Source organism: Rugamonas violacea, from assembly GCF_016461825.1.
GTDB lineage: Bacteria > Pseudomonadota > Gammaproteobacteria > Burkholderiales > Burkholderiaceae_D > Rugamonas.
Genome location: NZ_JAEMNU010000031.1, coordinates 164,958 through 222,628 on the forward strand (window position 1 = coordinate 164,958; position 57,671 = coordinate 222,628).

Annotated in this window: 47 protein-coding genes and 2 pseudogenes (1 of these 49 only partly in view); 13 read left to right on the forward strand and 36 right to left on the reverse strand. The window is 66.1% G+C overall.

Going from position 1 to position 57,671, the window contains the following annotated elements:
- Both H7U20_RS06490 and hemE read right to left on the reverse strand, forming a co-directional pair.
- Positions 1–2,027 (reverse strand): primosomal protein N' (locus H7U20_RS06490; RefSeq protein WP_199518786.1); only part of this gene is annotated, 2,027 nt, incomplete at its 3' end.
- A gap of 804 nt (positions 2,028–2,831) precedes the next feature.
- The gene (hemE, locus tag H7U20_RS06495) at positions 2,832–3,914 is read right to left on the reverse strand and encodes a uroporphyrinogen decarboxylase (RefSeq protein ID WP_199518787.1); all 1,083 of its coding nucleotides are present in this window, start codon (positions 3,912–3,914) and stop codon (positions 2,832–2,834) included.
- A gap of 171 nt (positions 3,915–4,085) precedes the next feature.
- Between hemE and H7U20_RS06500 the strand changes: the two genes are divergently transcribed.
- From H7U20_RS06500 to H7U20_RS06520, 5 genes are all read left to right on the forward strand, one after another.
- Positions 4,086–6,122: a dipeptidyl-peptidase 5 gene (locus tag H7U20_RS06500; RefSeq protein ID WP_199518788.1), complete on the forward strand. Its 2,037-nt coding sequence runs from the start codon at positions 4,086–4,088 to the stop codon at positions 6,120–6,122.
- A 13-nt stretch (positions 6,123–6,135) separates the two neighbouring features.
- On the forward strand, positions 6,136–10,299 hold the full coding sequence (locus tag H7U20_RS06505; protein ID WP_199518789.1) for a DEAD/DEAH box helicase: 4,164 nt from the start codon (positions 6,136–6,138) through the stop codon (positions 10,297–10,299).
- A gap of 195 nt (positions 10,300–10,494) precedes the next feature.
- Positions 10,495–10,980, forward strand: coding sequence for a hypothetical protein (locus tag H7U20_RS06510; RefSeq protein ID WP_199518790.1), 486 nt, complete (start codon positions 10,495–10,497; stop codon positions 10,978–10,980).
- Between the two features lie 118 nt (positions 10,981–11,098).
- Complete coding sequence (locus H7U20_RS06515; RefSeq protein ID WP_199518791.1) at positions 11,099–13,093, forward strand: DUF885 domain-containing protein; 1,995 nt, start codon at positions 11,099–11,101, stop codon at positions 13,091–13,093.
- Positions 13,094–13,284: 191 nt separating this feature from the next.
- On the forward strand, positions 13,285–13,686 hold the full coding sequence (locus H7U20_RS06520; RefSeq protein WP_199518792.1) for a CCDC90 family protein: 402 nt from the start codon (positions 13,285–13,287) through the stop codon (positions 13,684–13,686).
- Between the two features lie 78 nt (positions 13,687–13,764).
- Here the strand turns inward: H7U20_RS06520 and tatC are convergent, their stop codons facing one another.
- From tatC to H7U20_RS06675, 31 genes and pseudogenes are all read right to left on the reverse strand, one after another.
- Positions 13,765–14,520: a twin-arginine translocase subunit TatC gene (tatC, locus tag H7U20_RS06525; protein ID WP_199518793.1), complete on the reverse strand. Its 756-nt coding sequence runs from the start codon at positions 14,518–14,520 to the stop codon at positions 13,765–13,767.
- On the reverse strand, positions 14,521–15,009 hold the full coding sequence (tatB, locus tag H7U20_RS06530) for a Sec-independent protein translocase protein TatB (RefSeq protein WP_199518794.1): 489 nt from the start codon (positions 15,007–15,009) through the stop codon (positions 14,521–14,523). It abuts the gene before it with no gap.
- A gap of 43 nt (positions 15,010–15,052) precedes the next feature.
- Positions 15,053–15,283, reverse strand: coding sequence for a Sec-independent protein translocase subunit TatA (gene tatA, locus H7U20_RS06535; RefSeq protein WP_199518870.1), 231 nt, complete (start codon positions 15,281–15,283; stop codon positions 15,053–15,055).
- A gap of 166 nt (positions 15,284–15,449) precedes the next feature.
- On the reverse strand, positions 15,450–15,821 hold the full coding sequence (locus H7U20_RS06540; protein ID WP_199518795.1) for a histidine triad nucleotide-binding protein: 372 nt from the start codon (positions 15,819–15,821) through the stop codon (positions 15,450–15,452).
- A gap of 10 nt (positions 15,822–15,831) precedes the next feature.
- Positions 15,832–16,206, reverse strand: coding sequence for a phosphoribosyl-ATP diphosphatase (locus H7U20_RS06545; protein WP_199518796.1), 375 nt, complete (start codon positions 16,204–16,206; stop codon positions 15,832–15,834).
- Positions 16,203–16,655: a phosphoribosyl-AMP cyclohydrolase gene (gene hisI, locus H7U20_RS06550; RefSeq protein ID WP_199518797.1), complete on the reverse strand. Its 453-nt coding sequence runs from the start codon at positions 16,653–16,655 to the stop codon at positions 16,203–16,205. Before hisI ends, H7U20_RS06545 begins: the two co-directional genes overlap by 4 nt.
- Positions 16,656–16,678: 23 nt before the next feature.
- The gene (hisF, locus tag H7U20_RS06555) at positions 16,679–17,440 is read right to left on the reverse strand and encodes an imidazole glycerol phosphate synthase subunit HisF (RefSeq protein ID WP_199518798.1); all 762 of its coding nucleotides are present in this window, start codon (positions 17,438–17,440) and stop codon (positions 16,679–16,681) included.
- A 124-nt stretch (positions 17,441–17,564) separates the two neighbouring features.
- Complete coding sequence (gene hisA / locus H7U20_RS06560) at positions 17,565–18,353, reverse strand: 1-(5-phosphoribosyl)-5-[(5-phosphoribosylamino)methylideneamino]imidazole-4-carboxamide isomerase (protein WP_199518799.1); 789 nt, start codon at positions 18,351–18,353, stop codon at positions 17,565–17,567.
- A 74-nt stretch (positions 18,354–18,427) separates the two neighbouring features.
- Positions 18,428–19,066, reverse strand: coding sequence for an imidazole glycerol phosphate synthase subunit HisH (gene hisH, locus H7U20_RS06565; RefSeq protein ID WP_199518800.1), 639 nt, complete (start codon positions 19,064–19,066; stop codon positions 18,428–18,430).
- A gap of 54 nt (positions 19,067–19,120) precedes the next feature.
- Positions 19,121–19,711 (reverse strand): imidazoleglycerol-phosphate dehydratase HisB, encoded by a 591-nt coding sequence (gene hisB, locus H7U20_RS06570; protein ID WP_099414335.1) that lies wholly within the window; start codon positions 19,709–19,711, stop codon positions 19,121–19,123.
- Positions 19,708–20,826, reverse strand: a complete 1,119-nt coding sequence (gene hisC / locus H7U20_RS06575; protein ID WP_199518801.1) for a histidinol-phosphate transaminase — start codon at positions 20,824–20,826, stop codon at positions 19,708–19,710. The genes hisB and hisC overlap by 4 nt, the downstream gene beginning before the upstream one ends.
- A 424-nt stretch (positions 20,827–21,250) precedes the next feature.
- A pseudogene (locus tag H7U20_RS06580) lies at positions 21,251–22,060 on the reverse strand (DNA-methyltransferase); the annotation flags it as partial.
- 10 nt (positions 22,061–22,070) lie between these two features.
- Complete coding sequence (gene hisD / locus H7U20_RS06585; RefSeq protein ID WP_199518802.1) at positions 22,071–23,396, reverse strand: histidinol dehydrogenase; 1,326 nt, start codon at positions 23,394–23,396, stop codon at positions 22,071–22,073.
- A 45-nt stretch (positions 23,397–23,441) separates the two neighbouring features.
- On the reverse strand, positions 23,442–24,122 hold the full coding sequence (gene hisG, locus H7U20_RS06590; protein WP_199518803.1) for an ATP phosphoribosyltransferase: 681 nt from the start codon (positions 24,120–24,122) through the stop codon (positions 23,442–23,444).
- Between the two features lie 33 nt (positions 24,123–24,155).
- The gene (gene murA / locus H7U20_RS06595; protein ID WP_199518804.1) at positions 24,156–25,406 is read right to left on the reverse strand and encodes a UDP-N-acetylglucosamine 1-carboxyvinyltransferase; all 1,251 of its coding nucleotides are present in this window, start codon (positions 25,404–25,406) and stop codon (positions 24,156–24,158) included.
- A 7-nt stretch (positions 25,407–25,413) separates the two neighbouring features.
- Positions 25,414–25,650, reverse strand: a complete 237-nt coding sequence (locus H7U20_RS06600; protein ID WP_199518805.1) for a BolA family protein — start codon at positions 25,648–25,650, stop codon at positions 25,414–25,416.
- A 96-nt stretch (positions 25,651–25,746) separates the two neighbouring features.
- Positions 25,747–26,514: an ABC transporter permease gene (locus H7U20_RS06605; protein WP_199518806.1), complete on the reverse strand. Its 768-nt coding sequence runs from the start codon at positions 26,512–26,514 to the stop codon at positions 25,747–25,749.
- A complete protein-coding gene (locus tag H7U20_RS06610; RefSeq protein ID WP_199518807.1) occupies positions 26,511–27,425 on the reverse strand; it encodes an ABC transporter ATP-binding protein in 915 nt (304 codons plus the stop codon). Before H7U20_RS06610 ends, H7U20_RS06605 begins: the two co-directional genes overlap by 4 nt.
- Before the next feature lie 179 nt (positions 27,426–27,604).
- Entirely contained in the window at positions 27,605–28,021 is a 417-nt protein-coding gene (locus H7U20_RS06615; RefSeq protein WP_199518808.1) for an STAS domain-containing protein, read from the reverse strand.
- A gap of 27 nt (positions 28,022–28,048) precedes the next feature.
- Complete coding sequence (locus H7U20_RS06620; protein ID WP_199518809.1) at positions 28,049–28,705, reverse strand: MlaC/ttg2D family ABC transporter substrate-binding protein; 657 nt, start codon at positions 28,703–28,705, stop codon at positions 28,049–28,051.
- Positions 28,706–28,736: 31 nt separating this feature from the next.
- Positions 28,737–29,573, reverse strand: a complete 837-nt coding sequence (locus H7U20_RS06625; RefSeq protein ID WP_199518810.1) for an MlaA family lipoprotein — start codon at positions 29,571–29,573, stop codon at positions 28,737–28,739.
- Positions 29,570–30,040, reverse strand: coding sequence for an outer membrane lipid asymmetry maintenance protein MlaD (mlaD, locus tag H7U20_RS06630; protein ID WP_199518811.1), 471 nt, complete (start codon positions 30,038–30,040; stop codon positions 29,570–29,572). The genes H7U20_RS06625 and mlaD overlap by 4 nt, the downstream gene beginning before the upstream one ends.
- An 80-nt stretch (positions 30,041–30,120) precedes the next feature.
- The gene (mlaE, locus tag H7U20_RS06635) at positions 30,121–30,903 is read right to left on the reverse strand and encodes a lipid asymmetry maintenance ABC transporter permease subunit MlaE (protein WP_199518812.1); all 783 of its coding nucleotides are present in this window, start codon (positions 30,901–30,903) and stop codon (positions 30,121–30,123) included.
- Positions 30,900–31,703 carry an ABC transporter ATP-binding protein gene (locus tag H7U20_RS06640; protein ID WP_199518813.1) on the reverse strand — a complete coding sequence of 268 codons (804 nt, stop codon included), beginning with the start codon at positions 31,701–31,703 and terminating at the stop codon, positions 30,900–30,902. Before H7U20_RS06640 ends, mlaE begins: the two co-directional genes overlap by 4 nt.
- 294 nt (positions 31,704–31,997) lie before the next feature.
- Positions 31,998–33,461, reverse strand: coding sequence for a glutamate synthase subunit beta (locus H7U20_RS06645; RefSeq protein ID WP_199518814.1), 1,464 nt, complete (start codon positions 33,459–33,461; stop codon positions 31,998–32,000).
- A 57-nt stretch (positions 33,462–33,518) separates the two neighbouring features.
- Positions 33,519–38,243 (reverse strand): glutamate synthase-related protein, encoded by a 4,725-nt coding sequence (locus H7U20_RS06650; RefSeq protein WP_199518815.1) that lies wholly within the window; start codon positions 38,241–38,243, stop codon positions 33,519–33,521.
- A 231-nt stretch (positions 38,244–38,474) separates the two neighbouring features.
- Positions 38,475–39,185 carry a transposase gene (locus H7U20_RS06655; protein WP_199518816.1) on the reverse strand — a complete coding sequence of 237 codons (711 nt, stop codon included), beginning with the start codon at positions 39,183–39,185 and terminating at the stop codon, positions 38,475–38,477.
- 127 nt (positions 39,186–39,312) lie between these two features.
- On the reverse strand, positions 39,313–41,031 hold the full coding sequence (locus H7U20_RS06660) for a methyl-accepting chemotaxis protein (protein WP_199518817.1): 1,719 nt from the start codon (positions 41,029–41,031) through the stop codon (positions 39,313–39,315).
- Positions 41,032–41,217: 186 nt separating this feature from the next.
- Positions 41,218–41,898, reverse strand: coding sequence for a response regulator transcription factor (locus H7U20_RS06665; protein ID WP_093389265.1), 681 nt, complete (start codon positions 41,896–41,898; stop codon positions 41,218–41,220).
- Positions 41,899–41,935: 37 nt separating this feature from the next.
- Positions 41,936–43,129 (reverse strand): PAS domain-containing sensor histidine kinase, encoded by a 1,194-nt coding sequence (locus tag H7U20_RS06670; protein WP_199518818.1) that lies wholly within the window; start codon positions 43,127–43,129, stop codon positions 41,936–41,938.
- 40 nt (positions 43,130–43,169) lie between these two features.
- The gene (locus H7U20_RS06675; RefSeq protein WP_199518819.1) at positions 43,170–46,301 is read right to left on the reverse strand and encodes a DEAD/DEAH box helicase; all 3,132 of its coding nucleotides are present in this window, start codon (positions 46,299–46,301) and stop codon (positions 43,170–43,172) included.
- Positions 46,302–46,486: 185 nt separating this feature from the next.
- Between H7U20_RS06675 and H7U20_RS06680 the strand changes: the two genes are divergently transcribed.
- From H7U20_RS06680 to H7U20_RS06690, 3 genes are all read left to right on the forward strand, one after another.
- Positions 46,487–48,835 (forward strand): Tex family protein, encoded by a 2,349-nt coding sequence (locus H7U20_RS06680; RefSeq protein WP_199518820.1) that lies wholly within the window; start codon positions 46,487–46,489, stop codon positions 48,833–48,835.
- Between the two features lie 265 nt (positions 48,836–49,100).
- A complete protein-coding gene (gene grxD, locus H7U20_RS06685; RefSeq protein WP_199518821.1) occupies positions 49,101–49,412 on the forward strand; it encodes a Grx4 family monothiol glutaredoxin in 312 nt (103 codons plus the stop codon).
- Positions 49,405–50,049 carry a UbiX family flavin prenyltransferase gene (locus H7U20_RS06690; RefSeq protein WP_199518822.1) on the forward strand — a complete coding sequence of 215 codons (645 nt, stop codon included), beginning with the start codon at positions 49,405–49,407 and terminating at the stop codon, positions 50,047–50,049. Before grxD ends, H7U20_RS06690 begins: the two co-directional genes overlap by 8 nt.
- Before the next feature lie 90 nt (positions 50,050–50,139).
- Here H7U20_RS06690 and H7U20_RS06695 read toward each other — a convergent pair whose 3' ends face one another.
- The 3 genes and pseudogenes from H7U20_RS06695 to H7U20_RS06705 form a co-directional block, all read right to left on the reverse strand.
- The gene (locus H7U20_RS06695) at positions 50,140–50,310 is read right to left on the reverse strand and encodes a hypothetical protein (RefSeq protein WP_193616111.1); all 171 of its coding nucleotides are present in this window, start codon (positions 50,308–50,310) and stop codon (positions 50,140–50,142) included.
- Between the two features lie 423 nt (positions 50,311–50,733).
- Positions 50,734–51,141 (reverse strand): hypothetical protein, encoded by a 408-nt coding sequence (locus tag H7U20_RS06700; protein WP_199518823.1) that lies wholly within the window; start codon positions 51,139–51,141, stop codon positions 50,734–50,736.
- Between the two features lie 277 nt (positions 51,142–51,418).
- Positions 51,419–52,129, reverse strand: a pseudogene (locus H7U20_RS06705) (MBL fold metallo-hydrolase); the annotation flags it as partial.
- A gap of 152 nt (positions 52,130–52,281) precedes the next feature.
- Here H7U20_RS06705 and H7U20_RS06710 point away from each other — a divergent pair.
- From H7U20_RS06710 to H7U20_RS06730, 5 genes are all read left to right on the forward strand, one after another.
- Positions 52,282–52,695: a MerR family transcriptional regulator gene (locus H7U20_RS06710; RefSeq protein WP_199518824.1), complete on the forward strand. Its 414-nt coding sequence runs from the start codon at positions 52,282–52,284 to the stop codon at positions 52,693–52,695.
- A 112-nt stretch (positions 52,696–52,807) separates the two neighbouring features.
- The gene (locus H7U20_RS06715; RefSeq protein ID WP_199518825.1) at positions 52,808–53,992 is read left to right on the forward strand and encodes an isovaleryl-CoA dehydrogenase; all 1,185 of its coding nucleotides are present in this window, start codon (positions 52,808–52,810) and stop codon (positions 53,990–53,992) included.
- 92 nt (positions 53,993–54,084) lie between these two features.
- Entirely contained in the window at positions 54,085–55,914 is a 1,830-nt protein-coding gene (aceK, locus tag H7U20_RS06720; RefSeq protein WP_199518826.1) for a bifunctional isocitrate dehydrogenase kinase/phosphatase, read from the forward strand.
- On the forward strand, positions 55,907–57,103 hold the full coding sequence (locus H7U20_RS06725) for an acetyl-CoA C-acyltransferase (RefSeq protein ID WP_199518827.1): 1,197 nt from the start codon (positions 55,907–55,909) through the stop codon (positions 57,101–57,103). Before aceK ends, H7U20_RS06725 begins: the two co-directional genes overlap by 8 nt.
- A gap of 129 nt (positions 57,104–57,232) precedes the next feature.
- Positions 57,233–57,671, forward strand: partial view of an SDR family oxidoreductase gene (locus H7U20_RS06730; RefSeq protein ID WP_199518828.1) — the 5' portion only. It continues 230 nt past the right edge of the window; the window shows 439 of its 669 coding nt (coding positions 1–439); it begins with the start codon at positions 57,233–57,235; its stop codon lies beyond the right edge, outside the window.

Below are 57,671 nucleotides of genomic sequence, written 5' to 3' on the forward strand. Positions count from 1 at the left end.
TCCAGCGGATCGACCTCCAGCGACCATTTGACCCGGCTCTTCATCGCCCGCAAGGTCTCCGTCCACACCTTCAGGAAGGCCTGCAAGGCCGGCCGCGAGGGCGACTCCACCAACAACTGGGCGCGGTCCACATTGTGCACCCGCGTCATGCTCATCGGAATCGGATCGTTGATCGTGATGCCGGGATGTTCCACGCAATCGCGCGCCAGACTCAAGAATTCGATGGCCGTGGCCAGCTCGGCCGCCTCGGCGCGCAACAGCGCCTGGAACAGATAGGGCGGCAGGTCGGCCTGCTCGCGCTCCTCCAGCAAGGCCGTGGCGAAATGGTCGTAGTCGTGGTTGACCACCGCGCCGTACAGCGGATGCTGGGTGTAGCGGGTCTGGATCAACACCTCGCTGGCGCTGCCGCCCTCGGTCTGGGCGGCGCGGCCGGCGCGGCCGGCCACCTGCATCAGCTGGGCGAACAGGCGCTCGCTGGCGCGGTAATCCTGCGAGAACAGCGCGGTGTCCGGATTCATGATGCCGACCAGGGTCAGCTTCTTGAAATCGTGCCCCTTGGCGACCATCTGCGTGCCGATCAAAATGTCCACCTCGCCACGGTGGACGCTGTCGAAGGCCTCCTGCGCGCTGCCCTTCTTGCGCGTCGAGTCGGCGTCGATGCGCAAGATGCGCGCCTCGGGGAACAGCGCCTGCAGACCCTCCTCGACGCGCTGGGTGCCGCGTCCCAGCGGTTGCAGGTCGACGTTGCCGCAGGTCGGGCAGTGGCGCGGGATGCGCATCTCCAGGCTGCAATGGTGGCAGCGCAGCCGGTGTTCCGGCTTGTGCAGCACCATGAACGAGGTGCAACGGGTGCATTCGCTGATCCAGCCGCAGGATTCGCAGCAGATCACCGGCGAATAGCCGCGCCGGTTGAGGAACAGCAGCGACTGCTCGCCGCGCTCGAGGCGCTGGCGCAGGGCCGCCACCAGCTGCGCCGTCAGGCCGTCCTTGGGCTTGTCGCGCTCCATGTCGAGCAGCCTGACCTGCGGCAGCACGGCGTTCTTGACGGCGCGTTCGCGCAGCTCCAGGCGGCGGTAGCGCCCGGTCCGGGCGTGGTGCCAGCTCTCCAGCGAGGGCGTGGCCGAGCCCAGCACGATGGGGATGCCGAGCTGCCAGGCGCGCCACACGGCCAAGTCGCGCGCCGAGTAGCGCAGCCCCTCCTGCTGTTTGTACGAGGGGTCGTGCTCCTCGTCGATGACGATCATCTTCAAGTGCGGCAACGACGCCAGGATGGCCAGCCGGGTGCCCAGCACGATGCGCGCCTGGCCCTGGTGGGCGGCCAGCCAGTGCAGCATGCGCTCGCCCTCGGACAGGCTGCTGTGCAGGGTGGCCAGCATGACGCCGGGGAAGCGGGCGCGGATGTTGCCCTCCAGCTGGGGCGTCAGGTTGATCTCCGGCACCAGAATCAGGATCTGGCCCTGCGGCTCGCGCGCCAGCACCTGGGCGCAGGCCTGCAGGTAGACCTCGGTCTTGCCGCTGCCGGTGACGCCGTACAGCAGGGTCGGCTTGAAGCCCCGGGCGGCGCCGATGGCGTCGGCCGCCTCCTGCTGCGCCGGATTGAGCCGCGGCATGTCGAGCGGCGTGCCGTCGTGCACGGCGTCGTGCTTGGCCAGCTTCTTCAGCGCGCGGTCGAGCGCCACGGTGGTCAGCACGCGCAGGTTCTTCGGCAGACCGGGCAGGGCCACCTCGCCCAGCGGCCGCTGGTAGTAGTCGGCGGCGAAGCCGGCCAGCGCCAGCCATTGCGGCGACAGCGGCGACAGCTGGGAGCGCACCGCCAGGGCGTCCTTGAGCTTGGCCTCGGGCACGTCCGTGTGGTGGGCGATGCCGACGATCAGGCCGATCACCTCGCGCCGGCCGAAGGGCAGCAGGGCCAGCTGGCCGATTTGCGGTTCGTTTGCGGCATCGCAAACCCAGCGGTAGTCGAATACGGCGTTGAGTGGCGTATCGAGCACGATTTGAAGAATGCAATGATGGGGAATGCCGTGCATCAGTCCTGCCGATCTACAAAAGTCACGCTGGGAATCATGGGAAATCGCTGCAAAAACCGCGCCCGCCGGGGCGCCGGATGGTAGCCACAGTTTGTGTGGATAACTTTGTGGACAAAGGAAAATTAATACGGAGAAACGGCACCCGATGTACTCGCCCGTATCGTAAACCGGGCAAAAAACACAAAATATTTACCTTTATAATCAAGCACTTGGAAAATGCCTCCTAGGGGACGGCAAATTCGCGTTTTTTCCCCGCCGCTGTGCATAAGTGAAGTATTTAGACCGCAATTTTGCGTGAAATCAAGTACTTTTTGCGGCCCGGCGAAAAAGTTATCCACTGATGCGGCGCGGCATGGACGGCGCCGGGCGATCCGCATTCTACACATGCCTTGGCAACAAGGTTTGTTTAAGGTCAAGCGAGTTATCCCGCCAAAAATCGTGCCCGCCGATAGTGCAGCGCAGCATGAAGCTCAGTCAAAACCTCGACATGATGGCTAAGTAGCGGTTTACTAAGTACTTTTCATTTTTATCCACAGTTTGTGTGGATAACTTTGTGGACAATGAGTAAATAGCCCCCCGCCACCCTTGGGATAAGGTTTACAAACTACCAAAACTTGGTCGAAAGACCAAAAATTAAACTGTTTAAAATCAATTACTTGCGGGATTATCAAGGGCGGAGGAAATTGTGCTGCCTGTTATTTCCGCAGTAAAAAAAATTGTGCATAAGTCGCTCTGCGGGACTGGACAAGGGGATGAAAAAAGGGCACGTTTCAGGCGAAACGTGCCCTTGGTGCAGGTACCAGCTCAGGCGCCGCGCTGGGCCCGGCTCTGTGTGTGCACCGCTTCGACCATCGCCGCCACCGCCTCGGGTTGGGTGAACTGCGAGATGCCATGGCCCAGGTTGAAGACGTGGCCGCCGCCGTCGGCCGGCTTGCCGAAGGCGGCCAGCACCTTGGCCACCTCGGCGCCGATCTGTGCCGGGTTGGCGAACAGGATGGCCGGGTCCAGATTGCCCTGCAGGCCGACCTTGTGGCCGACCAGCGCGCGCGCCTTGGCCAGGTCGACGGTCCAGTCCAGGCCGACCGCGTCGGCGCCGATGTCGGCGATCTGCTCGATCCACTGGCCGCCGCCCTTGGTGAAGACGATGGCCGGGATCTTGACGCCGTCCTTGTCGCGCTTCAGTTGGGCCACCACCTGCCGCATGTAGCGCAGCGAAAACTCCTGGTAGGCGCCGTCGGCCAGCGCGCCGCCCCAGGAGTCGAAGATCATCACGGCCTGGGCGCCGGCGTCGATCTGGGCGTTCAGGTAGTCGGCCACCGAGCGGGCGTTGATGGCCAGGATGTGGTGCATCAGCTCGGGGCGGTTGTACAGCATCTTTTTAATCGTGTGGAACTCGCGCGAGCCCTGCCCCTCGACCATGTAGCAGGCCAGCGTCCACGGGCTGCCGGAGAAACCGATCAGCGGCACCCGGCCGTTCAACTCGGTGCGGATCTGCGTCACCGCCTTGAACACGTAGTCCAGCGCGTCCGGCTCCGGCGCGCGCAGCGCCATGACCTCCTGCTCGGTGCGCAGCGGACGCTCGAACTTCGGTCCCTCGCCGTCGACGAAGTACAGGCCCAGGCCCATCGCGTCCGGCACCGTCAGGATGTCGGAGAACAGGATCGCCGCGTCCAGCGGGAAGCGGTCGATCGGCTGCAAGGTCACCTCGGTGGCGTAGTCGGGGTTCTTCGCCAGGCCGAGGAAGGAGCCGGCCCGCTCGCGGGTGGCGCGGTATTCCGGCAGGTAGCGCCCGGCCTGACGCATCAGCCAGACAGGCGTGTATTCGGTGGGCTGGCGCAGCAGCGCGCGCAAGAAGGTGTCGTTCTGGAGCGGGGCGAATTGTGGCATGAAGGGCAGTCGGAGCTGGAGGAAAGACGCTATTATCGCACCCCCCGGCCGATTTTTACGCATACCCGACTGCCCCGCCGGGCCAAGTTTCGCTGGAAGATTGTCCTTGCTTTCACTATGATGCCTAGCAGCCCGCGCCGCGACCCGGCCATCCCACCTTCTGGAGCGACCATGACCATCGATACCGCCACCGACCACGCCACCTCCCCCCACGCCAGCGCGCCCTTCGGCACTTGGCCGTCGAGCATCGGCGCGGCGCGCGTGGCGGCCGGCGCCACGCCGCTGAGCCAACTGGCGCTGGGCGGCGCCGACGGCGGCGACATCTTCTGGCTGGCCGGCCGCGCCGCCGAGGCGGGCCGCAACACCCTGCTGCGCCACCACGGCGCGCGGGCCGACGAGCTGACCCCGGCGCCCTTCAATGTGCGCAGCCGGGTACACGAATACGGCGGCGGCGCCTACGCGGTCGACGGCGATACCCTCTATTTCTCGCATTTCGCCGACAACCTGCTGTACCGCTGCGAGATTGGCGGCAACGGCGACGCCGCCGCCGCGCCGCGGGCGTTGACCCGGCCGGGCCGCCAGCGCCACGCCGACTTCGTCGTCGACCGCCGCCGCCAACGCTTGATCAGCGTGCGCGAGCTGCACGGCGATGGCGCGGCGCCGCCCGACAACTGCCTGTGCGCCATCGGCGCCGACGGCGTGGAAACCATCCTGGTGCAAGGCAGCGACTTCTACGCCGCGCCGCGCCTGTCGCCGGACGGCCGCGCGCTGGCCTGGCTGAGCTGGGACCATCCGCGCATGCCGTGGCAGGGCACCGAGCTGTGGCTGGCCGCCGTCAACGACGACGGCAGCCTGGCCACGCCCACGCTAATCGCCGGCGGCGCCGAGGAGGCCATCTGCCAGCCGGAATGGGCGCCCGACAACCGCCTGTACTTCGTCTCCGACCGCAGCGGCTGGTGGAACCTGTACCGCCTGGACGAACAGGACGAACAGGACGAGCAGGACGAACCGGACGGCCGGCGCCGCGTCGAAGCGCTGTGCCCGATGCAGGCCGAATTCGCCACGCCGCACTGGACTTTCGGCGGCTCGATGTACGGCTTCCGCTCGGCCCGGGAGATCGTCTGCACCTACATCGAGCAGGGCGTCAGCAAGCTGGCCCGCCTGCCTCTGGGCGGCGGCAGGCTGGAGGCCATCGCCAATCCCTACCAGGAGATCCGCGAGCTGCGCGTCGGCGCCGGCTGCGTCGTCCTGCTGGGCGGCGGCCCGAGCATCGCGCTGGAACTGGCGCGCATCGAGCTCACCGGCGAAGAGGTCGAGGTGCTGGCGCAGTCGAGCGCCGAGCTGCCGGCCAGCGCCGACCTGTCGCTGCCGGCCAGCCTGCGCTACCCCAGCGCCAACGGCCGCGAGTCGCACGCCTTCTTCTACCCGCCCTGCAACAGCAAGATCAACGGCCCGGCCGGCGCACTGCCGCCGGTGATCGTCATCAGCCACGGCGGGCCGACCGGCATGACCACCAACACCTTGAAGCTGGCCACCCAGTTCTGGACCAGCCGCGGCTTCGGCGTGCTCGACGTGAACTACGGCGGCAGCAGCGGCTTCGGCCGCGCCTACCGCGACGCCCTCAAGGGCCAGTGGGGCATCGTCGACGTCGAGGACTGCATCGCCGGCGCGCAGGCGCTGGTGGCGCGCGGCCTGGCCGACCCCGAGCGGCTGATCATCCGTGGCGGCAGCGCCGGCGGCCTGACCACCTTGTGCGCACTGACCTTCCACGACGTCTTCAAGCTCGGCGCCAGCTACTACGGCGTGTCCGACCTGAAGGGCCTGGACCTGGACTCGCACAAGTTCGAATCGCACTACAACGCCTACCTGATCGCGCCGCAGCCGGCCGCCGAGGCGCTGTACCGGGAGCGCTCGCCGATCAACCACACCGACCGCCTGGCGCGGCCGATGATCTTCTTCCAGGGCCTGGACGACAAGGTGGTGCCGCCGCAGCAGTCCGAGACCATGGTGGCGGCGCTGAAGGCGCGCGGCGTGCCGGTCGCCTACCTGCCGCTGGAAGGCGAGGGCCACGGCTTCCGCAAGGCCGAAAACATCATCCGCACACTGGAGGCCGAGCTGTACTTCTACCAGCGCATGTTCGGCCTGCACACGCCGGGCGCCGCCGCCCCGGTGGAGATTTACAACCTGCCGGACGCCCCGGCCGCATGACCCTGGAACCCGCATGACCGACCCGCAACTGCTCGCCGAATTCGACACCCTCGCGTTCAATGAAAAAATGATCCTGGCCCTGCTCGCCCTGCTCGGCGAGCCGACCGGCCGCACCAGCATCCTCGATCACATGCGCGCGGCCGGCTTCAAGGACCCGCAGGAACGCACCTACAGCGCCACCACGCTCGACGAGCCGATCCACCACCTGGAACGGCTGGCCTTCATCAGCGTCATCACCGGGCGCGGCTACGTCTGCAACCCCAAGCTGCGCTGGCCGGCGCTGCGCGCCGCCATCGGCGCCCACACGCTGGACCAGCTGTGCCAGGCGCACGACGTGGTGGTGCCATTGCGGCAGAGCTGGAGCACCTTGGAGCCGCGCAGCTACCGCGCCGGCGTGGCGCGCCTGCGCATGGCGCTGCTGCGCGGCCAGGCGCCGCAGCAGGTGGTGCCGCTGCTGAGCTTTTGCATGGCCAGCTACGAGGCGGCCCAGCTGCACCCGATCATCGAGATCCTCGGCCGGCCGTTCGAGGCCGGCATGCTGGCGCGGGTCCACCCGCTGATGCAGGACGACGTGCTGACGCTCCTGTTGAACAACGCCCAGCGCGAACCGGCCGGCGCGGCCCAGTTGCGCGCCCACGCCGAGCAGCACGTGCAGCTGCGCCAAACCGCCGGCGACGAGGTAGCGCCGGCGCTGCGCCTCGGCCTGGCCGAAGACGCCATCCTGTGCGGCCGGCTGGACGAGGCGGCGCGCTACCTGGCGCGCTGCGACGGCGCGCAGGCGCAATTCTTCGCCAGCGTGGTGCACCTGCTGCGCGGCGAGCACGCCACCGCGCTGAACGGCTTCGAGGCGGCGCTGAAGGCGCTGCGGCGCGAGTCGGGCAAGCGCAAGCAGCTGTTCCACGGCATCGGCGGACACCTGTACGCGCTGGCCCTGATGCGCAGCGGCGACGCCAAGCTGGCCAAGGCCGCCGAGGCCTATCTGGACGCCGCCGTGCGCGCCACGCAAAACCACGACAGCGCCGTCTACCAGCAGCTCGACCTGCTGCGCCAGGTGCGCGCCGGCACGCTGCAGCCGGAGGCCATCCCGACCCGCGCCTGGGAGACCACGCTGCAGGCGCAGATGTTCCAAAGCCTGCTGTACTACTGGCTGTCGCTGCCGCAGCTGGCGCAGCGCCGCCTCGAACTCGAAGAGCTGGCGCAACAGGCCGAGGCGGCCGGCTACCTGCTGCTGGCCGGCCAGGCCCTGGCCCTGCTCGGCCACTTGGGCGAGCCGGCGCAGGCCAAGCGCGCCGCCGCGCTGCGCGAGCGGCTCGGCTTCGCCGACCTGACGCAGTGGTTCGAGCGGCAGGAGTCCTGGCAGCGCCAGCTGACCGCGCTGATCAATCTGCACCAGCCGGCCGCGCCGGAACAAACCGGCGCCGCGCGGCTGGCCTGGATGCTGGTCTACGACGCCCGCCACGGCCTGACCGAGGTCGAGCCGCGCGAGCAGAAGCGCGACGCGCGCGGCGCCTGGAGCAAGGGCCGCGCGGTCGGCCTCAAGCGGCTGCGCTTCGAGTCCGAGCAGATCGACTACCTGACGCCGCAGGACTTGCGCGCCGCCGAAGCAATCAGCGTGGCGCACCGCAATTACCACTCCTCCGGCCTGGCCTACGAGGTCGACCCGCAGCGCGCCGCCGTCGCGCTGATCGGCCACCCGCTGGTGTTCTGGCAGGAGACGCCGGAAACCCGCGTCGAACTGCTGGCCGGCGCACCGGAGCTGCTGATCCGCAAGCGCGGCGGCAATCTGCATCTGAGCCTGCAACCGGCCATCCCCGACAACAACTCGACCGTCGTCATCAGCCGCGAGACGCCGACCCGGCTGCGCGTGATCGCCATCGCCGACGAGCACCGCCGCATCGCCGCCATCGTCGGCGACGGCCTGATCGTGCCCGAACACGCCGAGCAGCAGGTGCTGCAGGCGATCGGGGCTATCTCCTCGCTGGTGACGGTGCAATCCGACATCGGCGGCGCCCACAGCGACGTGCAGCAGGTCGACGCCGACGCCCGCCTGCACGTCCATCTGCTGCCCTACCAGCACGGCCTGAAGATGCAGTTGCTGGTGCGCCCGCTCGACGGCGGCGCCTACTACGCGCCGGGCGACGGCGCCGAGACCCTGATCGCCGACGCCGGCGGCAAGCCGGCGCAGACCCGGCGCGACCTGAACGCCGAGCGCGACGCCGAGCGCCAGTTGGTCGGCAAGTGCCCGATCCTGGAAGAGGCCGAGCAGGACCACGGCGAGTGGCTGCTGGGTCAACCGGCGCTGTGCCTGCAACTGCTGGCCGAGCTGCAGGCGCTGAACCCGGACAGCATCGTGCTGGCCTGGCCCGAGGGCGAGAGCTTCCGCATCACCAAGAAGGTCGACAGCAAGCAGCTGCGCCTGACCATCAAGAGCCACAAGGACTGGTTCGCCGCCAGCGGCGAGCTGCAGGTCGACGAGGAGCAGGTGATGGACCTGCGCACCCTGCTCGAACTGGTCCGCAGCGGCAAGGGCCGCTTCATCGAACTGGGCGAGAACCGCTTCCTGGCGCTGGCCGAGGAGCTGCACCGCCGTTTGTCCGAGGTCTCGGCCTACGGCGAGTTGAGCGCCGACGGCGTGCGCCTGCACCCGCTGGCCGCCTTCGCGCTGGAGGAGCTGGCCGACGAGGCCGGCGGCCTGAAAGCCGACCAGGCCTGGCGCGAGCATCTGGCGCGCATGCAGGCGCAGACCGAGTTCGTGCCGCAGCTGCCCAGCACCTTGCAGGCCGAGCTGCGCGACTACCAGCACGAGGGCTACGACTGGCTGGCCCGCCTGGCCCACTGGGGCGTCGGCGCCTGCTTGGCCGACGACATGGGCCTGGGCAAAACCTTGCAGGCGCTGGCGCTGATTTTGTCGCGCGCGCCGCAGGGGCCGACCCTGGTGGTGGCGCCGACCTCGGTGTGCATGAACTGGATCAGCGAGGCGGCCCGCTTCGCGCCGACCTTGAACGTCAAGCTGTTCGGCGCCGGCGACCGCGCCGACACGCTGGCCACCTTGCAGCCCTTCGACCTGGTGGTGGCCAGCTACGGCCTGCTGCAACTGGAGTCGGCGCTGTTCGCCGGCGTGCAGTGGCACACCATCGTGCTCGACGAGGCGCAGGCGATCAAGAACAGCACCACCAAGCGCTCGCAGGCCGTCATGGCGCTGCAGGGCGGCTTCAAGATGGTGGCCACCGGCACGCCGCTGGAAAACCACCTGGGCGAGCTGTGGAACCTGTTCCGCTTCATCAATCCCGGCCTGCTCGGCACCCTGGACCAGTTCAACCTGCGCTTCGCCGGGCCGATCGAGAAGGCGCAGGACCACCGCGCCGAGGTCGGCGCCCGGCTGCGGCTGCGCCGCTTGATCCAGCCCTTCATCCTGCGCCGCACCAAGTCGCAGGTGCTGGCCGAACTGCCGCCGCGCACCGAGATCACGCTGGAGGTCGACCTGTCGGCGCCGGAGATGGCGCTGTACGAATCGCTGCGCCGCAGCGCGCTGGAGAAGCTGGCGGCGGTCGAGGGGCCGGCCGAGAAAAAGTCGATACAGATCCTCGCCGAGATCATGAAGCTGCGCCGCGCCTGCTGCAACCCGGCGCTGGTGGCGCCCGAACTGGGCCTGGCCAGCAGCAAGCTGGCGGCCTTCGCCCACCTGCTCACCGGCCTGCTGGAGAACGGCCACAAGGTGCTGGTGTTCAGCCAGTTCGTCGACCACCTGAAGCTGATCCGCCACCATCTGGAGGAGCAGGACGTGTCCTACCAATACCTCGACGGCAGCACCAGCATGGTCGAGCGCAAGAACCGCGTCGACGCCTTCCAGGGCGGCAGCGGCGACGTCTTCCTGATCAGCCTGAAAGCGGGCGGCGTCGGCATCAACCTGACGGCGGCCGACTACGTGATCCACATGGACCCGTGGTGGAACCCGGCCGTCGAGGACCAGGCCTCGGACCGCGCCCACCGCATGGGCCAGCTGCGCCCGGTGACCATCTACCGCCTGGTGGCGCGCCACACCATCGAGGAGGGCATCGTCGAGCTGCACCAGCACAAGCGCGACCTGGCCGACAGCCTGCTCGAGGGCAGCGACACGGCGGCCCGCCTGTCGGCCCGCGACATGCTCGACATGCTGGCGCAGGGCATGCAGCGCTAGCGTCCCGCGTCGCCGGCCCGGCCCGCGATCGCGGCCGCGCCGGCCGGCCCGGTCCGCGCCCGTGGTCCGCCGCGCCGGCGGCGGGGCGGCGGAACCATGCGGCGCCGAACGACCCGGACGGGGGACGCAAATTCGTCGCGGCGGCGGCGCAAATCATGTACTCTTCCGTTTTCAGCCCGCCATCCCGGAATTCATATGGAAGAAGACAACGCCACCCACATCGCCAGCCACGGCACGCCGCTGTGCGGCAAGGCCTGGACCGCCTATGTCGGCACCGTGCTGCTGGCGCTGATCCTGTTCGGCGCCCTGCTGCCGCTGGCCTTCAAATGGACCGAGCTGGCCGCCGCCGGCGTGCTGCTGGTCTCGGCGCTGCTGGTCGGCTACCGCGTGCTGCTCATCCGCAGCTACCAGTTGTACTACGACGACGTCGGCGTCTGGCTCTACCACGGCATCCTGCCCTGGGCCAAGGGCGTGGCCGGCGTCAAATGGCGCGACATGGACGAGGCCACCTTCGTGCCCTCGTTCTGGAGCTGGCTGTCGCGCTCCTACACGATCCGCATCGGCCACCGCTTCACCAAGGACAGCGAGATCCTGCTCAGTCAGATGGCCAAGGGCAAGGACGCCGTCGGCGTCCTCAACGCCCGCCACCAGGAACTGATCCGCACCAACGCGCTGCTCTGAGCCGGCTGGCGCGCTCAAGCGCAGCAATTAGTGCTACTCTCCCACGCTTGGCCTTGGCGCGCCCGCCCGAATCTGCGAATATGCGCGTCTTGCCCCAACCATCAAGAGGCTGTTTACGATGATCAAGACCAAATTCGCGCTGGCCGTGTTGCTGACGAGCCTGACGCTCGCGCCGGCCGGCGCCACCACCCACCACGGCCACGACAAGGCCGCCAACAGCAAGAACAAGAGCGGCAACAAGGCTGGCGCCAAGAGCGCCGTGAAAGCCGGCGCAAAAGGCCATGGCGCCAAGCCGGCGCACGCCGGCAAGGGCAGCAAGGGCGGCAAGGGCGGCAAGCAGGACAAACACGGCAAGGGCAGCAAGGCCGCCGCCGCGGTGGCCGCGCCGCTCGCCGCCGTGGCCCGTCCGGCGGCGCCGTCCGAGCGGCGCCAGGACCGCAACCTCGACACGCTGAGCAACCAGTTCCTCGGCGCGCTGTGGCGCATCGACCCGGAATCGGCGATCGCGGTCGGCAAGTACGACACCGCCGCCAACCTGACCATCCCCGACCAGGCCAGCCGCACCCGCCAGTTGGCCTTCACCGAAGACTGGCTGGCGCGCTTCGCCAAGATCGACGCGCGCCAACTGTCGGCCAAGCAGCGCACCGACCTGGCGCTGCTGACCAACAAACTCAATAGCGACCGCTTCTACCTGAACACGCTGCGCGAGTGGCAATGGAATCCGGCCAGCTACAACGTCGCCGCGCCGATCGACGCCATCCTCAACACCGAATACGCCGCCAAGCCGCAGCGCCTGCGCACCCTGCTCAAGCGCATCGCCGGCGTGCCGGCCTACTACGAGGCGGCGCGCGCCAACATCGCCAAGCCGACCCGCGAGCACACCCAGCTGGCGATTGCGCAGGCGCCCGGCGTGCTGACCATGCTCGCCGAGCTCGACAAGGCGGCCCAGGCCTCGATCCTGACCCCGGTCGAGAAACAGCTGTTCACCCAGCGCGTCAACGCCGCGCTGACCGCCGTCGACGCCTACGTCGCCTGGTTGGGCGAGCTCGACAAGACCATGGCGCAGACCGGCGAAGCCCGTTCCTTCCGCCTCGGCAAGGAGCTGTACGAACAGAAATTCGCCTTCGACATCCAGGCCGGCGGCAGCGCCGAGCAGACCTACCAGAAGGCCCTGGCGGCGCGCGAGCAGCTGCTGGTCAACATGGACCGGCTGGCCGACGAGCTGTGGAACAAGACCATGGGCCTGTCCGCCAAGCCGCTCGACCGCACCCGCAAGATCGGCATGGTGATCGACAAGTTGTCCAGCCAGCACGTGGCGCGCGAGAACTTCTTCCCCGAAATCCGCCGCCAGATCCCGCTGTTGCAGGACTGGGTGGTCAGCCACGACCTGCTGACCATGGACCCGAAGAAGCCGCTGGAAGTGCGCGCCACGCCGGCCTACCAAAGCGGCGTGGCCGGCGCCAGCATCGAGGCGCCCGGCCCGTACCGGCCGCAGGACCGCACCTATTACAACGTCACGCCGCTCGACGGCGCCACGCCCGAGGCGGCCGAGAGCAGCCTGCGCGAATACAACCAGTGGATCCTGCAGATCCTCAACATCCACGAGGCCATCCCCGGCCACTACACCCAGCTGGTGTACGCCAACAAGTCGCAGTCCATCGTCAAGTCGATCTTCGGCAACGGCGCCATGGTCGAGGGCTGGGCCGTCTACGGCGAGCGCATGATGCTCGAATCGGGCTACGGCGACAACACGCCGGAGATGTGGTTGATGTATTCGAAGTGGAACCTGCGCAGCGTCACCAACACCATCCTCGACTACGGCGTGCACGTGCTCGACATGGGCGAGCAGGAGGCGATCGATTTGCTGTCGCGCCAGGCTTTCCAGACCGCCAGCGAGGCGAGGGAGAAATGGCGCCGCGTACAGCTGACCTCGGTGCAACTGACCAGCTACTTCAGCGGCTACAGCGAAATCATGGAGTTGCGCGAACAGCGCAAGCAGGCGCTGGGCAACAAGTTCGTGCTGAAGGATTTCCACGAGCAATTCCTCAGCTACGGCAGCGCGCCGGTGCGGGTGATCCGCGACCTGATGCTGCAACAGCCGGCGCCGCAGTAGGCGCGGCGGGCATATGGCGGGCGCCGCGACGGCGCCCAGCAATCAACAACGGGGCGCTCAGGCGCCCCGTTTTATTTGCACCGTTCGGATCGTTTGCTGTCGATTAAACGGCCCGGTCCGGCGCGGGAATACGATGGGGGCACGTCTGGAGTTCGAGAAGTTTTCTGCTAAGATGAACCGTAGGAGCACACATGACCATGCCCATCCAATTCGATACACTCAAATACGCCAAACGGCTGACAGAGGCCGGCATTCCGCCCGACCATGCCGAGGCGCAGGCCCAAGCGCTCAGCGATGTGCTCGCCGATACCATCGTCGTGCCTGGCGATCTCATATTGCTCAAGGTGGATGTGCTCGCCCGTATCGAGCTGCTCAGACAGGAACTGACCGCCAGTATCGAACTGCTCCGGCAGGAAACACTGGCGAAATTCGAACTGCTCCGGCAGGAAACACTGGCGAAATTCGAACTGGCCCGGCAGGAGCTCGATGCACTGGAGCAGCGCATCAATGGCAAATTCAAAACGCTGCACTGGGTGCTGGGCGCCATGCTGGTCTTGCACATCGCCACGCTGGCGAAACTGTTTTCCATGTAGCGCCGGCTCGCCTTCCGCGAGCGCATCGAGACCGCGCGGCAAGGCAGATCCTCGCGGCGGCCCCGGCGAAAATGCGTGTTACTCGACCTGCTCGGGCGCCTGGGTGGCTTTGACGAAGACCGGCGCCACCAACAGGCCCAGCTCGAACAGGATCCACATCGGCAGCGCCAGCGAGAACTGGCTGACGATGTCGGGCGGCGTGACGATGGCCGCCACCACGAAGGCGCCGACGATCACATACGGCCGCACTTCCTTGAGCTTCTCGACACTGACCAGGCCCATGCGCACCAGGATCACCACCACCACCGGCACCTCGAAGGTGGCGCCGAAGGCCAAGCACATCGACATGACGAAGTCGAGGTAGTTCTCGATGTCCGGCGTGACGGCGATCGAGGTCGGCGAGAACTCGCTGATGAATTTGAACACCCGGCCGAACACGAAGAAGTAGCAGAACGCCACGCCGGCCATGAACAGCGCCGACGACGAGATCACCAAAGGCGCCACCAAGCGTTTCTCGTGGGTGTACAGGCCGGGCGCGACGAAGGCCCACAACTGGTACAACACCCACGGCAGGGCCAGGATGAAGGCGATCACCAGCGTCACCTTCATCGGCACCAGGAAGGGCGAAATGACGCCGGTGGCGATCATCTTCGAGCCGACCGGCAAGGCGGCGATCATCGGCATGGCGATGATGTCGTAGATGCGCGATGGCCCCGGCCAGATCATCAGGCCGACGCACACCAGCACGATGCCGATCGAGGCCTTGACCAGGCGGTCGCGCAATTCGATCAGGTGAGAGATAAAGGTCTCTTCGCCTGCTGCAGGTGTAGTCATTTAATAGAACGAGGTAGGGGAGGAATTGCCGCGCGGACGGAAACGGGCGACCCGCGCCGCGCCGGAGATGACGTGCATCTTGCCGCCGTGGCGCTGCTTGTACCAGGCCGGAATGGCCGAGCTGCGCACCAGCTTTTTGCGGCGGAACTCGCGCGCCTTGCGCGCCAGGTCGTCGCTGCTGGCGGAACTCGGCGGCGCGGGGTGGCTGTCGTGCCAGGCGTTCTCCACCTCGGCCAGGTTCTCCGAGATCGAGTTCTCGACCCCTTGCTTGATCGACTGGGCGGCGTCCTGCACGTCCTTCTGCAGGTTTTTCAGCTCCTCCAGTTCGATCTCGCGCGAGACTTCGGATTTCACCTCGTTCAGATAGCGCTGCGCCCGGCCGTACAAGGAGCCGGCCATGCGCGCCACCTTGGGCAGCTTTTCCGGGCCGATGACGACCAGCGCCACCACGCCGATGATGGCAAGTTTGGAGAGACCGAGATCGATCATAGGATGTCAGCAAAAGCCGGACGGGGCCGTGGCCCCGGCCTGCTTAGTGCTTGCTTTTCTCTTTGGCGTCGACGTCGATGGTGGTCTTGTCGGCCACTTGCGACGGCGCTGCGGGAGCGGCGGCGGCCTTGTCCTCGTCGCCCTTGACGCCATCCTTGAAGCCCTTGACGGCCTTGCCGATGTCGGAACCCATATTGCCCAGCTTTTTGGTGCCGAACACCAACATCACCACCACCAGCACGATCAACCAGTGCCAAATACTCATTGAACCCATCATTTTCCCCTAGCAAGGCAGTAACGCCCAAAAAATTCGGTTGAACCCAACGCATACCGCAACGCACAGTATACGCCATGCACGCATGTCATGTGCCCGTCATATTGCCATAATGCAAAAGGACTAGACCATCCGACAAAAGGACTAGCTGCGCGGCGGCGCCGGCTCAGCGCATGCCGCGCCAAGGGCGCGGGCCACCCACCACGTGCAGGTGCAGATGGTACACCTCCTGGCCGCCGTCCGGGCCACTGTTGATCAGCGTTTTGTAACCGCCGCCGGGGGCGCCGTCGGCGTCGTAGCTGACGGCGCAGCCGGCCTCCTCGGCCAGGCGGGGCGCCAGCGCCAGCATCTTGCCCAGCAGCGGGGCGTGGCTGGCGTTGCAGTCCGACAAGCTCGACAGGTGCTGCTTGGGAATCACCAGCAGGTGCACCGGCGCGGCCGGGTTGATGTCCTTGAAGGCCAGCAGCTCCTCGTCCTCGTAGACGATGCTCGAGGGGATCTGTTTGGCGGCGATTTTACAAAAAAGGCAGTTTTCCACAAAGGCTCCGCTAGTCGTGTTTTTGGGTTTCGGCGGCGTCGCGCAACTCGTCCTTGCGCGCCGCTTTCTCTTCGATGCCGGACAGGCCCTCGCGCCGCGCCAGCTCGTCGAGCACCTGCTGCGGACGCAGGTCGAACTGCGCCAGCATCACCAGCGAATGGAACCACAAGTCGGCGCATTCGTACAACACCTTCGCGTTGTCGCCGTCGACGCGGGCGTCCTTGGCCGCCATCACCGTCTCGGTGGCCTCCTCGCCGATTTTTTTCAGGATCGCATCGTCGCCCTTGGCGAACAGGCGCGAGACGTAGGAGGTGGCCGGGTCGCCGCCGTTGGCCAGCTTGCGCGACTCGATGATCTCGGCCAGGCGGTCTAAAATTGTGCTCATGTCGGTTTCGTCTTGTTCGGTTGGGTGGCGTCCGGGTACATCTCGGCCGGGTCCTTCAGCACGGGCTCGGCGACCAGCCAGTCGCCCTCGTCGGCGTCGCCCTCGAACTTCTGGAAGAAGCAGGAATGACGGCCCGTGTGGCAGGCGATGCCGCCGTGCTGCTCGATCTTCAGTAGCACCACGTCCTCGTCGCAATCGAGGCGGATCTCCAGCACCTTCTGCGTGTGGCCGGACTCCTCGCCCTTGTGCCACAATTTCTTGCGCGAGCGGCTCCAGTACACCGCCTCGCCCAGTTCGACCGTCTTGGCCAGCGCGTCGCGGTTCATCCAGGCGAACATCAGCACGTCGTTGCTGCCGGCTTCCTGGGCGATCACCGGCACCAGGCCGTGCTCGTCCCACTTGATTTTTTTCAGCCATTTGGCCTTGGCGAGGCTAGTCGAATTCAACATCGTTATGTCCTGTGTGTCCTTGCTCAGTCCAGGCGCATCGGAATGCCCTGGGCCGCCATGAAGCGCTTGGCCTCCTGCACCGTGTGCTGGCCGTAGTGGAAGATGCTGGCGGCCAGCACCGCGTCGGCGCGGCCCAGCTTGATGCCGTCGGCCAGGTCCTGCAGGCCGCCCACGCCGCCCGAGGCGATCACCGGGATGCCGACCGCGTCGGAGACGCCGCGCGTCAGGCCCAGGTCGAAGCCGATCTTGGTGCCGTCGCGGTCCATGCTGGTCAGCAGGATCTCGCCGGCGCCCAGCTGCTCCATCTTCTTCGCCCACTCGATGGCGTCGAGGCCGGTGGCCTTGCGGCCGCCGTGGGTGAACACCTCCCAGCGGCCCGGCGCGGTCTGCTTGGCGTCGATCGCCACCACGATGCATTGCGAGCCGTGCTTCTGCGAGGCGTCGAACACCAGTTGCGGATTGCTCACTGCAGAGGAGTTCATGCTGACCTTGTCGGCGCCGGCGTTGAGCAGGCGGCGCACGTCCTCGACGGCGCGCACGCCGCCGCCCACCGTCAGCGGAATGAACACCTGCGAGGCGACCGCCTCGATGATGTGCAGGATCAGGTCGCGCTCGTCGCTGGTGGCGGTGATGTCGAGGAAGGTGATCTCGTCGGCGCCCTGCTCGTCGTAGCGGCGGGCGATCTCGACCGGGTCGCCGGCGTCGCGCAGCTCGGTGAAGTTGACGCCTTTGACGACGCGGCCGTTGGTCACGTCGAGGCAGGGGATGATTCGTTTTGCAAGCATGATGGTACCTGTCGGCCTGTGAAGCCTTGTGTTCGCCTTGATGGAGCGCGGCGGCGGCGGCGGATCGTCAGCGATCCGCGCGCCGGCCCGCGCCTGGGTGCTGCGGTGGCCCTTGGGCCGCCGCTTACTCGGCGGCTTCCTCGTCGAGGTCGCCGCTGAGCTCGTCGGCGCGCAACTGGGCCGAGTTCAGGTCCAGCGTGCCCTCGTAGATCGAGCGGCCGCAGATGACGCCCTCGATGCCCTCGTCCTGCACCGCGCACAGCGCTTCGACGTCGGCCAGGTTGTGCAGGCCGCCGGAGGCGATGACGGGGATCTTGACGGCCTGGGCCAGCTTGACGGTGGCTTCGATGTTGACGCCGCCCATCATGCCGTCGCGGCCGATGTCGGTGTAGATGATCGATTCGACGCCGTAGGCCTCGAACTTGCGCGCCAGGTCGATCACCTCGTGGCCGGACATCTTGCTCCAGCCGTCGGTGGCGACCTTGCCGTCCTTGGCGTCGAGGCCGACGATGATGTGGCCGGGGAAGGCGCCGCAGGCGTCGTGCAGGAAGCCCGGCTCCTTGACGGCGGCCGTGCCGATGATGATGTAGCTGATGCCGGCGTCCAGATAGCGCTCGATGGTGTCGAGGTCGCGGATGCCGCCACCGAGTTGCACCGGGATCTCGTCGATGCCGTGCTCCTCGGCGAATTCGCGCACCACTTTCAGGATCGCCTTGACGGCGGCCTCGTTCTTCGGCTTGCCGGCGAAGGCGCCGTTCAAGTCGACCAGATGCAGGCGGCGGGCGCCCTGCTTGAGCCAGTGCAGGGCCATGTCGGCCGGGTTGTCGGAGAAAACGGTGGCGAGTTCCATATCGCCCTGTTTGAGGCGAACGCAGTGACCGTCTTTGAGGTCGATGGCAGGAATGAGCAGCATGGTCGGTGTAATGGGTTAAAAGTTCGGGTTGGCGTGGTGATGCGGTTTAACGATGCGGCGGCAACGACAAAAAATCAAGGCTTCCAATGGACGAAATTCTTGTACAACTGCAAGCCGGCCTTGGCGCTTTTCTCCGGGTGGAACTGGGCGGCGAAAATATTGTCGCGCGCCACGGCGCTGCAAAACGGCGCGCCGTAGACAGTTTGGCCGACCACGTGGGCGGCCTGCTCCGGCTGCACGTAGAAGCTGTGCACGAAATAGAAATAGCTGTCGTCCGGGATATCCTGCCACATCGGATGAGACGCCGTTTGCTTGACTTGGTTCCAGCCCATCTGCGGCACCTTGAAGCGCGAGCCGTCGTCCTGCAGCTGGCCGGCGAGCTGGAAGCGCACCACCTTGCCCGGCAGCAGGCCCAGGCCGGCGGCGTCGCCCTCCTCGCTGACGTCGAACAACATCTGTTCGCCGATGCACACGCCCATCAGCGGCTTGCTGTCGGCCGCTTTGAGCAGGGCCTCCAGCACGCCGGATTCGCGCAGGCTGCGCATGCAGTCCGGCATGGCGCCCTGGCCGGGCAGCACGATGCGGTCGGCCGTCTCGATGTCGGCCACTTCTCCGGAAATGAGCACCTCGGCCTCCGGCGCGACGGCGCGCAGGGCTTGCGCCACCGAACGCAGATTGCCCATGCCATAGTCAACCACAACAATTTTATTCATTTTGCCATTCAAGCGAAAAGGTCGGCACGGCGCCCGGGCGCCGCGCCGTGGAGATCACAGACTGCCCTTGGTGGACGGGATGGTGCCGGCGGCGCGCTCGTCGCGCTCGCTGGCCATGCGCAGGGCGCGGCCGAAGGCCTTGAACACCGTCTCGCACTGGTGGTGGGCGTTGGTGCCGCGCAAATTGTCGATATGCAAGCTCACCAGGGCGTGGTTGACGAAACCACGGAAGAATTCCAGCGTCAGGTCGACGTCGAAGCCGCCGATCATCGCCCGGGTGAAGGGGATGTGATATTCGATGCCGGGCCGGCCGGAGAAGTCGATCACCACGCGCGACAAGGCCTCGTCCAGCGGCACGTAGGCGTGGCCGTAGCGGCGGATGCCCTTCTTGTCGCCGATGGCCTGGGCCACCGCCATGCCCAGCGTGATGCCGACGTCTTCCACCGTGTGGTGGTTGTCGATATGCGTGTCGCCGGTGGCTTCGATGTCGAGGTCGATCAGGCCGTGGCGGGCGATCTGGTCCAGCATGTGGTCGAGGAAGGGCACGCCGGTGTTCAGCTTTTGCTGGCCCGTGCCGTCGAGGTTGATCGCGACGCGGATTTGCGTCTCGTTGGTGTTGCGCGTGATTTCTGCGGTGCGGTTCATGAAAGGCTCTTGCGGTGGTCTTGGGCTGCCAGCGATGCCGTGATGGCAGCGAGGAATACGGAATTCTCTTCGGGGGTGCTGACCGTGACGCGCAAACAATTGGCCAGCACACTGTGCATTTTACTCACATTTTTGATTAATACCTTGTCAGCGAGCAGTTTCACATAGGCATCATCGGCGTCGGGCACCCGAATCAAGAGAAAATTCGCCGCCGACGGAAACACCGTCACACCGGGCAGCGCGGCCAGTGCCTGCGCCAGTTCGCTGCGCGCGGCGCGCAAGGCGCTGGCCTGCTCGTTGAGCACATCGAGGTGGTCGAGGGCGAATTCGGCCGCCGCCTGGGTCAACACGTTGATGTTGTAAGGAGGCCGCACTTTGTCGAATTGCGCCAGCAATTCCGGCGCCGCCGACATGTAACCGAGGCGGATGCCGGCCAGGCCGAGCTTGGACACGGTGCGCATCACCACCAGGTTGGCGAACTCCGGCAGGCGGCCCATGAAGCTTTGCTGCGCGAACGGCTCGTAGGCCTCGTCGACGACGGCGATGCCGGAATCGCCCAGCGCCGCGATGATGGCGACGATGTCGGACTCGGCGAACAGGTTGCCGCTCGGGTTGTTCGGGTAGGACAGGTAGACCAGCGCCGGCTTGTGTTCGGCGATGGCGGCCAGCATGGCCGGCAGGTCGAGCGACAGGTCGGCCTTCAAGGCGACGCCGACGTAGTCCATGCCGGCGAACTGCGCCGAGCGCTGGTACATGACGAAGGACGGCGTTGGCGCCAGCACCACGGCGCGGCGGTCCTGCTGGGCGCAGGCCATGTCGAGGATGGAGATCAGCTCGTCGGAGCCGTTGCCGAGGATGACATCGTAGCCGTCCGGCACACCCAGTTGCTCGCAAACGCGCCGCTTCAGCGTGGCGTAGGAGGCCACCGGGTAGCGGTTCAAGCTGACGGCGGCCAGGCGCTGGCCCAACTCCTGCAACAGATGCGCAGGCAGGTGGTAAGGGTTCTCCATCGCATCCAGTTTGACAAAGCCACTCGCGTCGGCCACGTGGTAGCCCTTGATGGCGCGCACGTCGGAACGAATGGTGTTGCTGATGAGGCTGTCGAGGGATGACATCTTACTTGTGCTCCTGGGTTGGGGGACTGCGCTACGCGATGGTTTCCGCCGTGGCCGTCTTGACGGCGCGCCGACTTCGTTTGGCCGGCGTATCGGCCGGGGTCTTGATTGCTGCCTTGCTTGCTGCCTTGATTGCTGTCTTGCTTGCCGGCTTGCGCGCCGCTTTGTTTGCCGGCTTGCGCGCCGCTTTGTTTGCCGGCTTGGTGGCTGACTCGATTGCCACGGTTGGCGCGGCCTCGGCCACGAGCTTGGCTGCAGCCTTGGCGCGTGGCTTGGACGCCGCCTTGACGCTCTTCGCCGCGACCTTCGCGGCCGGCTTCGCGACGACCGTCTTCACGTCGACGTTCTTCGCGGCGACCTTTTTCACCGCGACCTTTTTCGTGGCGGGCTTCTTCGCGGCGGCCTTCTTCACGGCCGGCTTGGCGGCGCGCTTGACGGCGGCGCGCTGCTTGAGCGGCGCCGGCTCGGCCAGCGCCCCGGCGTCCGTCTCGGCCAGGCGGCTCTGGATGATCGCGCAGTATTCCGGGTTCAGTTCGAAGCCGACGAAGTTGCGGCCGCAGCGGCGCGCCGCGATGGCGGTGGTGCCGCTGCCCATGAACAGGTCGAGCACCACGCCGTCCGGCGGGCACGAGGCCTTGAGCATGCGCTCGATGATCTCCAGCGGCTTCTGGGTCGGATGGTCGGCCCGCTCGGGATGCTCGCGGTGCAGTCGCGACACGCTCCACAAATCCTTCGGGTTGTAACCGACTTCGAGCCATTTGGCGCCGATGAAGATCGAGCGCGAGCGGGCCTTCTTGGTCTCGGCGTCGTAGGCGATGCGCACGGCGTCGAGGTCGAAATAGTAGTCCTTGCGGCCGACGAAGAAGCCGATGGTGTCGTGCACCGACGAATAGCTGCGCACGCTGCCGCCCATCGACGGCACGCGGCGGTCCCAGATGATCTCGTTCATCATCGTCATGCGCTTTTTCAGCATGACGAAGATCTCCGGCGAAAAGCGCCAGGTGAGGAAGATGTACAGGCTGCCGTTGGGTTTCAGCTTGGGCAGCGCGGCCTCAATCCACCGCTCGGTCCAGCGCAGGTAGTCCTCCACCGTCTGCTGGTCGGAGGCGTTGCCGTAGTCCTTGCCCAGGTTGTAGGGCGGATCGGTCAGGATCAGATCGACGGAACCGTCCGGGATGCGCGCCAGTCCGGTCAGCGCATCCTCGCAGAACACCTGGTTGAGCCAATCGCTCATGCGGCCGCGATCATGGGTTCGAGGTCAAACGCAGCTCGGCGCTGCGGGCGTGCGCCTGCAAGCCTTCGCCGTAGGCCAGCTCGGCGGCGACCTTGCCCAGCGTTTGCGCGCCCGCTTCGCTGACGTGGATCACCGACGAGCGCTTCTGGAAATCGTACACGCCCAGCGGCGACGAGAAGCGCGCGGTGCGCGAGGTCGGCAGCACGTGGTTCGGGCCGCAGCAGTAGTCGCCCAGCGACTCCGACGAGAAGCGGCCGAGGAACATCGCGCCGGCGTGGCGGATCTGGTCGGCCCACTGCTGCGGGTTCTCGGCCGAGATTTCCAGGTGCTCGGCGGCGATGCTGTTGGCGATGGCGCAGGCCTCGGCCATGTCGCGCACCTTGATCAGCGCGCCGCGATCGGTCAGGGAGGTGCGGATGGTGTCCTGCCGCGGCATGGTCGGCAGCAGCTTGTTGATGCTGGCCTCGACGCGGGCGATGTAGTCGGCGTCCGGACAGAGCAGGATGGCCTGCGCCAGCTCGTCGTGCTCGGCCTGCGAGAACAAGTCCATCGCCACCCAGTCCGGATCGGTGGTGCCGTCGCAGATGATGAGGATCTCCGACGGGCCGGCGATCATGTCGATGCCGACGATGCCGAAGACGCGGCGCTTGGCCGCCGCCACATAGGCGTTGCCGGGGCCGACGATCTTGTCGACCGGGGCGATGCTGGCCGTGCCGTGGGCCAGCGCGCCGACCGCCTGGGCGCCGCCGATGGTGATCACCCGCGTCACGCCGGCGATGGCGGCGGCGGCCAGCACCATCTGGTTCTTCACGCCGTCCGGCGTCGGCACCACCATGATGATCTCGGCCACGCCGGCCACCTTGGCCGGCACCGCGTTCATCAGCACCGACGAGGGATAGGCCGCCTTGCCGCCGGGGACGTAGATGCCGACCCGGTCGAGCGGGGTGATCTTCTGGCCCAGCACGGTGCCGTCGGCCTCGGTGTAGCTGAAGCCGGACAGCTCCTGCTTCTGCCGTTCGTGGAACAGGCGGATGCGCTCGGCCGCCGTTTGCAGCGCCAGGCGCTGCGCCTCGGGCAGGCCGGCCAACGCCGCCTCCAACTCGGCCTGGCCGATGTCGAAGGCGGCCATGCTGCTGGCGCCGCCGTTGGGGATGCGGTCGAAGCGGTTGGTGTACTCCAGCACGGCGGCGTCGCCGCGCGCCTTGACGTCGGCCAGGATGGCCGCCACAGACCGTTCGATCGCCTCGTCGGTGCTCGCCTCGAACGCCAGCAGGGCGCTGAGGGCTGGTTGGAATCCGGCTTGGCTTGAATCGAGCTTGGTGATCTGAATCGGCATGATGGGTTCTTCTGGCTGGGACGGTGGGCGGTGTGGCTGGCGAACTTATTTTTTCATCGCGGAGGCGCGTTCGAACGCCGCCAGGATCGGTTGCAGGCGCTCGCGTTTGAGCTTGAGCGCGGCCTGGTTGACGATCAGGCGCGAGGAGATCTGCATGATCTCCTCGACCTCGACCAGGTCGTTGGCGCGCAGCGTGTTGCCGGTGCTGACGACGTCGACGATGGCGTCGGACAGGCCGACCAGCGGCGCCAGCTCCATCGAGCCGTACAGCTTGATCAGGTCGACGTGCACGCCCTTGGCGGCGAAGTGCTCGCGCGCCGTCTGGACGAACTTGGTGGCGACGCGCAGGCGCGCGCCCTGGCGCACGGCGGTGGCGTAGTCGAAGCCGTTCTTCACCGCCACCGACATGCGGCAGGCGGCGATGTTCAGGTCGATCGGCTGGTACAGGCCCTCGCCGCCGTGTTCGAGCAGCACGTCCTTGCCGGCCACGCCGAAGTCGGCGGCGCCGTGCTGGACATAGGTCGGCACGTCGGTGGCGCGGACGATGATGACGCGCACGTTGGGGTCGTTGGTGGCGAGGATCAGCTTGCGCGAGGTCTCCGGATTCTCGGTCACGATGATGCCGGCCTCCTCCAGCAGGGGCAGGGTGTCCTCGAAGATGCGGCCTTTCGACAGCGCCAGGATCAGCTGCGACTGGTCGCGCGCCTGGCCATTAAATGCGGTCATGATGGGTTCCGATGTAGCGTTGTGGTGCCGCGCTTACTTGACGCGGACGATGTTGGCGCCGACCGCCGACAGCTTCACTTCCATGCGGTCGTAGCCGCGGTCGAGGTGGTAGATGCGGTCGACCAGGGTCTCGCCGCGCGCGGCCAGGGCGGCGATCACCAGCGAGGCCGAGGCGCGCAGGTCGGTGGCCATGACGGGCGCGCCGATCAGGTGGTCGACCCCGGTGATGAAGGCGGTGTTGCCGTCGGTCTCGATGGCGGCGCCCAGGCGGTTCATCTCCTGCACGTGCATGAAGCGGTTCTCGAAGATGGTCTCGGTGACGCGGCTGGCGCCGTCGGCGACGGTGTTGACGGCCATGAACTGGGCCTGCATGTCGGTCGGGAAGCCGGGGTATTCGGTGGTGCGGAAGGTCACCGGCTTGGGCCGCTGGTCCATGCGGGCGCGGATCCAGTCCGGTCCGATGTCCATCCGCAGGCCGACTTCGCGCAGCTTGTCGAGGGCGGCGTCGAGGATGTCGGTGCGGGTGTTGCGCAGCGTGATGTCGCCGCCGGTGGCCGCCACGGCGCACAGGAAGGTGGCGGTCTCGATGCGGTCGGAGATGACGGCGTGCTTGGCGCCGTGCAGCTCGGCGACGCCCTGGATCACCAGGCGGTCGGTGCCGATGCCCTCGATCTTGGCGCCCATCGCCACCAGCAGGTGGGCCAGGTCGGTCACTTCCGGCTCGCGCGCGGCGTTCTCCAGGATGGTCTCGCCCTCGGCCAGGGTGGCCGCCATCAGCAGGTTCTCGGTGCCGGTGACGGTGATCATGTCGGTGACGATGCGGGCGCCCTTGAGCTTTTTGCACTTGGCGTAGATGTAGCCGCCCTCGATGGTGATCTCGGCGCCCAGCGCCTGCAGGCCCTTGATGTGCTGGTCGACCGGGCGCGAACCGATGGCGCAGCCGCCCGGCAGCGACACCTTGGCCTCGCCGAAGCGGGCCAGCAGCGGACCCAACACCAGGATCGACGCGCGCATGGTCTTGACCAGCTCGTAGGGCGCCTCCAGCTTGTCGATGGCGTCGCCTTGCAGCGTGACGCACTCGTCGTCCTGCGCCACCGTCAGGCCGGTCTGGCCGAGCAGCTTGAGCATGGTGGCGACGTCGTGCAGGCGCGGCACATTGCTCAGTTCCAGCTTGCCGGAGGTCAGCAGGCCGGCGCACAGGATGGGCAGGGCGGCGTTCTTGGCGCCGGAGATGGTGATGTCGCCGGCCAGGCGGTTGCCGCCTTGAATGAGAAGTTTGTCCATGCTGGGCTTATCCTTGGTATTCGTCTGGGGTCAGGGTTTTCATCGACAGCGCGTGGATTTCCTCGCGCATGCGGTCGCCCAGCGCGGCGTAGACCAGCTGGTGGCGCTGGATCAGGCGCTTGCCGACGAAGGCCGGCGAGACGATGATGGCCTGGAAGTGCTGGCCGTCGCCCTCGACTTCGAGGTGGGTGCATTCAAGGCCGGCGGTGAGGTAGCTATGGATCAGTTCTGGGGTGGTGGTCACGATTATTCCTTGGGGCGTAATGAGCTCGGCGGCTCAGGTATCAACGATATAGCGGTTTGGCGCGGCCGGCACGGCCGCGCGGAGAAATTTTTTCGCTCAATGGCGCAGGCGGTAGCCGCTCCTCAGCAGACGGATCGCCATCAGCGCCAACACCACCAGGAAGCCGCCGACGATGGCCAGGCTGAGCCAGGGGTCGACGTCGGACTGGCCGAAGAAGCCGTGGCGGAAGCCGTCGATCATGTAGAAGAAGGGGTTCAGGTGCGACACCGTCAGCCAGAACGGCGGCAGCGAGTGGATCGAGTAGAACACGCCGGAGAGGAAGGTCAGCGGCATGATCAGGAAGTTCTGGAAGGCGGCCAGCTGGTCGAACTTCTCGGCCCAGATGCCGGCGATCAGGCCCATGGTGCCGAGGATGGCGGCGCCGAGCAGGGCGAAGACGGCGATCCACAGCGGCTCGGCGAAGCTCAAATGGGCGAACCAGGCGGTGACGACGAACACGCCGAGGCCGACCACCAGGCCGCGCACCATGGCGGCCAGCACGTAGGCGGAGAAGATCTCCCAGTGCGACAGCGGGGTCAGCAGCACGAACACCAGGTTGCCGGTGATCTTCGATTGGATCAGCGACGAGGAGGCGTTGGCGAAGGCGTTCTGCAGCACGCTCATCATCACCAGGCCGGGGATCAGGAAGGCGGTGTAGCTCACGTCGCGGTAGACCTGCACGCGGCCTTCGAGCACGTGGCCGAAGATCAGCAGGTAGAGCATGGCGGTGAGGATGGGCGCGGCGACGGTCTGGGTGGCGACCTTCCAGAAACGCAATGTTTCCTTGTAGACCAGCGTGCGGAATCCGGTGGAAATGAAGTTCATAGGCTACCCTTGTCCATGATCTGCAGGAAGATGTCTTCCAGATCGGCTTGTTGCAACTGCATCTCGTCGATCAGCACGCCGGCCTGGCGCAGGCCGGCCAGGATGCCCTCGACCTCGGCGTAGTCGTTGATGCGCAGGCTGTACTTGTGCGGCTGGTCGGCCTCGGCCGGGTGGATCAGCAGCGGGCGCAGCGCCTCGGGCAGCACGCCCTGCTTCATGTGCAGCACCAGTTGCGAGCCGGAGATGCGGCGGATCAGCGCGGCCATGGTGTCGAGCGCCACCACCTTGCCCGACTTGAGCATGGCGACGCGCTTGCACATCGCCTGCGCCTCCTCCAGGTAGTGGGTGGTCAGCACCACCGTGTGGCCCTCGCGGTTGAGGCGCGAGATGAACTTCCACAGGGTCTGGCGCAATTCGACGTCGACGCCGGCGGTCGGCTCGTCGAGCACGATGACGGGCGGCTTGTGCACCAGCGCCTGGGCCACCAGCACGCGCCGCTTCATGCCGCCCGACAGCGCGCGCATATTCGTGTCGGCCTTGTTGGTCAGGTCGAGGTTGTGCATCACCTCGTCGATCCAGGCGTCGTTGTTGGGCAGGCCGAAGTAGCCCGACTGCAGGCGCAGCGTCTCGCGCACCGTGAAGAAGGGGTCGAACACCAGTTCCTGCGGCACCACGCCGAGCATCTTGCGGGCGGCGCGGAAGTCGCCGGAGACGTCGTGGCCGTGGATGGTGACCTTGCCGCCGTCGGGCCGGATCAGGCCGGCGACGATGGAGATCAGGGTGGTCTTGCCGGCGCCGTTGGGGCCGAGCAGGCCGAAGAATTCGCCCTCCTCGATGCTGAGGGAGACGCCGCCCAGTGCCTGCAGCGACTTGTAGCGCTTTTCGACATTGCTAATTTGGATCGCTGTCATGCTTGACTTATCGGTTGGTGCGGCGGGCTGGAAGCCGCCGCGAAACTGCTCAAAAGGCGGAAGATTGCTGGCGCCACGGCACTGTTCGGCGGCGGCAACGTTCAATTATAGGGGAAATCTGCTGAGTCAGAGCCGGACGGGTCCGGCTCGCTGCTACGGCTGTAGCGGGGGAGAAACGATCAATGATGGTGGTGCAGATCGGCCGGCGCGTTGGCCAGGCCGAGTTTGGACGGCTCGGGCGCGCCGACCACGGGGGCGAACTCGGCGTGGGCCGGGTTCTCCGCCAGCGGGGCGCCCGGCTCGAGCTGTTCCGAGGTGGGGAACAGCAGCGAGCAGACGCCGTACAGCTTGGTCAGGCTTTGCAGCGCCGGCGGCAGGTGCTTGAGTTCGAGCTCGATGCCGGCGTCCTGCGCCGCCTTGCGCCAGGCCAACATCACCGACACCGCCACCGAGTCGACCGTCAGCACGTGGCGCAGGTCGAAGCTGGTCTGGCCGGCGCGGATGGCGGCCAGACCGCGCTCCAGCGCGGCGGTGGCGTTGGCCACGGTCAGCGAGGAGAGCGATTGCAGGGTGTCGTTGGCGGCGATGATGGACATGGGCGTGGCTGGTCTAGTGGGGATGGCTTACTTGGCGGCGGCTTTGAGCGGCTTGTTGGCCAGCTTCTTGTTCTTCTCCGACAGCGCCTTGATCAGGCCGTCGATGCCGCCCTTGCTGATTTCGGAGGCGAAGGTGCCCTTGTAGGTCTCGACCAGCCAGGCGCCGAGCACGTTGATGTCATAGATCTTCCAGCCGCTGGTCGGCGACTTGGCGACGCGGTAGTTCAACAGGATGGGCTCGCCACGGGCGACGTTGACCTGCGAGCGCACCTCGACTTCGGTGTCGGTCGGATCGGCGCGCAGCGGCTTGAACTCCACCGTTTCGTTCTTGATCTGCGACAGGGCGCCGGAGTAGGTGAAGATCAGCAGGGTGCGGAACTCGGTCGACAGCTGTTTCTGCTGGTCCGGCGTGGCGTCGCGCCAGAAGCGGCCGGAGGCCAGCGCGGTCATGCGCTGGAAGTCGACGTAGGGCAGGATCTTGCTCTCGACCAGTTCCATCACGCGCTTCTGGTCGCCGGCCTGGATCGCCTTGTCGGCCTTGGCCGTCTCGATCACGTCCTGGCTGATGCGTTTGACCAGGGCGTCGGGCGCCTCGCCGGCCGGGGTCGGCGCGGCGCCGGCGTGGCCGGCGTTGAAGGCCAGGGCCACGGTTGCCAATGCGATAAGTTTTTTAATCAAAGTCATATTGTCTCTACCTATAATGGTTCACTACGGATCACAGGCTGGCGTTGCTCGCAGCCGGGGCTTGCGAGTTTAACTCTTTTGCTGCCTTCGCGGATGACACGGGGGCCGAAGTTTCTCCACTTTCATTCGCGCCATCGAGCTCGGCCTGCTTGGGCTGACGCTTGCGCGGGTTGCTTTCGCCGTCGAAAATCTTGCTTTCGCGGCGCTGCAGGAAGCCGTCGCGGATGAATTCGTAGCGGTCCAGCGCGGCGTCTTCCAGCAGGGTGGAGGCGTCGAGCAGGTTGGCGCGCTGGTCGACCACGCGGGTGACGGTGCCGATGTTGCGGATGTAGATGGGTTCCTTGTAGCGCCAGATGTCGCCGCTGATGTCGAGCGGCAGGGCGGCGGTGTCGCGCACCGTCGACGGCCCCAGCAGCGGCAGCATCAGGTAGGGGCCGGACGGCACGCCCCAGCGGCCCAGGGTCTGGCCGAAGTCCTCGTTATGCTTCTGCAGACCGGCCTCGGAGGCGATGTCGAGCAGGCCGAGCAGGCCGAAGGTCGAATTCAGCGTGACGCGGGTGACGTCGGACATGCCGGCCTCGCCCTTGCCCTGCAGCAGGTTGTTGGCGGCGCTCCAGACATCCGACAGGTTGCCGAAGAAGTTGTTGATGCCGGTCTGCACGAAGGTCGGCAACACCGCCTTGTAGGCGGTGGCGGCCGGCTTGAGCGCGACCTGGTCGACCGTGTCGTTGAACTGGAACATGGCGCGGTTGAAGCCCTCGTAGGGGTCGCGCGGGTTGGGGCCGGCGCAGGCGCTCAGCAGGACGGCGACGCCGGCGGCCATGGCGGCGCGGCGCAGGAAGGGGAGGTACACGGAGTAATTGCTCATTTGCTATCCTTACCTTCAGCAGCCTTGCTGTAGATGAACTGGTTGATCAAGTCTTCCAGCACGGTGGCCGACTGGGTGCGGGCGATCTTGTCGCCCTCAGCCAGGTTGGCGGTGTCGCCGCCGGCCTCGAGGCCGACGTATTGCTCGCCGAGCAGGCCGGCGGTGAGGATCTTGGCGGAGGTGTCTTTAGGGAAATTGTACCCTTCTTGCAGGTTCAGCGTGACCAGGGCCTGGTAATGCTTGTCGTCGAACTCGATCTTGCCGACCCGGCCCACCACCACGCCCGAGCCCTTGACCGGGGCGCGCGGACGCAGGCCGCCGATATTGTCGAACTTGGCGGTGACGCTGTAGGTCTTGGCGAAGGACATCGAGCTCATGTTGCCCGCCTTCAAGGCCAGGAACATCAGCGCGGCCACACCCAGGACCACGAACAAACCGACCCAGACATCCAATGATTTACGTTGCATAGTACATATCCTAGTTTATTTTTCTTGCCGCGGCACGTTCCGCGCCGTGCGGTGTGGAGCAAAATAGATTCTTTGCAGATTTATTTACCAAACATCAGGGCGGTCAACATAAAGTCCAGCCACCAGATCATCAGCGAAGAGATCACCACCGTGCGGGTGGTGGCGCGGGCCACGTCTTCCGGCGTCGGCTGCGACTCATACCCCTGGTAGAGGGCGATGAAGGTGATGGCGACGCCGAACACCACGCTCTTGATGAAACCGTTGAAGATGTCGTCCCACAGGTCGACGCCGGCCTGCATCTGCGACCAGAAGGTGCCGTCGTCGACGCCGATCAGTTGCACGCCGACCAGGTAGCCGCCGAACACGCCGACCGCGCTGAACACCGAGGCCAGCACCGGCACGGCGATCACGCCGGCCCAGAAACGCGGCGCCAGCACGCGCTGGATGGGATTGACGGCCATCATTTCCATCGCCGACAGTTGCTCGCCCGACTTCATCAGGCCGATTTCGGCGGTCAGCGAGGTGCCGGCGCGGCCGGCGAACAGCAGGGCGGTGATGACCGGCCCCAGTTCGCGCGTCAGGCCGAGGGCGACCAGCTGGCCGAGCGCCTGCTCGGAGCCGTATTTGGCCAGCGTGTAATAGCCCTGCAGGCCGAGCACCATGCCGACGAACAGGCCGGACAGGCCGATGATCAACAAGGAATAGTTGCCGATGAAGTGGAGCTGTTCGATCACCAGGCGCGGCCGCCTGAGCAAGCCGGGCGAGACGCCGAGCAGGGTGAAAAAGGCGCGGCTGCCGTAGCCGATGCTCTCGACGTAGTCGCGCACGGTGGCGCCCAGGCGGGCCAGGAAGGACTCGATCATGCGTGCGCCTCCAGGCCCAGGTCGTCGGCCAGCGACTTGCCGGGATAGTGGAAGGGCACCGGACCGTCCGCCTCGGCGTGGACGAACTGTTTGACGTAGGGATCGGTCGAAACCCACATCTCGTCCGGCGTGCCGTGCGCGACGATCTTGCCCTGCGACAGGAAATACACGTGGTCGGCGATGGCGAAGCACTCCTTGACGTCGTGCGAGACCAGGATGGTGGTCGAGCCGAGCGCGGTGTTGAGGTTGCGGATCAGGTTGGCGGTGACGCCCATCGAGATCGGGTCGAGGCCGGCGAAGGGCTCGTCGTACATGATCAGCTCGGGGTCCAGCGCGATCGAACGGGCCAGCGCGACGCGGCGCGCCATGCCGCCGGAGATCTCGGCCGGCTTCAGCTTGGCGGCGTTGCGCAGGCCGACGGCGTGCAATTTCATCAACACCAGGTTGCGGATCAGCTCTTCCGGCAGGTCGGTGTGCTCGCGCAGCGGGAAGGCGACGTTCTCGAACACGCTGAGGTCGGTGAACAGGGCGCCATGCTGGAACAACATGCCCATTTTGCGGCGCAACAGATACAAGGCGTCGGTGCCGAGCTGGTGGACCACCTGGCCGTTCACCTTGACCTGGCCTTTTTTCGGCCGCAGCTGGCCGCCGATCAGGCGCAGCACCGTGGTCTTGCCGCTGCCGGAACCGCCCATGACGGCGATGACCTTGCCGCGCGGGAAATCCATCTGGAGGCCCGTCAGGATGGGGCGCTTGCCATAGGAGAAGTGCAAATCACGGATTTCGACAAGATTGGGCACGAACGAACTCATTTTTTTGAATGCCGTATTGTAGTGCAGAAAAGCAAACCTCTGCAGGCGCCCCCGCTTTCGGGGGAGGGAAGTGAAGGATTTTACAACACTAATGAACCCAAAGTCAGCAATTTACACCTGATAAAGAATGTAATTTGTTGCGTTGCAGCATACCACGGCCGCCGGCGAAAAAAAACCGGCAGCCGACGGGCGCTAGGCCCATGGGCTCCCGGTTGGGAAAATCTGCCGCCGGCGCGGCCGGCTTGGCGAGGCGATTCGATTCGGGCAAGGCGCCCGGCCGGATCAGCGCGGCAGCTCGGACGCGCCCATCAGGAACTCGTCGACGGCGCGGGCGCACTGGCGCCCCTCGCGGATGGCCCAGACCACCAGCGACTGGCCACGGCGCATGTCGCCGGCGGCGAACACCTTGGCCGCCGAGGTTTTGTAGCAACCCTCGCCGTCGGTGGTGGCCTTGGCGTTGCCGCGGGCATCTTTTTCCACGCCGAAGGCGTCCAGCACCTGTTGCACCGGCGAGACGAAGCCCATGGCCAGCAGCACCAGGTCGGCCTTCATCTCGAATTCCGAGTTCGGCATCTCGCTCATCTTGCCGTCCTTCCACTCGACGCGGCAGGCGATCAGCTTCTCAACCTTGCCGTTTTTGCCTTCCAGGCGCTTGGTGGCGACCGCCCAGTCGCGCTCGCAGCCTTCCTCGTGCGAGGAGGAGGTGCGCAGCTTGGTCGGCCAGTAGGGCCAAACCAGCGGCTTGTTTTCTTGCTCGGGCGGCATGGGCATCAGCTCGAACTGGGTCACCGAGGCGGCGCCGTGGCGGTTCGAGGTGCCGACGCAGTCGGAACCGGTGTCGCCGCCGCCGATGACGACGACGTGCTTGCCGCTGGCCTTGAGCTGGTCCTTGACCTTGTCGCCGGCGTTGACCTTGTTTTGCAACGGCAGGAAGTCCATGGCGTAGTGCACGCCCTTGAGTTCGCGGCCGGGCACCGGCAGGTCGCGCGGCTGCTCGGCGCCGCCGGCGATGACGACGGCGTCGAAGTCCTTCTCCAGGTCCTCGGGGAAGATGGTTTCCTTGGCCCAGTTGTTGACGCTGGCGGGGAAGTCCTTGCCGACCAGCACGCTGGTGCGGAACACCACGCCCTCGGCCTCCATCTGCTTGACGCGGCGGTCGATGTGCGACTTCTCCATCTTGAAGTCGGGGATGCCGTAGCGCAACAGGCCGCCGACCCGGTCGCTCTTCTCGAACACGGTGACGGCGTGGCCGGCGCGCGCCAGCTGCTGGGCGGCGGCCAGGCCGGCCGGGCCGGAGCCGACCACGGCGACGGTTTTACCGCTCAGCTTGGCGGCCGGCTGCGGCACCACCCAGCCGTGGGCCCAGCCCTCGTCGATGATCTTGTGCTCGATCGACTTGATGCCGACCGGGTCGTTGTTGATGCCCAGGGTGCAGGCTGACTCGCACGGCGCCGGGCAGATGCGGCCGGTGAACTCGGGGAAGTTGTTGGTCGAGTGCAAAGTGTCGAGGGCCTCGCGGTAGTTGCCGCGATACACCAGGTCGTTCCAGTCGGGGATGATGTTGTTGACCGGGCAGCCGGTGTTGCAGAAGGGGATGCCGCAGTCCATGCAGCGCGCGCCCTGCACCTTGGCCTGCTCGTTGGTCAAGGTGATGACGAACTCCTGATAGTTCTTGAGACGCGCGGCGGTCGGCAGATACGCCTCTTCCTGCCGTTTGAATTCCATGAAACCGGTGATTTTACCCACGATAAATCCTCTGTAGATGTTCTGCGGGGACGGGCCGCCGGCCCGTCCGCTGTCTGGTTAGGCGGCGATCGGCTGCACCACGGCGGCCTCGTTGGCCAGGTCCTCGGCCATTTCGGCCAGCGCGCGCTTGTACTCGCTCGGGAAGACCTTGACGAACTTGCCGCGGCCCTCGGCCCAGTTGTCGAGCAGGAAACGGGCGCGGGTGCTGCCGGTGTGCTTGAAGTGGCGCTCGATCAGGCGCTTGAGGATCACCTCGTCGGCCTCCGGTTCGCCGTCGCGGTGCTGGCTGTGCCAGGTGGCGCGGTCGAGGTGCTGCTCGGCCGCCGTCAGCACGCTTTCCAGGCTGACCATCGCGGTGTTGCAGCGGGCGGCGAAGTCGGCGTCCGGATCGTAGACGTAGGCGATGCCGCCGGACATGCCGGCGGCGAAGTTGCGGCCGGTGGCGCCGAGCACCACGACGGTGCCGCCGGTCATGTATTCGCAGCCGTGGTCGCCCACCCCCTCGACCACGGTGGTGGCGCCGGAGTTGCGCACGGCGAAGCGTTCGCCCGCCACGCCGTTGAAGAAGGCTTCGCCGGCGATGGCGCCGTACAGCACGGTGTTGCCGACGATGATGTTGTCCACCGCCCAGCCACGGAACTCGGTGTTCGGCCGCACGATGATGCGCCCGCCCGACAAGCCCTTGCCGACATAGTCGTTGCCCTCGCCGACCAGGTCGAGCGTGATGCCGTGGGCCAGGAAGGCGGCGGCCGACTGGCCGGCCGTGCCCTGCAACTGGATGTGGATGGTGTCGTCGGGCAGGCCGGCATGGCCGTAACGCTGCGCCACCTCGCCCGACAGCATGGTGCCGACGGTGCGGTTGACGTTGCGCACCGGCGAGATGAACGAGACCCGCTCGCCCTTCTCCAGCGCCGCCTTGGCCTGGGCGATCAGCTTGTGGTCGAGGGCCTTCTCCAGACAGTGGTCCTGGAACTCGCTGTGGAAGATGGTCTGGCCGTTCTGCACCTCGGGCTGGTGGAAGATGGCGGAAAAGTCCAGGCCACGGGCCTTCCAGTGGTCGACCGCCTTCGACTTGTCGAGCAGGTCGACCCGGCCGATCAGCTCGTCATACGTGCGGATGCCCAGTTGCGCCATCAGTTGACGGGCCTCCTCGGCGACGAAGAAGAAGTAGTTGACGACGTATTCCGGCTTGCCGGAAAACTTGGCGCGCAGCACGGGATCCTGCGTGGCGACGCCGACCGGGCAGGTGTTCAGATGGCATTTGCGCATCATGATGCAACCCTCGACCACCAGCGGCGCGGTGGCGAAGCCGATCTCGTCTGCGCCCAGCATGGCGGCGATGACGACGTCGCGGCCGGTGCGCATCTGGCCGTCGGCCTGGACGCGGATGCGGCTGCGCAACCCGTTCAGCACCAGCGTCTGCTGGGTCTCGGCCAGGCCCAGCTCCCACGGCGTGCCGGCGTGCTTGACCGAGGACAGCGGCGAGGCGCCGGTGCCGCCGTCGTGGCCGGCGACGACGACGTGGTCGGCCTTGGCCTTGGTGACGCCGGCGGCGACGGTGCCGATGCCCACTTCGGACACCAGCTTGACCGAGATCGAGGCGCGCGGGTTGGCGTTCTTCAGATCGTGGATCAGCTGGGCCAGATCCTCGATCGAGTAAATGTCATGGTGCGGCGGCGGCGAAATCAGGCCGACACCCGGCACCGAGAAGCGCAGGGTGGCGATGTACTCGGACACCTTGTGGCCCGGCAACTGGCCGCCCTCGCCCGGCTTGGCGCCCTGCGCCATCTTGATCTGGATCTGGTCGGCCGAGTTCAGGTAGGCGGCGGTGACGCCGAAACGCCCCGAGGCCACCTGCTTGATGCGCGAGCGCAGGGAGTCGCCGGCCTGCAGCGGGATGTCGACGACGATCTGTTCCTTGCCGACCACGGAGGCCATGGTCTCGCCCTGCTTGATCTTGATGCCCTTCAACTCCATGGTGTAGCGGGCCGGGTCTTCGCCGCCCTCGCCGGTGTTGGACTTGCCGCCGATGCGGTTCATCGCCACGGCCAGGGTGGCGTGCGCCTCGGTGCTGATCGAGCCGAGCGACATGGCGCCGGTGGCGAAGCGCTTGACGATCTCCTTGGCCGACTCGACCTCGTCGAGCGGAATCGCCTTGCTCGGGTCGAGCTTGAACTCGAACAGGCCGCGCAGGGTCAGGTGGCGGCGGCTCTGGTCGTTGATGATCTGGGCGTACTCCTTGTAGCTGGAGAAGTTGTTGCTGCGGGTCGAGTGTTGCAGTTTGGCGATGGCGTCCGGCGTCCACAGGTGGTCCTCGCCGCGCACGCGGAAGGCGTATTCGCCGCCGGCGTCGAGGTTGTTGGCCAGCAGGGGATCGTCGCCGAAGGCCAGGTGGTGCAGGCGCAGCGCCTCCTCGGCCACTTCGAACACGCCGATGCCCTCGACGTTCGAGGCGGTGCCCTTGAAGTATTTGTCGACCAGCGACTTGTTCAGGCCGATGGCTTCGAAGATCTGCGCGCCGCAATAGGACATATAGGTCGAGATGCCCATCTTCGACATGACCTTCAGCAGGCCCTTGCCGACCGCCTTGGTGTAGTTGTAGATCGCCGTCTCGCCGGACAGCTCGCCGGGCAGGCCGTGGGCCAGCTCGATCAGCGTCTCCATCGCCAGATAGGGATGCACCGCCTCGGCGCCGTAGCCGGCCAGCAGGGCGAAGTGGTGGGTCTCGCGGGCCGAGCCGGTCTCGACGACCAGGCCGGTCGAGGCGCGCAGGCCCTTGCTGACCAGGTGCTGGTGGACGGTCGAGGTGGCCAGCAGCGCCGGAATGGCGACGCGGTCGGCGCCGATCGACCGGTCGGAGACGATCAGGATGTTGTGGCCGGACTTGACGGCGTCGACCGCCTCGGCGCACAGCGAGGCCAGGCAAGCCTCCACGCCTTCCTTGCCCCATGCCAGCGGATAGCAGATGTTGAGCTCATATGACTTGAACTTGCCGCCGGTATGCAGGCTGATGCCGCGCAGGCGGGCCATGTCGTCGAAGCCGAGGATGGGCTGGGAAACTTCCAGGCGCATCGGCGGGTTGACGTTGTTGGTGTCGAGCAGGTTGGGCTTGGGTCCGATGAAGGACACCAGCGACATCACCATCGCCTCGCGGATCGGGTCGATCGGCGGGTTGGTCACCTGGGCAAACAATTGTTTGAAGTAATTGTACAAAGGTTTGAGCTTGTTCGACATGACGGCCAGCGGCGAGTCGTTGCCCATCGAGCCGGTGGCTTCTTCGCCGGCCACGGCCATCGGCGCCATCAGGAACTTCAAGTCTTCCTGGGTGTAGCCGAAGGCTTGCTGGCGGTCCAGCACGGAGGCGACGGCTTTTTCGCCCGGCGCCGCGCTGTACTTGACGCGGTTGTGCGCCAGCTGGCTTTCGCTCAGCTTGATTTCGTTCAGCTTGATGCGCACGGCGTTGATCCAGGCCTTGTAGGGCTTGGCGTTGGCGTAGGTGTCCTTGAGCTCTTTATCGTCGATGATGCGGCCGGCTTCCAGGTCGATCAGGAACATCTTGCCCGGCTGCAAACGCCATTTCTGGATGATCTTCGATTCCGGGATCGGCAGCACGCCCGATTCCGAGGCCATCACCACCAGGTCGTCGTCGGTGACGATGTAGCGCGCCGGACGCAGGCCGTTGCGGTCCAGGGTGCCGCCGATGTAGCGGCCGTCGGTGAAGGCCATGGCGGCGGGGCCGTCCCACGGTTCCATCATCGCGGCGTGATATTCGTAGAACGCGCGGCGATTGTCGTCCATCGTGCCGTGGTTTTCCCAGGCCTCCGGGATCATCATCATCATCGCCTGGGCGATCGGGTAGCCGGCCATCAACAACAGTTCGAGCGCGTTGTCGAAGCAGGCGGTGTCCGACTGGCCTTCGTAGATCAGCGGGAAGAGCTTTTGCAGGTCCTCGCCCAGCACGGCCGACTTCATCACGCCTTCACGGGCGCGCATCCAGTTGAAGTTGCCCTTGACGGTGTTGATCTCGCCGTTGTGGGCGATCAGGCGGTAGGGGTGGGCCAGCGGCCATTCCGGGAAGGTGTTGGTGGAGAAGCGTTGGTGCACCAGCGCCAGCGCCGAAATGCAACGGGCGTCCTGCAGGTCTTTATAGTAGACGCCGACCTGGTCGGCCAGCAGCAGGCCCTTGTAGACGATGGTGCGCGCCGACATCGACGGGACGAAGAATTCCTTGCCATGCAGCAGTTTGAGCGCCTGGATGGCGTGGCCCGACGATTTGCGGATCACATACAGTTTGCGCTCCAGCGCGTCGGTGACCATGATGTCCGGACCGCGGCCGATGAAGATCTGGCGGATCACCGGCTCTTTGGCGCGCACGGTGGGCGACATCGGCATGTCGCAGTCGACCGGCACGTTGCGCCAGCCCAGCACGACCTGGCCTTCGATGCGCACGGCGCGCTCGATTTCCTGTTCGCAGGCGATGCGCGAGGCGTTTTCCTTCGGCAGGAAGACCATGCCGACGCCGTACTCGCCCGGAGGCGGCAGCTCGACGCCCTGTTTGGCCATCTCGTCGCGGTAATACTGGTCGGGAACCTGGATCAGGATGCCGGCACCGTCGCCCATCAGCGCGTCGGCGCCGACGGCGCCCCGGTGGTCGAGGTTTTTCAGGATCATCAGACCCTGTTCGACGATGGAATGGCTCTTGTTGCCCTTGATGTGGGCGACGAAACCGACGCCGCAGGCATCGTGTTCATTGGACGGATCGTACAGACCTTGGGCTTTCATGGGCATTCTCCACTGCATTTTTGAATATCGAAAAACTAGAGTAGTGCAATGCAGCAGAAACTTCAACAATAACAATTAGGGTCGGAGTCGAATTAATTTCTCACGAGTCTGAGAAAAAATTTAATAGGGACAGAGTGATTGCAAGCTAAAAAAAACCGTGGCGCTTTGTGGCTGGCCACGGTTTTTAGCGGATTGTTGAGTCGATAGCCGAGTTGTCCGGCAGGCGGGCGCCTATTCCAACGGCACCAGCGGCAGCGGCCGCTTGAACGGCCGGCCCCGCTTGGCCGGCAGCACCTGGCGTTTGACGCGCAGTTGCAGCTCGGTCTTGAACTTCTCCGAGCCCAGCGGCCAGCCCTTCAGCACGGCCTTGCCGATCTCCTCCACCTCGGCCGCCGTCAGCGGATACTCGGTCAGGGCCAGATAGGCCGCCTCGCGCTGGAACGGCGTGTTGCCCAAGGCCCAGTAGTTGGCGTGGTCGGTGATCAGGCCGTCGACGCGGATGCCGGCGTGGTGCGGGTAGCTGGACCAGGGATAATCGGCCGCGCTGGCCACCAGACCGGTGCGCACGGGGTTGAACTCGATGAAGCGGGCACAGGGCATGAAGTATTGCTCGGCGTCGATCAGCGAGGTTTTGTAGCGTCCATGCCACAGCGTGCCGCTGCGGCCGTATTTCTGGTTGAAGTAGGGCACGTAGTAGCGGCCTATCCACTGCATCATCTGGCCCAGGCCGTCCTCGTCGGTCGGCGTGACCAGCAGATGCAGGTGGTCCGGCATCAGCACATAGGCGTGCAACGCCACCTTGTAGGTCTTGGCGGCGCTGCGCAACCAGCCGAGGAAGGCTTGATAATCCTCGGCATCGTGGAAAATCACCTGGTCGTTGTTGCCACGCTGGATGACGTGGTGCGGCTGGGACGGAATAATCAGACGGGGAAGACGGGCCATGGGAACGCAAGGAGTGGAGTGAATGCCCGATTCTACCGCGCCGGCACGACTCTGTCCCCGATTGATTCATCACGCCGCAAAAAACCGTCGACTCTGTCCCTTATTTCTTCCCGCCGACCTTCCGCACTCAGAACTCTTCCCATTCCGGCGCCTTGGCGGCGGCGCTGCGGGCCGTTTGACTGAGCGCCAACGCCTTGCCCACAGGCTTGGTCGCCGGCTTGCGTGCCGGCGTCGGCTGCGGCCGGGGCATCGCCAGCCGCGCCGGCGCGGCGCCGGCCGGCGCGGTCGGCAGAGTCCGCTTGCCGCTGAGCTGGAACACGCTGACCACCTCGGCCAGCTCCTGGCTCTGCTGCTGCAACTGGGCCGCCGCCGCCGCCGCTTCCTCGACCAGGGCGGCGTTCTGCTGGGTCACCTGGTCCATCTGGGCGATGGCGTGGTTGACCTGCTCGATGCCGACGGTCTGCTCGGTGCTGGCGGTGGTGATCTCGCCGATGATGTCGGTCACGTGGCGCACATGGACCACGATCTCCTTCATCGTGCGGCCCGCCTGGTCGACCAGCCGGGCGCCCAGTTCGACCTTCTCGACCGAGTCGCTGATCAGGGTCTTGATCTCCTTGGCGGCGGCGGCGCTGCGCTGGGCCAGGTTGCGCACCTCGGTGGCGACCACGGCGAAGCCCCGGCCCTGCTCGCCGGCACGGGCCGCTTCCACCGCCGCGTTGAGCGCCAGGATGTTGGTCTGGAAGGCGATGCCGTCGATGACGGTGATGATGTCGACGATCTTGTGGGCCGACTCGTTGATCATGCCCATCGTGTCGACCACTTGATTGACCACGTCGCCGCCCTTGAGCGCCACCTCGGAGGCGCTCAGCGCCAAGGTGTGGGCCTGGCGCGAGTTGTCGCCGTTCTGCTTGACGGTGGCGGTCAGCTGTTCCATCGACGAAGCGGTCTGTTGCAGCGAGCTGGCCTGCTGCTCGGTGCGCGAGGACAGGTCGAGGTTGCCGCTGGCGATCTGGCTCGACGCCGTGGCGATGGTGTCGGTGCCGCCGCGCACCTGGCCGACGATGCTGACCAGGCTGGCGTTCATTTCCTTCAGCGCCTGCAGCAGCATGCCGGCCTCGTCGCGGCTGCGCACGTCGATCTGGCTGCTGAGGTCGCCGGCGGCGACGGTCTGGGCGATCCTCACCGCCTTGTGCAGCGGCGCGGTGATCGAATGGGTGATGACGTAGGCGAACCAGGAGCCCAGCAGCAGGGCGCCGCCGGCCAGCGCCAGCAGGAAGCTCTGGCCTTGGTGATACTGTTCCTGCACCTGGGCGGCCAGGGCGCGGCCGACGCCGGCCTCGTACCGGCCGATCTTCTCGACGCTGTCCAGGTAGCCGGTGAACTGCGCCTCGAGCTTGTCGTCGACCAACTTGCGCGCGGCGTCGGCGTCGCCGCCCTTCTTCAGCTTGAACACCTGGTCGCGGGTGGCGGCGTACTGCTTGCGCTCGACGGCGACGGCGTCGAGCAGGGTCTTCTCCTGCGCGCTGACGAGTATCGGTTCGAGTTGCTTCTGGATCTCGTTGACGCGGGCGCGGGTGGCGGCCGCCTTGTCGTTCTCGGCCTTCGATTCGGCCTGCTCGGCGTTCTTGGCGTAGGCGATCACGCGCACCCCGCTGATGCTGATCAGGTTGTGCCATTCGGCGGTCAGGCGCTCCTTCAGCATGGCGCTGCCGACCATCTCCTCGCTCAGCTGGCCCACCGCCTGCAGGCGCCAGATGCCGGCCGCCGCCATCGCCACCATCAACAGCATGACCAGGCCGAAACCACCGCCCAGCCGCATGCCGATCTTCAAATCCGCGAATTTCATACGAGCTCTCCCCAGAGACTGACGAGCGCCTTGATATCAAATTCAGACCGTTAATTGGCGCTTGGAAAGTTCATACTACGTCACGGATAGCAAGGGAAAACTCTCACATTCCCACCACCGGACAATTCAATGCGGCGGCGTCAAATGCAAGATTGGCGGAACGATCAAGCAAGCTTGTCGAAAGGTTTACGAGAGGTTGAAGCTGGCAGAGAGGGAATAGCCTTCGCCGTAGGCGCTGCGCAGCGGCAGGTCCTGGCCGAGGCCGGTGCGGGCTTTTTTGCGTAAACGATACACCAGCATGTCTACCCGGCGGCCGGCGTCCGGATCGTCGCCGCCGATGCCGGCCACGATCACCTGGCGCGGCACGGGCCGGGTGTTGATGGTCAGCAGGTGGAGGAAGTTGCATTCCTTCTCGGTCAGCGTGATCGCCATGCCCTGCAGCTCAAGCTGGCGGGCGCTGACCTTCAAGGTCCACTTGCTGGGCAGCGGCACCGGGTCCTGCGGGCCGACGCGGCGGTCGAGCGCCTCGATGTGGGCGGCCAGCTCGGGGAATTTGATCGGCTTGGTCAGGTAGTGGTCGGCGCCCAGGCGCAGGCCGAGGATGCGGTTGTCGAAGGCGACGCGGCCGGTCAGCACCAGCAGGCCGATTTGCGGATACAGCTGGCGCATGCGGGGGATGACGTTGAAGCCGTCCTCGTCGGGCAAACCCAGGTCCAGCACCACCACGCCGACGTTACCCTGGCTCAACGCGGACCACATGTCGCTGGCGTTGTTGGTGATGTGCACTTCGTGTTCCAACTCAGTCAAGAACTCGGCCATTTCTTCGGCGTAGTCCAGATTGTCTTCCACGATGAGTATTTGCGTCATTGATGCGCCATTCGTTTTGAGTATTGAGCAAGCGTGCTCAGTTCCGCCCTCTGGCATTGTCAGTTTGCGTCAGGGAATTATCACTGCTGCAATCATCCGGCGCAAGGCTTTTCCCGGCAACGGACGCTATCGGCAGCCAAATCCGAAATTCTGTGCCGCTTTCAGAAACATTTCTTGCGCTGAGGCTACCGCCGTGGACGTCCACCACGGCCCGCGCTATATACAGGCCGAGGCCGGAGCCGGCGATGGCTGCCGCATTGCTGCCCCGGAAGGACTTGTCGAAGACGCGCGCCAGCTCGGCGGCGGGCAGGCCGGCGCCGTGGTCGCGGACCAGGAACTCGACGCCGCCCTCCGTTGCTTTTTTGCCTATGATTTCGATGACGCTGCCGTCCGGCGTGTACTTGATGGCGTTGTCGAGCAGGATGTCGAGGCACAGGCGCATGCCGTTCGGGTCGCAGCGCAGCCGCGCCGGCAGGTCGACGCTGCGCGCCGTCAGTTGCGGGCGGCGGCCGCGGCCGGCCGCCGCGACGGCCTCCAGCAGCTCGGCCGGGGCGATCTGGTCGGCCTGGCGCTGGCGGCCGATCTCGGTCATGCGCTCGGGCGACAGGTACTCGTCGAGCATGGCCAGCAGGCGGTCGACCGCCACGGCGATCTTGCGGTAGCGCTTGCGGCTGGCCTCGTCGTGGTGGGCGCCGGTCATCTCCAGGCGCTGGATGGCGCCGTCGATGGTGGCCAGCGGCGTGCGGAACTCGTGCGACAGCATCGAGGCGAATTTCTTTTGCTCGGCGGCCTGCTCGCGGCGCGGGCGGAGGTCGCGCAGCACGCCGAGCAGGGAGGCGGGCCGGCCGTCGGCGCCGTCGAGCACGCTCGACTCGATCTCGACCGGCAAGGCGACGCCGTCGACGCGCGCCAGCTCGGCCTCGCGCAGCAGGCGGCGCCGGCTCGGGTCGCCTGCGGCCAGGCGCGCCAGGCGGGCCGGCAGCCCGGCCAGCAAGGTGGCGGCCAGCGCCTGCATATGCGGGTGCTCGTGTTCGCGGCCGGGCTCGGCGGCGAAGCCGAACAGGCGGCAGGCGGCGGGGCTGAGGTAGCTCAGGCGGCGGCCGGCCAGTTCGACCATCCAGCTGACCTCGCTGGTGTGCGCCAGCAGCAGACGCAGCCGCTCGGCCTCCTGGCGGGCCTGCTGCAGCTCGGCGCTGAGCTGGGGGACGGTGGGCGTTGTCGATTCGAACATTTTGAATATCGGAAACTATCCGGCCCCCAGTATAGACGGGCTATTCGGTCAGCGGGGCAAAGATCTGCTGCAGATCCTCTTGCGTCAGGGCCATCTTGTGCGATTCGCCCTCGGCCAGGATGGATTGCGCCAGGTCGGCCTTCTTCTGCTGCAGGATCTGGATCTTCTCCTCCAGCGTGCCCTTGGCGATCAGCTTGTAGACGAACACCGGCTTGTCCTGGCCGATGCGCCAGGCGCGGTCGGTGGCCTGGTTCTCCGCCGCCGGGTTCCACCACGGGTCGTAGTGGATCACCGTGTCGGCCGCCGTCAGGTTCAGGCCGACGCCGCCGGCCTTCAAACTGATCAGGAAGATCGGCACGGCGCCCTGCTGGAAGGCGGCCACCTGGGCGCCGCGGTCCTTGGTGTCGCCGGTCAGCAAGGCGTAGGGGATGTCGCGCTCCTCGAGCTCCTGCTCGATCAGCGCGAGCATGCTGGTGAACTGCGAGAACACCAGGATCTTGCGGTTCTCGTCGAGCAGGTCCTCGACCATCTGCATCAGGTCGATCAGCTTGGCCGAGCCGGCCGTCTGCTTCTTGGCCGGCAGCGACTTGACCAGGCGCGGGTCGCAGCACACCTGGCGCAGCTTGAGCAGCGCCTCGAGGATGACGATCTGGCTGCGCGCCACGCCCTTGCGGTCGATCTCCTCGCGCACCTTCTGGTCCATCGCCAGGCGCACCGTCTCGTACAGGTCGCGCTGGGCGCCGGTCAGCTCGACCTTGCGCACCATTTCCGTCTTCGGCGGCAACTCCTTGGCGACGCTGTCCTTGGTGCGGCGCAGCAGGAAGGGCTTGATGCGGCGGTTCAGCAGGCTGCGCCGCAGCGGGTCGTCCTGCCGCTCGATCGGATGGCGGAACTGGCTGTTGAAGCCCTTCTCGTCGCCCAGCAGGCCGGGCAGCAGGAAGTGGAACTGCGACCACAGCTCGCCCAGGTGGTTCTCCAGCGGCGTGCCGGACAGGCACAGGCGGTGCCGCGCGCGCAGCAGGCCGGCGCTCTGCGCCGCCTTCGAGCGGGTGTTCTTGATGTAGTGCGACTCGTCGAGGATGACCAGGTGGAAGTCGTGCTCGCGCAGCTTCTCCTCGTCGCGCGGCAGCAGCGCGTAGGTGGTCAGCACCAGGTCGGCCCCGGCGATCTGGTCGAACTGGGCCATCCGGTCCTTGCCCTGCAGCAGCAGGACGCGCAGCTCGGGGGCGAAACGGGCCGCCTCGTCCTGCCAGTTGCCCATCAGGCTGGTCGGCGCGATGACCAGCGCCGGCGCGCTCAGCCGGCCGGCCTCTTTTTCCACCAGGATGTGGGCCAGGGTCTGCACCGTCTTGCCCAGGCCCATGTCGTCGGCCAGGATGCCGGCCAGATTGTATTCGCGCAGGAATTGCATCCAGGCCAGGCCGTCGGACTGGTAGTCGCGCAAGGTGGCGCGCAGGCCGGCCGGCGTGGCCACCTTCTTCACCGCGCCGAACTGGTTGAGCCGGCGGCCCATCTCCAGCAACTCTTCGCCGCCGCTCCAGCGCAGCTCGAGCTGGCGCGCCAGCTCGTCGAGGCGGGCGGCGTCCAGCGTGGCCATGCGCAGGGTCGGTTTGATCTTGTCGCTGAAATACAACTCGCCGAGCGTCGCCAGGATCGGCCGCACGCGCGCCCAGGGCAGGGCGACGCGGCTGCCGTCGGCCAGGGTGGCCAGCATCTGGTCCTCGTCGCCGTGCGCCGCCAGCACCTTCGGATTGAACTCGTTGGGGGCGTTGCGGATCATTTGCACCAGCACCGGCAGCAGCGCCACGCGCTCCTGGTTGACCACGATGCCCAGCGCCAGCTCGAACCAGGCGTTGCCGCCGTCGGCCTCGTCGGCCTCGATGTGGGCGTACCAGTCGTCGACCTGGCTGAGCTCGTAGCGGTACTTGGCCGCCTTCTCGACGCGCCAGCCGCGCGCCGCCAGGCTGGCGATGCCGTCGGCGCCGAAGCGTATCCATTCGGCCTGGCTGGGCAGCAACTGGGCGCCCTTGACGCTGCTCAGCGGCAACTGCGCCGGCTTTTTGAAGCCCAGCGCCTGCAGGGTTTCCAGCGCCACCGCCTCGGCGGCGGCGTCGCGTTCGATGATCTCGGTGACCTCGCCGCGCTGGCGCACCACGCGCTGCGCCGGGTCGAAGGAGACGCGCTCGCCGTCGTAGTCGTAGGACAGCACGGCGTAGTCGTGCCAGCGCTGCACGTTGCCGTCGGCCAGCATGGCGGCGTCGAGCACCAGCACCGGCTGCGGCGCGACGTCGCGGCGCACCCGCTGCGGCAGCGGCTGCGGCAGCGGCATCAGTTGTTGCAGGCCGTGCGCCAGCAGCAGTTGCGAAACGCGCACCTTGTCGTTGGCGGTCAGCAGCGGCGCCTGGGCCACCAGCGCCTGCAGCTCGGCCAGCGGGATGGCGGCGCCGCCCTGGTTGAGCTGCAACACGCCGCAGGACAGGTTGTCGATGTACCACGGCGGGTCGGTCGGCAGCATGTAGTCGATCTGGTCGGCGCCATGGTGGCGCGCGCCCTCGGCGGCGGCGACCTGCCAGCCCAAGCGCAGGCCCTTGCCCTCCTCGCGCCACACCAGGTTGGCTTGGCGCAACTGTCCGCCCTTCAGCGGATACACCAGGCCGTTGCCGACGTCGGCCCAGGAGTTGGCCCACAGCAGCTTGTCCTGTTCGGCCAGCATTTCCAACAGGGCCGCGCCGATCTTGCCGCGCGGCTCGGTGGCGCTGCCGGTCTGCGAGGCGGCGCCGCTGCGCATGGCGACGAAGAAGCGCACCAGGTCCTCGTCGCCCGGCAGCAGGAAGCTGGGCGGCGCCGACAGCAGCGAGAACACCTCGCTGACCGGGCTGGCGGCGGCGACGTCGCCGTTGCCGCGCAGCCGCGCCTTGTACAGGCACAGGGCGACGTGGCGGCCGCCGCTGGTGGGCGCCATCACGTAGATCAGGCGGTAAGTGGGCTGGCTCTGGCCGGCGGCCAGCTTGGCGTCGGCTTCGACGGCGGCGGGCAGCTTGGGCTTCGGATGGGCGGCCGCGTCCACCCGTTGCAACCAGGTGGCGACCGCATAGGACAACTGGGTCGCCGGCACGCTGGCAGGGACGGAAACGGCGGGGGCGGCACTGGCGTCGTCGCGGGTAAAATCCATAGGGCGCATTGTTGTTTAAATCTGCTTCAAAAACGGCAACAGGCAATATTATCCGCCATAGACGGCTGCTTGTTTGCGTAATATTCAAAGTCGGCCATGCGCACAGTCCTTTTGGACTGTCAAGACTGGCACATTCGCGCCGATTGCGTATCATTCCGGGCTTGACCGCTTAGGATAACCACCCCATGTTGCCTTCCATCGAACAACGTCTCGCCCTTGAACTCGCCGCCAAACCGGTGCAGGTCGCCGCCGCCATCGCCCTGCTCGACGAGGGCGCCACCGTGCCCTTCATCGCGCGCTACCGCAAGGAGGCCACCGGCGGCCTGGACGACATCCAGCTGCGCCTGCTCGAAGAGCGCCTGCGCTACCTGCGCGAGCTGGAGGACAGGCGCGCCAGCATCGTCGCTTCGATCACCGAGCAGAACAAGATGACGGCGGAGTTGTTAGATGCCATCATGCACGCCGAAGACAAGACCCGGCTGGAAGATTTGTACCTGCCGTACAAACAAAAACGCCGCACCAAGGCGCAGATCGCCATCGAGGCGGGCCTGGCGCCGCTGGCCGACGCCCTGCTGGCCAACCCGGAACTGACTCCCGAGATGGAAGCCAACAAGTTCCTGCGCGAGGCTTTCACCACGGCCGAGGGCAACAACGCCGGCGTCGCCGACACCAAGGCGGCGCTCGACGGCGCCCGCCAGATCCTGATGGAGCGCTTCGCCGAGGACGCCACCCTGCTGCAGGCGCTGCGCGAATACGTGCTCGACCATGGCGTGGTGGAGTCGAAAGTGGTCGACGGCAAGCAGGACGAGGGCGAGAAGTTCGCCGACTACTTCGACTACGCCGAAACCATCGGCACGGTGCCGTCGCACCGCGCGCTGGCCCTGCTGCGCGGCCGCCGCGAGGGCATCCTCGACGTCGTGCTGCGGCTCGACACCGAGGCCGAGAAGCCGAAGTGGGACGCGCCGCACAATCCCTGCGAGGGCCGCATCGCCGCCCGCTTCGGCATCAAGCACCAGGGCCGCGCGGCCGACAAGTGGCTGGCCGACACGGCGCGCTGGACCTGGCGCGTGAAAAGCTTCATGCACCTGGAGACGGAACTGATGGGCGCGCTGCGCGAACGCGCCGAGCTGGACGCCATCAACGTCTTCGCCACCAACCTGAAGGCGCTGCTGCTGGCCGCGCCGGCCGGCCAGCGCGCCACCATGGGCCTGGACCCGGGCCTGCGCACCGGCGTCAAGGTGGCGGTGGTCGACGCCACCGGCAAGGTGGTCGACACCGCCGTCATCTACCCGCACCAGCCGAAGAACGACTGGGACGGCTCGCTGCACACGCTGGGCAAGCTGGCCGCCAAGCACAATGTGTCCTTGATTTCGATCGGCAACGGCACCGCCTCGCGCGAGACCGACAAGCTGGCGCAGGACCTGATCAAGCAGCACCCCGAACAGAAGATGACCAAGATCGTCGTCTCCGAGGCCGGCGCCTCGGTCTACTCGGCCTCCGAGTTCGCCTCGCGCGAGCTGCCCGACATGGACGTGTCGCTGCGCGGCGCCGTCTCGATCGCCCGCCGCCTGCAGGACCCGCTGGCCGAGCTGGTCAAGATCGACCCGAAATCGATCGGCGTCGGCCAGTACCAGCACGACGTCTCGCAGAGCCAGCTGGCGCGCTCGCTCGACGCCGTCGTCGAGGACTGCGTCAACGCCGTCGGCGTGGATGTCAACACCGCCTCGGCGCCGCTGCTGGCGCGCGTCTCCGGCCTGTCGGCCACGGTGGCGCAGTCGATCGTCGCCTTCCGCGACCTGAAGGGCGCCTTCACCTCGCGCGCCGGCCTGAAAGCCGTGCCGCGGCTGGGTGACAAGACCTTCGAGCAGGCCGCCGGCTTCCTGCGCGTGATCGGCGGCGACAACCCGCTGGACGCCTCGGCGGTGCACCCGGAATCGTATCCGCTGGTCGAGAAGATCCTCGGCGACATCAAGAAGGACATCAAGGCGGTGATCGGCGAGACGGCCCTGATCAAGAGCCTGAACCCGGCCAAGTACGCCGACGAGAAGTTCGGCGTGCCGACCATCAGCGACATCTTGAAGGAGCTGGAGAAGCCGGGCCGCGATCCGCGTCCCGAGTTCACCACCGCCACCTTCAAGGAGGGTGTCGAGGAGATCCGCGACCTGCGGCCCGACATGATCCTCGAAGGCGTGGTCACCAACGTGGCCGCCTTCGGCGCCTTCGTCGACATCGGCGTGCACCAGGACGGCCTGGTGCACATCTCGGCGCTGTCGAACACCTTCGTCAAGGACCCGCACAGCGTGGTCAAGGCCGGCCAGGTGGTGCGCGTCAAGGTGCTGGAGGTGGACGAGAAGCGCAAGCGCATCGCCCTGACCATGCGCCTGACCGACAGCGCGCCGCAGGCCGGGTCCAAGCCGGAGCAACGCGCCGACCGCAACGACCGCAAGAGCATGGGCGTGCAGCAGAAGCAGCAGGCGCGCCAGGAGCCGGCCGGCGGCAGCATGGCCGCCGCCTTCGCCAAGCTGCGCGGCTAGTCCCCGGGGTGGCGCCCTCGCCCTCGCCCTCGCGCCGAGGGCCGGCGCCGCCCGCCTCCCCCCCACGGCGGGAACTGGGGTCGGACCCCGAGGGGTCCGACCCCGGCTTGGCTGCGGGGTCTAACGGCCCGGTCCCCCGGCGCGCCGCAGCAATCCCAATTGGGCGGCAAGCGGCCCGCCGCGCCATCGGCCAAGCTGATTAGCCCCCTCGCCGGCATTTTTGTATAAAATGTCGGCATCTATCATTTTTTACCCTGAGGCAGCCATGAGCGACGTACAAACCTGGATCAAAGAAACCGTGACGAGCACGCCTGTCGTGTTGTTCATGAAGGGCACCGCCCAGTTCCCGCAGTGCGGCTTTTCCGGTCGCGCCATCCAGATCCTGAAGTCCTGCGGCGTCGAGAACATCGCCACCGTCAACGTGCTGGACGACGCCGATGTGCGCCAGGGCATCAAGGAATACTCGAACTGGCCGACCATTCCCCAGCTCTACATCAAGGGTGAGTTCATCGGCGGTTCGGACATCATGAACGAAATGTTCGAGTCCGGCGAGCTGAAGGCCCTGCTGGATGCCTGATCGGCCCGGGCGTGGCGACGCCCGGCGGATCGTTATCGCCATCACCGGCGCCACAGGCGCGGTGTATGGCGTGCGTCTGCTGCAACATCTGCAACACCATGCCGGCGTCGAAACGCATTTGATCGTGTCCGACGCCGCGCTCCTCACCTTGCACCAGGAAACCGGGCTGCAGCGGCGCGCTGTCGAAGCCCTGGCCCATGTGGTGCACAAACAGCGCGACGTCGGCGCGGCCATCGCCAGCGGCTCCTTCCAGTCGGACGGCATGATCGTCGCGCCCTGCTCGATGAAAACCCTGGCCTCGGTGGCCCACGGCCTGTCCGACAACCTGATCGCCCGCGCCGCCGACGTGGTGCTCAAGGAGCGCCGCCGGCTGGTGCTGATGGTGCGCGAAACGCCGTTCAATCTGGCGCACCTGCGCAATATGACGGCCGTCACCGAGATGGGCGGCATCATCTTCCCGCCGCTGCCTAGCTTCTATCACAATCCCAAGAGTATCGAAGAGATGGTCGACCACACCGTTGCCCGGGTGCTGGACCTGTTTGACGTGCAACATGCATTGGCGCCGCGCTGGGCCGGCATGAAGGAAGGCAGCGTCGCGCCCACGCTGAGCGACGACGGCGGCGACGCCGCGCCATAGCGCGCCAAGGCGCCACGGACGGTCGCTCAGGCCGGCGGTACTGGCCCGCCGGCTGACACAGCAATCCAGGGCCGTTTCCGCGGCCTGGGGCTAGCGTTTCTCGAACTGGATTCCACTCGCCTGTTTCAAATCCCTGGCTTCCTCGACCATGCGGCGGTGCGCGATGCGCTTGCGCATCACTTCTGCGTGCTGGGCGGCGGTCATGGGTGGAACGGTCATCAAATCTTTTAGCTGCGCTACATTGCTGTAATTACTTTTCATAAGACGGCTCAAATGTCGGCTCCGTAGTGAATGCTGCACTGTCGCTAAAACTCATGTGATTATGAGCCACTATTCGAATGCACGCTGCTTCAGCGCTTATTCTTGCCTAAAAGAATTACCATCCAGACTAAGCTTCTCTATTGTGCACTAGTTTCGTGTCGAAATCGTGACAATTCGCAAACGTGTCGGCCAGCACAAGGCCTCTGCGCCGGCTGGCAGGGCAAAGTGGTATGGTCGCCGGCGCGCCGTCAAAAAAGACAGTTTCTAGGTAGAAAGCCAGCAAACATCAGGGTGTGGGGCGGAATGGCCGACCCGATGGGGCCGAACAAAAACCGGTAGCGGTCTTATCCGGAAGGCGCTTCTGCGGCGCAGCCGAGCATTGGTAAAAAAGCAAATAAGATGCCGTGTGGCGACACAAAAAAGCTACTTTTGGTAGTTTACGCGCACCAGCATGCGGATAAATTCGCGGGCGATTTGACGGTGGTGCTCATCGAGGCGCTGCAAATCGGCGATCAGCTTGACGTCGGCCGACTCGAAACGCGCCAGCGCGGCGGAATTATCGCCGGCCGGCGCGGCCGCGTCCGGGCCGCCGAAGCGCAACCACTCGGCCGGCACGCCCAGCCATTGCGCGATCATGCGCAGCTTCTCCTGGGTCGGAATGGCCTCGCCAACCAGCCATTTGCGGGCCGCGTGCACGGTGATCGGGCGGCCGTCGAAGCGAATATTGAATTCGCGCGCCAGGCGGGTCGGGCTGTCGGGGGAGTAGTGAGCGTTCTTGAGCGCCTGCTGCAGGCGCTGGCTGAAGCTTTCGCGTTCATTAGAAGAATTCATAGTTACACTATTTCATGTTGCGACATGAAAGTCAGTCTCTTGCCTGGCTGCTGGGAATGCAACAAAACCGGCTGTTAAATTTAACAAGTATCGCTCCCTGGCGGCAGGCGAGGCCATGATGGTTGCCGAATATTATTTCGCAAAATACGAAAAAACAGGGTGAATATCACGCTCCGCACTACCCGGGAGGCTTGTCGATACAATAACACCTTGCACGCTTCAGCGGGCCAGAATTTCAGCGGAATCCGGCCCTTTGTCCACACTCGCTAGCGATTTGCTAGGCTTGGGCGCTCAGGCGGAAGCGTATGATGCCGTCCGGCCCCAATTCGCGGCGCACGATACCGTCGCGCCACAGCTTATGCAGGTGGGCCAGCGCCTCGCCGAGGGCGAAACTGAGCTGGTGGGCGTCCAGCGCACGCTTGAACATCAAGGGCACGATGTCGGCCGCCGACTGCCATTGCCGGCAGGCCTGCATCACCTCGGCCAGCCGCTCGACGTGGTGCGCGCGCAACTGGGCGATGCGGGTGTGCAGGCCACGGAAGGGCCGGCCGTGCGAGGGCAGCACCAGCACGTCGTCCGGCAGCGCGGCGAACTTGCCCAGCGAGTCGAGGTACAGCGTCAACGGGTTGGCCTCCGGCTCGATGGCGAACACCGAGACGTTGGTGGAGATGCGCGGCAGCACCATGTCGCCCGAAATCAGCACGTTCAGCCCGGCGCAATACAAGGCGGCATGCTCGGGGGCATGGCCGAAGCCGGTGATGACCCGCCATTCATGGTCACCAATGAGAACCGACTCTCCATCCTGGATGCGGGTGTAGGCGGCCGGCACGGCCGGCACCAGCGAGGCGTAGTGGTTTTTGCGGCTTTGCATTTTTTCCAGCATCTCCGGGTCGGCCAGGCCGTGGCGGCGGAAATGCGGCAGCGCCGCCGCGTTGTCGACCCCGGGCAGGGCCGCCGCCATCATGCGGGCGAAGGCGTATTCGGCCGAAGGGGTAGGAGAGTTGGGCTTCGAGTGGATTCATTTTTTATCTTTCACGCGCTACAATGCGATTGACGTTGACGTAAACGGAAGATCCCGGCCATGCTAGGCCGCTTGGCGCCGCCGCCTCCCCTCCTCACTTTATACCGCCAGCCCACACGATGCCGACCTATACCATTACCGAACTGTCCCGCGAATTCGATATCACGGCGCGCGCCATCCGCTTCTACGAGGACCAGGGCCTGCTCAGCCCCTCGCGCGAGGGCGCGGGCGGGCGCAACCGCGTCTACACGCCGCGCGACCGCACCCGCCTCAAGCTGACCCTGCGCGGCAAGCGCCTCGGCCTGTCGCTGTCGGAAATCAAGAGCCTGGTCGACATGTACGAGTCGCCCAAGGACACCAGCGCGCAGATGAACCGCTTCCTCGGCGTGCTGGCGCAACACCGCGAGACGCTGGAGCAGCAGCGCGAGGACATCGAAATGTCGCTCGGCGAGATCACCGCCCACGAGGACGAATGCCGCCGCCTGCTGGCCGCCATCGCCGACGGCAAGGGCGAGCCGGCCGCCGCCGGCTGAGCGGCCGGCCCGGCGTCAGCCATTCGCTTTGCCTTGGATCGCTTTACGTTTACGTTAACGTCACACCGGCGTATGATAGCCGCATCAACCAAAACCACAACACGAGGATGACATGCTCCATCTCCCAGGCCTGACCTTTGACCACGGCGAAGACATCGCCGCCCTGCGTGAAGCGGTGCAACAGTTCGCCGCCGCCGAGATCGCCCCGCGCGCCGCCGAGATCGACCGCAGCGACCAGTTCCCCATGGACCTGTGGCGCAAGATGGGCGAGCTCGGCGTGCTCGGCGTCACCGTCGGCGAGGAGTACGGCGGCGCCAACATGGGCTACCTGGCCCACATCGTGGCGATGGAGGAGATCTCGCGCGCCTCGGCCTCGGTCGGCCTGTCCTACGGCGCCCACTCGAACCTGTGCGTCAACCAGATCAAGCGCAACGGCAACGAGGAGCAAAAACGCAAATACCTGCCGAAACTGATTTCCGGCGAACACATCGGCGCCCTCGCCATGTCCGAGCCGAACGCCGGCTCCGACGTGGTCAGCATGAAGCTGCGCGCCGACCTCAAGGGCGACCGCTGGATCCTCAACGGCACCAAGATGTGGATCACCAACGGCCCCGACGCCGACGTGCTGGTGGTCTACGCCAAGAGCGACCTGGCGGCCGGCGCCAAGGGCATGACCGCCTTCCTGATCGAAAAGAGCTTCAAGGGCTTCTCGGTGGCGCAGAAGCTCGACAAGCTGGGCATGCGCGGCTCGCACACCGGCGAACTGGTGTTCGAGAACTGCGAAGTGCCGCTGGAAAACGTGCTGGGCGGCGAAGGCAAGGGCGTCAACGTGCTGATGTCCGGCCTCGACTTCGAGCGCACCGTGCTGTCCGGCGGCCCGCTGGGCATCATGCAGGCCTGCATGGACGCGGTGGTGCCGTATATCCACGATCGCCAGCAATTCGGCCAGCCCATCGGCGAATTCCAGCTGATGCAGGGTAAGATTGCGGACATGTACTCGACCATGATGGCGTGCAAGGCATATGTGTACGCCGTCGGTCAGGCCTGCGACCGGGCCAAAACCCCGGAAGCGGTCCGCCAGCTGCGCAAGGACGCGGCGGGAGCCATTTTGTATAGCGCGGAAAAGGCGACCTGGATGGCCGGCGAGGCGATCCAGACGCTGGGCGGCAACGGCTACATCAACGAGTATCCGGTCGGCCGCCTGTGGCGCGACGCCAAGTTGTACGAAATCGGCGCCGGCACCAGCGAAATCCGCCGCATGCTGATCGGTCGCGAACTGTTCGCGGAAACCAAGTAGGCAGGGCGCGCGTGCATTAGCTGGACTGATATCGCCGGCGATTTTATTAGACCCGCTAATGCACCCTAGCGCCCCCCTAGCGAGACGGACCCATGACCCAAGCCGCTTTTCCCAAACTGCTGAGTTCCCAGATCGCCTTCGACATCGCCCGCACCATCCGCGACGGCTTCGACAAGCACTACCGCCTGTTCCGCGACACCAGCCGCCAGGCCAAGGCCCACTTCGAGCAGGGCGCCTGGGCCACCGCCCAGCAGGCCGCGCGCGAGCGCATCGGCTTCTACGACCAGCGCGTGCAGGAATGCGTGCAGATGCTGGAGGACGAGTACGACCATTCCGAGCTGACCGACGAGGTGTGGCGCGAGCTCAAGCTGCACTTCATCGGCATGCTGTCCGACCACAAGCAGCCCGAGCTGGCCGAAACCTTCTTCAACTCGGTCTGTTGCAACATCCTGCACCGCACCTATTTCCACAACGACTTCATCTTCGTGCGCCCGGTGGTGTCGACCGAGTACATCGAAACCGAGGAACTGGCGCCGACCTACCGCGTCTACTACCCCGGCACCGACGGCCTGCGCTTCACGCTCAAGCGCATCATCACCAACTTCCAGCTCGACGCCGCCTTCGCCAACCTGGACCGCGACGTCGAGCAGGTCGAGGCGCGCCTGCGGCTTATCTTCGGCAGCAACAAGATCGAGCCGAACCACCAGATCCAGGTGCTGTCGAGCCTGTTCTACCGCAACAAGGGCGCCTACATCGTCGGCAAGGGCATCAACGGCAACAAGGAATACCCCTTCGTCGTGCCGATCCTGCACAACCGCAACGGCGAGCTGATCCTCGACACCGTGCTGTTCGACCAGGAACAGATCACCGTGCTGTTCTCCTTCACCCGCGCCTACTTCCTGGTCGACATGGAGGTGCCGTCGGCCTATGTGCAGTTCCTGCGCAGCCTGCTGCCGCGCAAGCCGCGCAGCGAGATCTACACCATCCTCGGCCTGCAAAAGCAGGGCAAGACGCTGTTCTACCGCGACTACCTGCAACACCTCAAGCACTCGTCCGACCAGTTCGAGATCGCCCCCGGCATCCGCGGCCTGGTGATGCTGGTGTTCGCCCTGCCGTCCTTTCCCTACGTGTTCAAGGTCATCAAGGACTTCTTCCCGGCGCCCAAGGAAACCAGCCGCGCCCTGATCAAGGAAAAATACCTGCTGGTGAAGAACCACGACCGCGTCGGCCGCATGGCCGACACCCTGGAATACTCCAACGTGGCCTTCCCGCGGCAGCGCTTCACCGAGGACCTGATCGCCGAGCTCAAGCACTTCGCCCCCTCGCTGGTCGAGGAGGACCGCGAGCAGCTGATCATCAAGCACCTGTACATCGAGCGGCGCATGGTGCCGCTCAACATCTGGCTGTCCAACGCCGAGAAGGAAGGCAACGAGCTGCAGATCGAGCACGGCGTGCTGGAATACGGCAACGCCATCAAGGAGCTGGTGGCGGCCAACATCTTCCCCGGCGACATGTTGTACAAGAACTTCGGCGTGACCCGCCACCAGCGCGTGGTGTTCTACGATTACGACGAGATCGAATACATCACCGACTGCGTCTTCCGCAACATCCCCGAGGCGCGCACCGACGAGGAGGAGATGTCGGCCGAGCCCTGGTATCCGATCGGCAAGCACGACGTCTTCCCCGAGCAGTTCGGCCGTTTCCTGCTGGGCAACGCCAAGATCCGCCGCTACTTCATGAAGCACCACGCCGACCTGCTGACCCAAGCCTGGTGGCAGGCGCGCAAGCAGCGCATCGCCGACGGCTTTGTCGAGGACGTCTTCCCGTATCCGCAGAACATCCGTTTCAGCAATCAACACCTGACCACACCCACGGCGACGGTGACGCCGCCACCCTTCATGGAGACTCTAGAAAATGAATGATCCTATCGTAATCGTCGGTGCCGCGCGCACCCCCATGGGCGCCTTCCAGGGCGACTTTTCCAACGTCAACGCCAGCGACCTGGGCGCGGTGGCCATCAAGGCCGCCGTCGCGCAAGCCGGCGTCAAGCCCGAGGCGGTCGAGCACGTCTACTTCGGCAACTGCCTGATGGCCGGCCAGGGCCAGGCGCCGGCGCGCCAGGCCGCGCTGAAGGCCGGTCTGCCGACCTCGGCGGCCGCCGTCACGCTGTCCAAGATGTGCGGCTCGGCCATGCAGGCCACCATCTTCGCCCACGACGCCCTGAAGGCCGGCAGCGCCGACCTGATCGTCGCCGGCGGCATGGAATCGATGACCAACGCGCCCTACCTGGTGCCGAAGGCGCGCGGCGGCTACCGCATCGGCCACGGCATGATCTACGACCACATGATGCTCGACGGCCTGGAAGACGCCTACAGCAAGGACGACAAGGGCAACGGCCGCTCGATGGGCACCTTCGCCGAGGAATGCGTCAGCCAGTACGGCTTCACGCGCGAGGCGCAGGACGCCTTCGCCATCGCCTCGGTGCAGCGCGCCCAGGCGGCGGCGGCCGACGGCAGCTTCGCCTGGGAAATCGCCCCGGTGACCGTCAGCGGCCGTGGCGGCGACACCGTCATCGACAAGGACGAAGGCCCGCTGAAAGCCAAGATCGAAAAGATCCCGACACTGCGCGCCGCCTTCAAGAAGGACGGCAGCATCACCGCCGCCTCGTCGTCGTCGATCAACGACGGCGCCGCCGCCCTGGTGCTGATGCGCGCCTCCAGCGCCAAGGAACAGGGCTTGACCGTGCTGGCCACCATCGTCGGCCACGCCACCCACGCCCAGGCGCCGAACCTGTTCACCACCGCGCCGGTCGGCGCGATGCGGAAATTGTTCGCCAAGACCGGCTGGAGCAGCGCCAGCGTCGACCTGTACGAAGTCAACGAAGCCTTCGCCGCCGTGCCGATGGCCGCCATGCACGACCTCGACATCCCGCACAGCAAGATCAACATCCACGGCGGCGCCTGCGCGCTGGGCCACCCGATCGGCGCCTCCGGCGCGCGCATCATCGTCACCCTGATCGGCGCCCTGCGCAAGACCGGCGGCAAGCGCGGCGTGGCGGCGCTGTGCATCGGCGGCGGCGAAGCAACCGCCGTGGCGATCGAACTGGCCTGATCGCCCGCTGAGCTTCCCCCCACCCCAAGGCCGAAAGCCGGGGTCGGACCCGGCGGGTCCGACCCCAGGTTCCGCCCTTGGGTGTGGCCGGCCCGCAACCCATCCCACATTCCACACTGAGGTGTCAGCATGCCCACAGCACTCATCATCGGCGCCTCGCGCGGCATCGGCCGCGAGCTGGCGCGGCAATACCTGGCCGACGGCTGGCGCGTCATCGCCACCGCGCGCAACACCGTGGACTGCGACGCCCTCGCCGAACTGGGCACGGAAAGCCACGTCCTCGACGTCACCAACCTGGAGGCCTGCGCCGGCCTCGGCTGGAAGCTCGAAGGCGAGCACCTGCAAGTCGTCTTCCTCAACGCCGGCGTCTACGGTCCGCGCGACGACAGCTTCCCGCTGCAGTCCGACTTCGACCACGTGATGCACACCAACGTGCTGGCGGCGATGCGCCTGCTGCCCATCATCGCGCCGATGGTCTGCGCGGCGCGCGGCAAGCTGGCCGTGCTGTCCTCGCACATGGGCTCGCTCAGCGAGCGCGGCAACGCCAGCGGCTCGCTGTACCGCGCCA

Coding starts and splice junctions, on each gene's coding strand:
- H7U20_RS06545 (WP_199518796.1), bottom strand. CDS start 16,206: ATGAGCACAATTTTAGACCGCCTGGCCGAGATCATCGAGTCGCGCAAG.
- grxD (WP_199518821.1), top strand. CDS start 49,101: ATGAGCGACGTACAAACCTGGATCAAAGAAACCGTGACGAGCACGCCT.
- H7U20_RS06660 (WP_199518817.1), bottom strand. CDS start 41,031: ATGAAATTCGCGGATTTGAAGATCGGCATGCGGCTGGGCGGTGGTTTC.
- H7U20_RS06510 (WP_199518790.1), top strand. CDS start 10,495: ATGGAAGAAGACAACGCCACCCACATCGCCAGCCACGGCACGCCGCTG.
- H7U20_RS06500 (WP_199518788.1), top strand. CDS start 4,086: ATGACCATCGATACCGCCACCGACCACGCCACCTCCCCCCACGCCAGC.
- H7U20_RS06620 (WP_199518809.1), bottom strand. CDS start 28,705: ATGACTTTGATTAAAAAACTTATCGCATTGGCAACCGTGGCCCTGGCC.
- H7U20_RS06670 (WP_199518818.1), bottom strand. CDS start 43,129: ATGTTCGAATCGACAACGCCCACCGTCCCCCAGCTCAGCGCCGAGCTG.
- mlaD (WP_199518811.1), bottom strand. CDS start 30,040: ATGCAACGTAAATCATTGGATGTCTGGGTCGGTTTGTTCGTGGTCCTG.
- H7U20_RS06605 (WP_199518806.1), bottom strand. CDS start 26,514: ATGAACTTCATTTCCACCGGATTCCGCACGCTGGTCTACAAGGAAACA.
- aceK (WP_199518826.1), top strand. CDS start 54,085: ATGACCCAAGCCGCTTTTCCCAAACTGCTGAGTTCCCAGATCGCCTTC.
- H7U20_RS06675 (WP_199518819.1), bottom strand. CDS start 46,301: ATGGATTTTACCCGCGACGACGCCAGTGCCGCCCCCGCCGTTTCCGTC.
- H7U20_RS06625 (WP_199518810.1), bottom strand. CDS start 29,573: ATGAGCAATTACTCCGTGTACCTCCCCTTCCTGCGCCGCGCCGCCATG.
- hisG (WP_199518803.1), bottom strand. CDS start 24,122: ATGACCGCATTTAATGGCCAGGCGCGCGACCAGTCGCAGCTGATCCTG.
- hisC (WP_199518801.1), bottom strand. CDS start 20,826: ATGTCATCCCTCGACAGCCTCATCAGCAACACCATTCGTTCCGACGTG.
- hisI (WP_199518797.1), bottom strand. CDS start 16,655: ATGTTGAATTCGACTAGCCTCGCCAAGGCCAAATGGCTGAAAAAAATC.
- mlaE (WP_199518812.1), bottom strand. CDS start 30,903: ATGATCGAGTCCTTCCTGGCCCGCCTGGGCGCCACCGTGCGCGACTAC.
- H7U20_RS06515 (WP_199518791.1), top strand. CDS start 11,099: ATGATCAAGACCAAATTCGCGCTGGCCGTGTTGCTGACGAGCCTGACG.
- H7U20_RS06700 (WP_199518823.1), bottom strand. CDS start 51,141: ATGAATTCTTCTAATGAACGCGAAAGCTTCAGCCAGCGCCTGCAGCAG.
- hisF (WP_199518798.1), bottom strand. CDS start 17,440: ATGCTTGCAAAACGAATCATCCCCTGCCTCGACGTGACCAACGGCCGC.
- H7U20_RS06655 (WP_199518816.1), bottom strand. CDS start 39,185: ATGGCCCGTCTTCCCCGTCTGATTATTCCGTCCCAGCCGCACCACGTC.
- H7U20_RS06710 (WP_199518824.1), top strand. CDS start 52,282: ATGCCGACCTATACCATTACCGAACTGTCCCGCGAATTCGATATCACG.
- H7U20_RS06615 (WP_199518808.1), bottom strand. CDS start 28,021: ATGTCCATCATCGCCGCCAACGACACCCTGCAATCGCTCTCCTCGCTG.
- hisD (WP_199518802.1), bottom strand. CDS start 23,396: ATGCCGATTCAGATCACCAAGCTCGATTCAAGCCAAGCCGGATTCCAA.
- tatB (WP_199518794.1), bottom strand. CDS start 15,009: ATGATCGATCTCGGTCTCTCCAAACTTGCCATCATCGGCGTGGTGGCG.
- hemE (WP_199518787.1), bottom strand. CDS start 3,914: ATGCCACAATTCGCCCCGCTCCAGAACGACACCTTCTTGCGCGCGCTG.
- hisH (WP_199518800.1), bottom strand. CDS start 19,066: ATGAATAAAATTGTTGTGGTTGACTATGGCATGGGCAATCTGCGTTCG.
- H7U20_RS06520 (WP_199518792.1), top strand. CDS start 13,285: ATGACCATGCCCATCCAATTCGATACACTCAAATACGCCAAACGGCTG.
- H7U20_RS06695 (WP_193616111.1), bottom strand. CDS start 50,310: ATGAAAAGTAATTACAGCAATGTAGCGCAGCTAAAAGATTTGATGACC.
- H7U20_RS06690 (WP_199518822.1), top strand. CDS start 49,405: ATGCCTGATCGGCCCGGGCGTGGCGACGCCCGGCGGATCGTTATCGCC.
- tatA (WP_199518870.1), bottom strand. CDS start 15,283: ATGGGTTCAATGAGTATTTGGCACTGGTTGATCGTGCTGGTGGTGGTG.
- H7U20_RS06665 (WP_093389265.1), bottom strand. CDS start 41,898: ATGACGCAAATACTCATCGTGGAAGACAATCTGGACTACGCCGAAGAA.
- hisA (WP_199518799.1), bottom strand. CDS start 18,353: ATGCTGCTCATTCCTGCCATCGACCTCAAAGACGGTCACTGCGTTCGC.
- murA (WP_199518804.1), bottom strand. CDS start 25,406: ATGGACAAACTTCTCATTCAAGGCGGCAACCGCCTGGCCGGCGACATC.
- H7U20_RS06650 (WP_199518815.1), bottom strand. CDS start 38,243: ATGAAAGCCCAAGGTCTGTACGATCCGTCCAATGAACACGATGCCTGC.
- H7U20_RS06505 (WP_199518789.1), top strand. CDS start 6,136: ATGACCGACCCGCAACTGCTCGCCGAATTCGACACCCTCGCGTTCAAT.
- H7U20_RS06715 (WP_199518825.1), top strand. CDS start 52,808: ATGCTCCATCTCCCAGGCCTGACCTTTGACCACGGCGAAGACATCGCC.
- hisB (WP_099414335.1), bottom strand. CDS start 19,711: ATGAACCGCACCGCAGAAATCACGCGCAACACCAACGAGACGCAAATC.
- H7U20_RS06680 (WP_199518820.1), top strand. CDS start 46,487: ATGTTGCCTTCCATCGAACAACGTCTCGCCCTTGAACTCGCCGCCAAA.
- H7U20_RS06610 (WP_199518807.1), bottom strand. CDS start 27,425: ATGACAGCGATCCAAATTAGCAATGTCGAAAAGCGCTACAAGTCGCTG.
- tatC (WP_199518793.1), bottom strand. CDS start 14,520: ATGACTACACCTGCAGCAGGCGAAGAGACCTTTATCTCTCACCTGATC.
- H7U20_RS06725 (WP_199518827.1), top strand. CDS start 55,907: ATGAATGATCCTATCGTAATCGTCGGTGCCGCGCGCACCCCCATGGGC.